Raw genomic sequence first — 49,961 nt, 5'->3', positions numbered from 1 at the left:
CACGCCCCTCGCCCGACTCCCGCTCGTATCCTCGCTGTCAGAGGACGGTCTGGCCGCCGTCCAGGATAAGGTCCTGGCCCACCGCGAAGGCGGAGACATCCGAGGCCAGATACACGACCGCTTCCGCGACCTCCTCGGGCAGACCCATCCGACCCAGCGGGATGCCGGCGCTGATCCCCTCCAGAACCGCCGCCTGCACCGCGGGGTCCTCGATCCCCAGCTTGGCGTACAGCGGGGTGTCCACCGGGCCGGGGCTGACCGCGTTGAACCGGATGCCGTGCGACTTGAGCAGGTCCGCGTTCCACGACCGCATCAGGGAGCCGACGGCCGCCTTCGTCGCGGCGTAGGCGTTCGAATTCCCGTAGCCGCCGTGCGCGCTGTTGGACGCGTTGAGGATGACCGAGGACGGGTTGGCCAGCACGGGCACCAGCGCCTGGGTGAGGAAGAAGACGCTCTTGACGTTGATGTCGAAGAGCCGGTCGTAGCTGTCCTCGGTGTGGTCCTCGAACGGCCGCCAGTCCGAGACGCCGGCGTTCAGGAACGCCACGTCCAGCTTTCCGAAGTGCTCTTCCACCTGCTTGGCCAGGGCGCGCTGCGCGTCGAGATCGCGTGCGTCGGCCTGTACGACGGGCACCTTGTCCCCGAGGATCTGCCGGGCCTTGTCGATGCTGGCCGGGGTGACGCCCGTGACCAGCACGTCGGCCCCCTCCGCGACAAAACGCTGCGCGGTCTCCAGGCCGATCCCGCTCGTGCCGCCGGTGATGAGGGCGCGCTTGCCCGCAAGACGAGTCATGTTCATTGTTCCTTGCCGAGTCCTAAGGTGAGTCGATGGACTCACCATGCGAAGGTAACCCCCGCGCCACCCGCGAGGCAAGTCGATCCACTTACCAATTCGCCCGAGCGGTTCGGCGCGCGCCGGAGACGGGCACGGCGCTGCAGCTCTCCGAAGTGCAGCCGGCCTTCGTGCGGCACCACGAGCTCGCCGTCCAACACGAGCGACTCGCTCGGTTCGGCTGCCGCGGCGGCGATGTCGGGAAAGGCGCCGGTGAGGTTCCAGCCCTGTCGGGACTGGACCATGACCAGTCCCGGACGCGCGAAAAGGATGGCCCTGACGCCGTCCGGTTTGGCCTCCATGATCAGTTGTCCTGGCAGTGCCCTGTCCGGGGGCAGCTCGCGTCGGGCCTCGGCGAGCATCGGCTGGATCGGAGGTGTCAGGGCCACACCGTCACATCTACGCCGTAAGGCCTCGCGCGCACGCTGAGCCCTGCCCTCGCACGGGCCCCAGTTCAGGAGGATGGCGGCGAGGTGCGCCGGGGCCGGGCTTGAAGGGGGATGGCGGTGGCGCCAGTGCGCAGGGCCTCGTTTTCGATGGCGAGTTGACGGACGGCTTCCTCGTAGAGGGTGAGGGTGCGTCGCAGCTCGGTGTTCTCCTTCCGCAGCCGGGCCAGATTCGCCTCCCGCCGCTCGTCGGGCTCGGAGGATTGCGACTGGGCCGTGGTGGGGGTGGTCGTAGGGATGTAGGGCCGGAAGTCGGGTCGGCGTAGTGGCGGTGGAAGGTGGCATGGGGGATGCCGAGGCGCCGCTCGATGGCGGTGACGGTCGGGCGGCGTCCTCTGGTGGCTGCCTCTTCGAGCACCATGTCCATGGCGGCCTTGACGGTGTCGGCGTCGGGCAGGGCACGCTTCACTCGGCAGTCTCCGGGGCGTGGCGAGCGAGGAACGCGGCCGTTTCACGGTGCTGTTCCTCAAGGCGATGCACGTCCCGCAGCGCGGACACCGGCCAGTACACCGCCCGCCCCGACTGCCCCTTGGAGATCGCGTGCGGCAGCGTCGCCCGCGCGTCGACAATCCCGGACCCAGGCGGCGGGGACTCCGGCAACTCGAACACCGTCAGCGCTGAGTGCTCGCACAGCCGCAAACCTGTGCGGATCATCGAGTCGGCGTACGCTGCGTTCCGCGCCGCCCACCTGCCCCGGATCGGCATCTCGTTCGCGTCGCAGCCGCTCAGGCCCACATTGCGCCACAGCCGGTACGACCTCGGCGGCAACCACTTCACCTCGCGCCGCGGCCCCGTATGTGACGCCTCGGCTGGCACCTGCCGCACCGGGCTCCCGTCAGCCGCGGCGCCAAGGCGACCACGCCGCAGCAGCGCGCTGACGAACGCAATTCAGGGCATCCGCAACGCCCTCGCTCTGATAGATGCCGAGCAGCACAACTGAGACGCCATCCGCGTACCGATGGGCGGTGGCTACGGCTGTGTCTGCCGGATGGCGACAGGACGGTCTGCGCCACGTGGTTCTCCGTGAGACTGTGCCCGCTCTCTCGCCTCTGGGCCGGGCCTGGCGATGGTGTCATGCGGGACGCGGGCATGCGGGACCGCACCCTAGGCGCTGTCTTGCGGCCGGCTTCGTCGTGGGCGTGGAAGGCTGGCTGGACGTGGCGCGCCTGTGCGCACGCGCCGGCGTGTGGCGCCTGAGGTACCGCAGGCGGTGAAGGCGGGCCGACGCGGCGGCGAATGTCTCCTTGTCGTGTTGTCAGCCGCCCAGCGGAACCCCCGTCGCCAGCGTGGCCGTCACCGGATGTGTCGGGGAGCTGAACAGCTGTGCGGTGGGGCCCGACTCGACCACGTGCCCCTCGGACATCACGATCAGCGAGTCCGTCCGGTCCGCGACGAGGCGCAGGTCGTGGCTGACGAGGACCAGGGACAGGCCCCGCCGGTCGCGGAGCTCCGTCAGCAGGTCCATGACGGCTGCGGCGGTGTCCCCGTCGAGCGCGGAGGTGACCTCGTCGCAGAACAGCACGTCGGGGTCGGCCGCCAACGCGCGGGCGATGGACACGCGTTGGCGCTGTCCGCCGGACAGCTCGTGGGGGTAGCGGTCGGCTGTCGCGGCAGGCAGGCCGACCTGCTCCAGAAGTTCCAGGAGGCGGGCGGGGGCCTCGGCGCGGACGGTGCGGCGGTGCAGTAGGAGGGGGCGGCGCAGGGCCGCTCCGACCGTGCGGCTGGGGTTGAGGGCGCCGAGCGGGTCCTGCGGCACGAGTTGGAGGCGGCGGCGCTGCTCGCGCGAGCGACGATGCGCGGCGGGGGCGAGAGGCGCGCCGTCCAGTGCTGTCGCACCGGCCGTGGGGCGGTGCAGGCCGACCAAGGTGCGCAGCAGGGTCGTCTTGCCGGAGCCCGAGGCGCCGACGATGCCCAGGCTGCTTCCGGCGGGGAGCGCGAGGTCGATGTCGTGGAGGACGGGGACGCGACGGCCCCGGTGGAGGTGGGCGGCGTGCAGGGCGGATGCCGTGACGACAGGCGGGGCGTCGGCTGGAGTGCGGTCCCTCGCGGCTCGCCGGGCGGGCAGGCTCGCCTTGGGACGCGGGCCGCTCAGGTCCACGACCTCGTCGGCGAGGCGGGCGACCAGGTCGGTGTCGTGGCAGGACAGGGCGATGGCGATCCGGTGGTTCTCCGCGAGGTGCCGCAGGAGGTCGGCTATCTCGTCGCGCAGGGCCGGGTCGAGTCCGGCGGTGGGCTCGTCGAGGAGCAGGACGGCCGGGCGGCGGGCCAGGGCCCGGGCGAGTGCGACCCGGCGCTGCTGGCCGCCGGAGAGTCCGCCGATACGGCGGTCCGGCAGGCCGCCGTCGACGGGCAGCCGTACCTCGGTCAGCTGGGTCCGGATCGCCTCGCGGCTCGGGTCCACCGCGACTTCGGTGAGCAGTCGGCGCACGCTCATGCGTGGGTTGAGGCCGGAGCCGGGGTCCTGGCCGACGTAGGCGAGGCGGTGCCGGCGCAGGGTGCGCAGGGCGGGGGCGGGCAGGGTGAGGGGGTCCTGGCCGAGGACGGTGACGGTGCCGGCGGTGCGTTCGGTGTCCGGGGGCAGGGTGCCCGTCACGGCGCGCAGCAGGGTCGTCTTGCCCCAGCCGGAGGGGCCGACGACGGCGGTGACGCGGCCGGGGGCCAGTTCCAGGTCGGCCCGGTCCAGCAGGAGGCGGCCGCTGGAGGCCGCGACGGTCAGGCCGGAGACCTGGACCGCGTTCTCCCCTTCCGCTGCCTGGTTGTCGGGGTACCAGTCGGGCATGTGGTTCACAGTGCGGATACCGCCTTCCGGCCGGTTGCGGGGACCAGGGCGGCGGCTGCCAGGTTGACGCTCATGGCGAGCAGGCCGATGGCGATGCTGGGGGCGAGGACGGCCCAGGGGTTGAGGAGGATGCCGGCGGAGTTCTCGCGGATCATCAACGCCCAGTCGGCCGCCGGAGGTTGGGGGCCGACCTGGAGGAAGCCTGCGGTGGCCACCAGGTAGACGGCGGCGACGAAGCGCAGGCCGAAGAGGGCGAGCAGGGTGGCTCGCAGGTTGGGCAGGACCTCCCGTACGACGAGGTGCCACAGCCGTTCGCCGCCGACGGCCGCCGCCTCCACGTAGCCGGAGGCCGCCACGGGCGCGGCTGCGCCGGCGACCAGGCGCACCGCGTACGGCACGCCGAGGACGACGGCCGCGGTGACGACGGCGAGCCGTCCGCCGTCCGGCCAGGACAGGGTGACGAGGAGGATGCCGAGGACGGCGGGCAGCAGCATCAGCACATCCGCGGTGCGTTCGACGATCCGTCCGAGGGGCGGGCGCAGGGCGCTGACCGCGCCGAGCACGGCGGCCACGGCCGTGACGAGGACGGCGACGAGCAGGGAGGTGACGACGAGTTCGCGTCCGCCGGCCAGCACCCGGCTGAGCACGTCCCGGCCCAGTTGGTCACCGCCGAGGGGGGCGTCGCCGCCGGGTTCGGCGTAGGGGGCGGTGACGGGGGCGTCGATGACGTGCGGGACAAGCCAGGGTCCGGCCAGGGCGAGGGCGGTGAGCAGCAGGGCCGGGAGCACACGGAGTGCGACCCGGAGGCGGGATCGGCGCACGGCCGGAAGCGGTTTCACGGCAGTGGTGGGTACGGTCATGTCCGGCCTCCGGAGGCCCAGGCGCGTACGAGGTCGGCGAGCAGCAGGACGCCGGTGATGACGGCTCCGGTCACGGCGACGACACCGGCGATCACGGGGCTGTCCCGGTCGGTGACGGCTCCGGCGAGGACGGAGCCGATGCCGGGGTAGTTGAAGATGGTCTCCACCACGACCGCGCCGCCCAGCAGCATGCCCGTGGAGGTGGCGAGTCCGGCCGCGATGGTCGGCAGGGCGCCGGGCAGCAGATGGTGGGTGAAGATCCGGTGCCTGGGCAGCCCGTCGAGCACGGCGGTCTCGATGTGCGGGGCCTTGGCCTCGTCGGCGAGCGCGGCCCGTACGATCCGGACGTTCCAGCCGATCTGCGGGATCGCCAGCGCGAGCACCGGCAGTACGAGCATCTCCCAGGACGCGGGCGAGCCGTCGGCGTCGGTGAGCGTGACGGCGGGCAGCCAGTCGGTCCACAGGGCGAAGACCAGCACCAGGGCCACCGCGACGACGAACTCGGGCAGCGCGAGCACCCCGGTGGCACTCGCCGACACGGCCCGGTCGGTCCTCCCGCCGGGCCGGGCCGCCGCCCAGCAGCCGAGCGCGACCGAGGCGACCAGCGTCACCAGCAGCGCGAGTCCGCCGAGCAGCAGAGTGTTGGGGAAGGGACGGGCGAGCAGATCGGCCACGGGTTCGCCGCGCGCCGAGGTACCGAGGTCGCCGGTGGGCAGACCGGTCATCCACTCCCAGAAGCGCTCCAGGACCGGCCGGTCCAGGCCCAGCAGATGACGCCGCTCGGCGAGGTCGGCCGCGCTCTCCCCGCGCTCCGAGGTGGCGTTGGCCGCATCGCCAGGCAGCAGCTCCACGGAAGCGAAGACGAACGCGAGCAGCGCCGCGAGCAGCAGAGCCCGGCGCGCGAGCACCCCGGCCACGCGCAGCAGGAGACGTACGACGGCCGGGGCCGGCCGGGGGTCGTCGCCCCCGGCCGGCCCGCGTCGCACGGCCTCGGTCAGCGAGCCAGCCATGCCGTCTCTAGCTGGACGCGCCCGTAACCGGGCAGAGTGGGCAGGTCGCGCACGGCCGCGCCGGCGAGGTCGATGCCGTCGGCCATGCCCCACAGCAGGTAGCCGGACTGGTCGTACTCGATCTGCTGGAGTTCGTGCAGCGACGTCGTACGGGCCGCCGCGTCCTTCGTCGCCATGGCCTTCTTGTACGCGGCGTCGAACTCGGCGTTCTTCCAACCGGCCTCGTTCTGGCCGGAGTCGGAGACCATGGTCTTGCTGGCGAAGAACACCACGGAGTCGTTGGTGCCCCAGTAGGTGGTGTAGAGGTCGCCCTTGAGCCAGGTCTTGTCCCAGAAGACAGCCGACTCCTGCTTGACGACCTTCACCTTGACCCCGGCCTCGCGGACCTGGGAGGCGAACAGGGTGGCCGACTCGGCGAGACCCGGGATGTCCTCGGTGGTCAGCAGCTCGTACGTCTTCGACAGGTCGAACTTGGCTTCCGCCAGCAGCGACTTGGCCTTGGCGAGGTCGCGGGTGCGCTGCGGGATGTCCTTGGCGAAGGCGGGGTCGCCGGTGCCGAGGATGTCGTTCGCGACCGTGCCGTAGCCGGACAGCACCTGCTTCACCATGGCCTCGCGGTCCACGGCCAGGCGCAGCGCCTCGCGCACCTTCGCGTCGGCGAACGGTCCGTCGGTGGTGCGCATGACGATCGGCATCGCCATGTCGTTGGGGCGGCGCACGATCTGGATGTCGCCGCGCTTCTCGGCCGTACGGGCCGCCACGGCGCCGACGTTGGAGGCGACGTCTATCTGCCCGGCGAGGAGCGCGTTGGCCATCGCCTGGGGGCTCTCGAAGATCTTGACCTCGATGGCGTCGAGGAGGACGTCACCGCCGTACCAGTCGTCGTTGCGGACCAGGCGGGCGTTGCCGGAGCGGAACCAGTCCAGCTTGAACGGGCCGGTGCCCGGGGCCTTGCCGAGGTCCTTCTCCGCCGTGTCCTTCTTCAGCACGAACGTCGTCAGGCGGGTCAGCAGGGGCAGTTCGGCGTTGGCGTAGTCGGAGACGAGTACGACGGTGTCAGCACCGCCGGCCTTGATGTTCTCCGGCTTGATGCCCGGCAGCCGGGACGCTCCGGCCGGGGTGAGGCGCAGCCGCTTCAGCGACCAGACGACGTCCTCGGCGGTGACGGGGGTGCCGTCGTGGAACTTCGCACCCTTGGCGATCGTGAAGGTCCAGGTCTTGAGGTCGTCCGACGCCCTCCAGGAGGAGGCGAGGCGGGGGAGCGTGTTGGGCTTGGTGCCGGGGACGGTGAGGGTGTCGTACACCAGCGAGATGATGAGGTAGTCGCTCTCGTTGGCCTGGGAGCCGTGCGGGTCACGGGTGATGGCTGAGGCGCGGCCCAGTGCGCCGACCCGGAGGGTGCCGCCGCGCCGGGGCTTCTCGCTCCCCTTCGCCGGCGACTTGGACGAGGTCTCGTCGCCCCCGCCACAGGCGGCCAGGAGCGCGGCCGCGCCTATGCCGCCGCCGGCCCACAGCACTTGGCGTCTGTTCCAGTTCACGTACGACCTCGTTCCACTCACGCTGGGCTTATTGCTTAGGTGTGCCTACCCTAAGAAGATCCTTTGTGCAACCCATGAGGTGGCTTTTGGGGATTTCTGTCGGGGCGTCAAATCGGCGCACGGAAGCACAAGTCGTCACGGCGGGCGTGACAGTGAACCGATGGGAGCACATGATCTAACTAAGGATTGCCTTACCTAAATCCCACTGATACGTTTCGGCCGCCGAGGCACAGAAGGATCACAGGAACGCGTATCCGTCCCACCCGCACCCGCACCCGAAACGGATGACTCCGCCATGCCCACGGGAGCCGCACCCATACGGCAGCTCGCTCCGGACGCAGTCGACGAGCTGACCTCCACCGCCCAGAAGATCCTTGCCGACTTCGGCAGTTCGGCCGCGCGTCCCGAACTGCTCCGCAAGATCGCAAGCTCCGCCGCCCGCCTTGACGAAACGATTCGCCATCAGTGCCGGCCAGTCGACACCGACGACGGCCTGTACGTCCTGCGGGGCCTGCCCGTCGACGACGGCGGCATCGGCCCCACGCCCGCCAGTTGGTCCACGGCGGGCGACTGCGCGGCCGAGTGGGACCTGATCCTGCTGCTGCTCGCCACCGCCATGGGCCACCCGATCGCCTGGGAGGGCCAGCAGGAGGGCCGGTTCGTGCACAACATCGTGCCCTCTCCCGGCCACGAGGACGAACAGACCGGCGCGAGCAGCACCGTGCTGCTCAGCCCGCACACCGAGGACGCCTTCCACCCCGGCCGCGCCCACCTGCTGCTGCTCGCCTGCATGCGCAACCACAACGCCGTCGCCACCACCGCCGCGAGCATCCGCAAGGTCCGCCTCGACGCGGACGATGCGGCGCTGCTGTCCCGGCCGGTGCTGCCGATTCTCCCGGACGACGCCTACGCCGAGGCACAGGGCTTCGCGGGCGGCGAGCCGCCGAAGGTCCCCGCCCTGTGGCAGACCGAGCACGGCCCGACCCTGCGCTACGACCCCGCCTACACCCCGCTCGACCAGGCGCCCGCCGACTACCGCGCCGCCTACGACCGGCTGACCGCCGAGCTGGAACGCGTGTCGGTCGCCGTCGCCCTGGAGCCCGGTGACGTCCTGGTCGTCGACAACGACCTGGTCGTCCACGGCCGGGTGCCGTTCCGGGCTCGCTACGACGGCACCGACCGCTGGCTCAAGCGCGCGTCGGTACGCGTCCCCGGACGCCGCAGCCGCCCGCTGGCCGAGGCGGACGAACACGGCTACGGCCAGGCCGCGCTCGTGGCCCATCTCTGAGGCCCCGCCTCGACGCCCCGCCCGGAAAGGAAGAGCCATGACCGCGGACGACACATCCTTGCGCCTGCTCAGCACGAGTGACATCGCCGGCATCGAGATATCCCTGGCCGACGTCGTCGACGTCGTCGAGCACGCCTACCGCACCCTCGCCGACGGCAAGTCGGCCAACCCGCGCAAACTCACCGTGAAGCCCGAGGACGGCCACTCCGTCTCGTACGCCATGCTCGGCCGGGACGGCGTCCGCGAGGTCGTCGCGATCAAGACGTCGTACAAGCACGGCCTGGACAAGGGCCGCGACGAGCAGCACTACTACACGACCCTCACGATCTACGACGACGTCACCGGACTGCCGGTCGCGATGATGGACTGCGGTCGGGTGGGGTCCCTGCGCACCCCGGCGGTATCCGCCCTGCTCGCCCGCGAGCTGGTGGCGCCCGGCAGCCGCAGCGCGCTGGTCATCGGCACCGGGACCCAGGGCCGGCTCGCCCTGCCGTTCCTGCTCACCACGATGCCTCAGCTCGACCGGCTCATGGTGTACGGCACCCATCCCGACGGTCTCGCGGCGGTCCGCGAGCAGCTCCACCACTACTTCCCCGACCGCGAGTTGGAGGTCGTGGACGACGTACGCGCCGCCGCGGCCGACGCCGACGTGGTCGTCGCCACAGCCGGCCAGCACACACCCGCCGCGGTCGAGGCGTCCGACCTGAAGCCGGGTGCCCTGTCCGTCCTGGTCGGCCACGGCATCGCGCCCTCCACCCTGCACGATGCGGACCGGGTGATCGCCACCAGCGAGGCACAGATGAAGGTCACCGGCACCGACATGGCCGACGCCGACGGCAACTTCCCGCCCGTGGACGCGGAGTTCCCCGAGGTCGTGGCGGGACGGGCAGAGGGCCGGCGCTCGGCCGACGAGCGGATCTTCGCCTACAACAGTGGCCTGGTGGTGACCGACATCGCGCTCGGGCACCGGTTCGCGCAGCTCGCTGTCGAACAGGGCCTGGGAACGCGGGTGTCGCTGTGGCAGTGACCCACTTGGGCGTGGCGGCGCCTCGGCTGCCCGCCCACCCGGATCCCGAGCTCGACGCGATCCTGGGCAGCGCGCTGCCGCACGAGCTGTCGTATGCGCTCGGCGGCCCGTTCCACCTGCTGCTGCCCGGGCGCTTCGACGCCAACGCAGCGGCATTCGAAGGTGTGTTGAGCGATGCCGGTGTCGAGGGGCGGGTGTACTACGCGAAGAAGGCCAACAAGGCCGCCGTGTGGATGGACCGCTGTGCGGTGGCCGGCAGGGGCGTGGACGTGGCCAGCGCCGGAGAGCTGCGGGACGCGCTCGGACACGGGGTACGTGGCGAGGATGTGGTGGTCACCGGGCCTGCCAAGGCCGACGGACTGCTGCGGGTCGCCGTGCTGCAAGGGTGCCTGATCGCCGTGGACGCGCTCGATGAGTTGGAGCGTGTCCTCGCGCAGGCGCGCGCCCTGGCCCGTCCGGCGCGGGTGATGCTGCGGCGGCTGCCCCCGGTCCAGCCGCACAGCCGCTTCGGGTTCGACGACACGGAGTTGGAGACCGCCCTCGCCCGGTGCGCGCCCGCCCGGGACGCCGTCGCCATGGAGGGTTTCTCCTTCCATCTGTCCGGCTACGACCCGTTGCTGCGCGCCGAGTTGGCGGACGAACTCGTCGAACTGTGCCTCAAGGCCCGGGTCATGGGGCTGCGGGCGGACCGGATCAGCATCGGCGGTGGCTTCGCCGTCGACTACACCGACGCCGGGCACTGGGAGGGTTTCCTGCGCGAGCAGCGGCCCGAGCACTACCACGCGGGGAAGTCCTTCGACCGGGGCGACTTCTACCCGTACCACTCCCCGGTGGCGGGCGCCGACGCACTGCGTGCCGTCCTCACCGCGGACGGTCTCGCCGGGCGACTGCGTGCGGCGGGCGTGCGGCTCATGCTGGAGCCGGGCCGGGCACTGCTGGACCGGGCCGGATGCACGGTGTTCCGTGTGCAGGGCGTGAAGGACCGCGACGGCTACGGCATCGTCACCGTGGACGGGAGCAGCCTGAGCCTGTCCGAGCAGTGGTTCAACAGCGAGTACCTGCCGGATCCGGTACTGCTGCCCGCCCACGAGCCGCAGGGTGAGCCGTACGCCGCCTGCGTGGGCGGCGCCACCTGCCTGGAGTCCGACATGGTCACCTGGCGCAAGGTGCGGTTCCCCGCCCGCCCGGCCGTCGGCGACCTGCTGGTCTACCCCAACACCGCCGGATACCAGATGGACTCCAACGAATCCCCGTTCCACGAGCTTCCGCTCCCCCCGAAGGTCGTCCTCGACACCGCCGGCGGCGCGGTCCGCTGGCGGCTCGACCGCCATCCACTCGACTGACTCTCCCCTCACCTCTTTGGAGCCATCCGATGGACAAGGCGCTCTCGCGTCCCGCCGTGGTCAGCCGTGTCTCCGACCTCATCGGCCACACCCCGCTCTTCGAACTGTGCCGAACCGACACCGGCAGCCGACTGCTGCTCAAGCTGGAGCAGTTCAACCCGACCGGCACAGCGAAGATCCGCATGGCCCGGCAGATGGTCCTCGACGCCGAGGATCGCGGGCTGCTGCGCCCCGGCGGGCGGATCGTCGAGTCGACCTCCGGCAACACCGGCCTCGGCCTGGCCGTGATCGCGGCCGAGCGGGGCTACACCTTCACCGCCGTCGTCGACCATCACGCCGCCGCCGACAAGCTCCGCGGCATGAAAGCGCTCGGCGCCGAACTCGTCTACGTCGCCGATGAGGGCGACGAGGAACTGGCCACCGCCGCCCGCGAGGAGTTCGCCGAGAAACTGGCCGCCGAGAGCGACAACGCCTACTTCACCGAGCAGCACAACAACCTGGCCAACGGGGACGGTTACCGCCCGGTGGCGCATGAACTCCACGCCGCGTTGGACGGCCGTATCGACGTACTCATAGGTGCCGTCGGGACGGGTGGCGGGCTCTTCGGGACCGGCGGGGAACTGCGTCGGACCGTGCCCGGGGTGCGGATCGTCGGGGTCGAGCCGAAGGGGTCGATCGCCTTCGGGCCGCCCGCCCACGACTACTACCAGTCCGGCACCGGCACGCCCGAGGGCGCCACCATCGGAGCCATGGTCGACTACGACCTGCTGGACGAGGGCGCCAAGGTCGGCGACGTCGAGGCGTTCGCCACCGCGCGGGTGCTGGCCCGCCGGCTCGGCCTCCTGATCGGCGGCTCCGCGGGTGGGGTCGTGTACGAGGCCCTGACCCGCATGTCCTCCCTCGCGCCGGGCACGACTATGGTCGCGCTGGTCAACGACGGAGGCGAGAAGTACATGGACACCGTCTTCGACGACGACTGGATGCACGCCCGCGACCTGACCGACCCGGCCGTCGAGCGTGAGATCGACGAGCTCCTGACCAAACTCCGCGAGAACTGAACCCCGATGCCGACACCGCTCACCACACTGCTCCGCGACAGCCGCGCCCTGGCGACCCTGGCCGTCCCGCTCGTCCTGACCCAGCTCGCCCAGGTCGCCCTGACCACCACCGACACGGTGATGATGGGTCTGATGGGCGCCGAGGCGCTGGCCGGCGGCGGCCTGGCGCTGGTCATCTTCAACCAGCTGCGGACCATGGGCGTCGGCATGGTCACCGCCGTCGGAAACCAGGTCTCCGCCGCCTCCGCCCGTCCCGAGGAGGGCGAGGAACTCACCGACGCGGCCAGGGAAGAGGTGCGGGACATCGTCCGCGCCGCCCTCGCCCTCGCCACCCTGTCCGGCGTGGTCGGCGCGCTCGTCATCCTGCTGATCGGGCGGGCGGTCACCTTCCTCGGCCAGGACCCGGACGTCGTCGACACGGCCTGGCCGGTGCTGCTCGCGCTCGCGCCCGGCCTGATCCCCTGCCTGTGGTTCCAGGCGATACGGCAGTTCACGGTCGGCATGCGCCGGCCGCAGGCCCTGCTCCAGATCACCATCGCGTCCGTGGCTGTCAACGCGGGCCTCAACTGGGCTCTGGTCCACGGTACTTGGATATTTCCGGAACTGGGGCTGCCCGGCATCGGTGTCGCCACGTCACTCGTGTACGCGCTCACGTGTGTGGCCCTGTACCTGTCCGCACGCCGTGACCCGAAGCTCGCCCCGCTGCTGGACGTCCGGATCTGGAAGGCCCGCCCGGCCACCCTGCGCCGCCTGACCGGCTTGGGCATGCCCATTGCCGCCACCTACGGCTCCGAGGCAGGCTTCTTCTCCGTCGTCGCCCTGATCATCGGCACCTTCGGCAGCGCCGCCCTGGCCGCGCACACCGCCGTCAACCAGCTCATCTACATCGTCTTCCAGATAGCGGTCGGGCTCTCCCACGCGGCGTCCCTCAACGTCAGCCGGGAACTCGCCCTGGACCGGATCGCGGCGGCCCGACGCATCAAGAACACGGCACTGGCCTGCGCGGCGGCAGTGATGGCGGTGGTCGGCGTGGTCTATCTGACCGTCCCCGGCCTGGTGCTGCGCCCCTTCCTGGACCCGTCGGCGGCCGAAGGGAACAGTGCGACGGACATCGCCACCAACCTCCTCCTGCTCGCAGCGGTGCTGCAGTTCTTCGACTGCGCCCAGAACATCGGCGTCGGCCTGCTGCGCGGTCTCGACGACACCAAGAGCGGCTTCCGCATCACCCTGGTCGGCTACTGGCTGATCGGCCTGCCCGCCGCCTGGCTGCTGGGCAACCTCGCCGACCTGGAGACCGTCGGTGTGTGGCTCGGCCTCCTCACCGGCCTCGCCGCCACCGCGCTGCTCCTGCTGCGCCGCTACAACCAGGCGCTGGCCCGTCGTGCCGCAGTGGAGCCGGCCGTCGCTTGAGTCCCTCCTGCGACTTCATCGGCGCGGAGCGGGGCGCCCGACCGGGCCCGAGCCGTGGGTGACGCAGCCAGTCGGGTGCGGTTCATCGCTGTCGGGGGCCGATCGATGCTGCGCTGGATCGATCGGCCCCGTTCCACGTGGCGGCGGCCTCGGCCGGACGGGACGAAGCGCAGCCGGTGCTGGGGCCTGTCCGGCGGATCATGCCGGCGTCGCGGGGCTTGGCACGCCTGTCTGCGGCGTTGGCGTCGGTTGCCGACGCTCCGCGTCGACGCCCTCCTCCGCCTTGCAGCCAGACGCTCCCCCACGCTCGGCTTCGCTCGCGCGGGAGGGGCCCCACCGCCCCCTCACCTGCACTGATCAGCACCGTCCCTTGCAGCCGGCCTGATCCGCCGGACAGGCCCTAGTGCTCGATGGCCCTGGCGGCGAGGTCGGTGAGCATGGCGGTGTCGGCGTAGGCGCCGTTCCAGACGGCGGTGAGGCGCTCGATCCTGCCCCAGGGGTCGAGTTCGAGGGCAGTGATGCCGCGGGGGACCGGGCTGTCGCCGGCGGTCCACTCGTACCCTCCGCCGGTGTCGTTGCCCAGGACGTGGCGCAGGCCGGTGTCGGCGCCGATGTACGGCAGTGCCGAGGCGGCCTTCGTCAGGAAGGTCTGGATGCTGGCGCGGCTGGTGATCTGGAGGTGCGCCGGTACGTCCTCGTAGACGGCGTCGGTGGAGAACAGGCGCATGGCGGCGGGTATGTCGCCGGCCCGCAGGGCGTTCGCGAGGCTGGTGGCGACGTGCCGCATCAGGGGCGAGGCGGTCTCGCCGACGGTGGACTGGCGGAAGTCCGTGGGCCACTGGGCCGGGGGTTCCTGCTCCTTCCGCCAGCCGGCCACGCCGAACTGACGGGCGTCCCAGTAGTCGACCCAGCGTTCGATCTTTCCGTCGCGGCCGAAGTTGACCGCGCCGAAGTTGCGGACCTGGCCGGGGCCGAACATGCCGGGCGTGTCGGTGAAGACGAGGATGGCGCTGGTGGTGTCGCCGAGGAGCCGGGTGGGGTAGGACCTGCTGTTCGTCGGCCAGGTGGGGTACCACCCGGCCAGCGCGGTGCGCATGTCCTGCCACGCGTACCAGTGCCAGCCGAGGATCGCGTCGATGTAGGTGAACCGGGTGCGGGAGAAGTACGACATCTGCCAGTCGAGGTTCTTGTCGCTCTTGGCCTGGTAGTAACCGCGGATGTGGGCGGCGAGGGCCGGTGTGGCGTGGGAGGTGTCAGGGAGTACGTCGACTCCGTTCACGTACTGGAGGCCGCCGTGTTCGTCGTACGCGGAGCCGCCGTGTTCGCGCGGGGCCGCCCACGCGTCGACGGCCGGCAGCAGGGAGGTCGCGGCGAGCGCGGTGGTGCCGACGGCGGCGCCGCGCAGGAGCCCGCGCCGCGTGGTGCCGCGGGTGGCCCCGGAGTTGTCCTTCATCGGGATCTCGATTCTTTTCGTGTGTGCCTGTGGGGGAAAGCCGGCGCGGGGCGGATCGTGAGGTGCGCCGGAAGACGAGTGGTCAGTGGGCGGCCGTGACCTCGCCATGGCTCTGCCAGGGGCGGACCAGGACGACGAGAGCGAGCGCGCTGAGGATCAGCGCGCCGAGCATGATCGAGGCCATCGGGAGCGAGCCGGATCCCCCGAAGAGTCCGACCAGCGAGGAGGCGAGGGCGCCGAGGGTGAACTGGAGTCCGCCCAGCAGCGCGGATGCCGCTCCCGGCGCGGTGCGGCCCAGGTTCTGGCCGAGGGTGATGGCGGCCGGGACGACCGCACCGAACGCGGACATGGTGACGAACTGGGTGACCCAGGAGGCGGTGAGGCTCTCGCCCGCGACGGCCGTGATCACGACCTGGGCGAGCGCTCCCGCTGTCGCCACCGCCACGGAGGCCGTCAGCAGGGTGTTCATCCGTAGGTGACGGGCCAGCCGGGAGAAGGCGGCACCGGCGGCGAGCTGACCGGCCGAGTTGACGGCGAAGACCAGCGCGTACATGCCGGCCGACAGGTGGTGGACACGTTCGAAGACGAAGCTGGAGCCGCTGATGTAGGCGAAGAGCGCCGCCGAGGAGAAGCCGAGCACCAGGGTGTTGCCCAGAAAGGCCCGGTGGCGCGCGAGGCGGCCCATCGCGCGGAACGTACCGCGCAGCCCGCCGGGGTGCCTGCGCTCCGGCGGCAGCGTTTCCGGCACCTTGGCGATCACCCCGGTGGCGAGCAGCACACCGATCACGCCCAGGGTCAGGAAGACGGCCCGCCACGACCAGGCCGACGTGATCGCGCTGCCGATGATCGGTGCGACGACGGGGGCGACGGACATGATCTGGCCGAGCAGCGCTATGTACCGGGCCACGTCGTGCCCGCGGAAGCGGTCCAGGATCACCGCCCGGGCGAGCACCATCCCCGCCGCCCCGGCCACGCCCTGCACGAAACGGGCGACCAGGAGCGCCGCGATGCCGGGAGCGAGCGCGCAGGCCAGGGCGGTGAGGGCGAATCCCACGCAGCCGGCGATGAGCGGTCGGCGCCGGCCGACACCGTCGCTGAGCGGACCGATGACGAGCTGGCCCACGACCACGCCGGCCAGGAAGGCCGTCAGGGTGAGCTGGACGGCCGAGCCGCCGGTGTGCAGTGAGGCGCTCATCGCGGGGAAGCCCGGCACGTACATGTCGATGGCCAGCGGGCCGACGGCGGTCAGCAGGGCCAGCACGAGCAGCAGCCCCGCTCTCGGTTGGCCGCGCTCTCGCCCGGCGGCTCGCTCCGCCACGACGAGCGGGCCGGATGTGTCGCTGTGAGTCATGTCTACAGCTCTACAGGTTGATTGCTGGCGCACGCAAGTTTTATGGTTACATGCGCAAGTAACTTTTCGCCCCGAGAAGGCTCATCATGACCACCACACGCACACACGCCGCCCGGCATCACACCCGGGACCGCGCCGACGAGCTGCCCCCGTTCGGCGTGCTGATCCTGCTGGCGGGCGCGTTCCTGCCGATCATGGACTTCTTCATCACCAACGTCGCCCTGCCCAGCATCGACACCTCCCTGCACGCGTCGACGTCCTCGTTGCAGCTGGTCATCGCGGGATACGGCGTCGCCTACGCGGCCCTGCTGGTCCTCGGCGGCAGGCTCGGCGACCGGTACGGCCGCCACCGGCTCTTCCTCGGAGCCCTCGTCGGCTTCGTCCTGGCGTCGCTGGCCTGCGGCCTCGCACCGGACGTCGACCTGCTGATCGCGGCCCGGATCGTCCAGGGAGCCACCGCCGCGCTGCTGGTGCCGCAGGTGCTGGCGACCTTCCACCACACCCTGGACGGCGAGCGCAAGGCGCGCGCCCTGGCCCTGTACGGGGCGACCTCGGGCATCGCCGCGGTGGTCGGCCAGCTGGTGGGCGGGCTGCTGGTCAGCGCGGACATCGCCGGCACCGGCTGGCGGCCGATCTTCCTGGTCAACGTGCCCATCGGACTGGTCGTCCTGCTGGTCGCGGCCCGGATCGTGCCCGCGACCAAGTCCCCGCACCCGGTCGGCGTCGACCTGCCCGGCACCGTCCTTTTCGCCGCCACCCTCGTCGCCCTGCTCGTGCCGCTGACCGAGGGGCATGCGCTGGGCTGGCCCTGGTGGTCGTGGGCGCTGCTCGCCCTGGCGGTGGTCCTCGGCGCCGTGACCTACCTGGTGGAGCGGCGGGCCGAGCGGCGCGGAGAGGTGCCGCTGCTGCCGCCGTCGCTGCTGCGGCTGCCGTCGATGTCCCGGGGCCTGCTGATGGTGCTGGCCTTCAGCATCGGATTCGGCGCGTTCATGTTCGTCTTCGCCCTGACCGTCCAGAACGGGCTGCACGAAGACGCCCTCCACGGCGGTCTCGCGATCCTCCCCATGGCACTGCTGTTCTTCGCGGGCTCCGTGCTGGCCCCGCGTCTGATCAGCCGCTTCGGCCGGGCCGCGCTGGCCGCGGGAGCCGTCGTACAACTGGCCGGTCTGGCCTGGCTGGTGGCGGTGCTCGTGACCGGCTGGCCGCATGTCAGCCTGTGGGCCATGGCCGCGCCGCTGGCCCTGGCCGGAGCCGGCCAGTCGATGCTGTTCGCGGGGTTGTTCCGCAGCGTCCTCGCCGACGTGCCCACCCACCTCGGCGGCATCGGCAGCGGGGCGCTCATCACCCTCCAGCAGAGCGGCCTCGCCCTCGGGGTCGCCACCCTCGGCACCCTCTACATCAGCCTCGCCCCGCACGGGGTCCCGCACGCCTTCGCCACCGTGGAGTACGTCCACATCGGCATCGTCGCCCTTCTCGCCCTCGGCGCCGCCGCGCTGCCCCGCTTCACCCCGGGCGCCGTCAGCACTCCCGTGACCGACGCCTGACACCAGGCCGTATCCAGTGAAGAGCAACCATGACCACCATCGACCCACGGGCCTGCCCGTACCGCATCCTCACCACGAGCTTGACTGAGTTCGAGGACCGGCAGCCGGGACGTGCCGCATTCCACCTGCCCGCTCCCGCACACCAGGAGGCGGCGTGAGTCTGCTCGCCCTCTCCCGCTGGCAGTTCGCCATCACCGTCATGTTCCACATGACGTTCCCGGCCATCACCGTCGGACTGTCGGTCCTGCTGTGCGTCCTGTACGGGATGCACTGGAGGACGGGCAACCCCGTCTATCTCCAGATGTTCCGTTTCTGGCGGCGCATCTTCGCCGTCGGGTTCGCCATCGGCGTGGTCGCGGGTGTCGTGATCACCTTCGAGATGGGGCTCGACTGGGGCGGCTACGCAGCGGAGACCGGACCGGTCATCGGCCCGATCATCGGCATGGAGGTCGTCACCGCGTTCTTCGTCGAGGCGGGGTTCATCGGGGTCCTGCTGTACGGCGACGGCCGCGTCCGGCGCGGCACCATGTTCGCCGCGACGGTGATGGTGTCGCTGGGCACGGTCCTGTCCTCGACGTGGATCATCGCCGCCAACTCATGGCTCCAGACACCGTCCGGCTTCGCCTTCCGGCACGGCCGGTTCGAGCCGGTCGACTGGACGCACGTCATCTTCAACCCGTCGTTCGTGTGGCGCTGGCCGCACATGCTGGCCGCGGTGATGATCTCCGCCGCCTTCTTCGTCGCGGGCATCGGCGCCCACTACCTGGTCAAGGGCAGAGCCAAGGCGTTCGCCCGCCGGTCGGTGTCCATCGCGCTGGGCGTCGCGGCGATCCTGCTGCCGCTCCAGCTGTTCCTCGGCGACCATGTGGCCGGTGCCGAACTGCCCCGGCAACTGTCCAAGCTGGAAGCGCTGGAGGGCAACTGGTCCAGCACGAACACCGGTTACGTCATCTTCGCCATCCCCGACCAGCAGGCCCGGCGCAACATCGCCGAACTCTCCGTCCCCTGCCTGGGCAGCGCCATAGCCAAGGACCTCACCTGCAGGACACCGGCTCCCGGTCTCGATCTCACACCGAAGGCCGACCGGCCCGACATGGCGGCGGTCTTCTGGGGCTTCCGTGCCATGTTCTTCGCGGCCCTGCTCATGTTCGGCACCGTGTTCTACGCGACCGTCCTGCGCCTGCGCCGCAAGCTGTGGACCGCCCGGCGGTTCCACCGGTTCCTGACGTGGTCGACCCCCGTCGGCATCATCGCGATCCTCGGCGGCTGGGTCACCGCCGAGTCGGGCCGGCAGCCGTGGCTGGTCTTCGGGCACCTGCGCACCTCCGCCGCGGTCTCCCGGCTCGCCCCCGGCGAACTCCTCTTCTCAGTCCTCGGGTTCTCGCTGCTGTACCTGGTCATGCTGGGCGCATACGTCGCCTACATCGTGCGCACGATGCGGACCGGGCCCGAGCGGGACCTCCCCCTCATGACCATCGAGGCGCGATGATGTCCGGCACCTGGTTCGTCCTGATCCTGCTCTGCCTCCTGATGTACGTCGTCCTGGACGGCTACGACCTGGGCATCGGCATCGCCACGCTCTTCGAGCGCGACGCCGGGCACCGGTTCGAGACGATCGAGTACGTCGCCCGCGCGTGGGACGGCAACGAGACCTGGCTCGTCCTGCTGGGCGTCAGTCTGTGGGCCGGCTTCCCCCTCGCGTTCGGCACCGTGCTGCCCCACGCCTACCTCCCCCTGATCGTCATGCTGTTCTCGCTGATCGTGCGCGGCGTCGCCGTGGAGATGGTCTCCCAGGCACCGCCGGGCACCCGGTGGCAGCGGGCGTTCGGCATCGCCTCGCTGGCCGCCGCACTGGCCCAGGGCTTCACGCTCGGCACCCTGACGGACAGCGACCGGGTGTACGACGGAACGGACTTCGGCTGGTTCCCCGTACTGACCGCACTGGCCGTCGCGAGCGGCTACCTGGCCCTGGGCTGCGCGTACACCAAGTGGAAGGCGACCGGCGAACTGCGGGCCACGGCCGCCCGCCGGGGCATCGCGGCCACGTCACTCGCGACGGTCCTGGGAGCCGCGTCCCTGGCCGCCGTCGGCGGCACGGCAGCGCCGCTGAACCTGCACAGCCCCGGGCGCGCGATCGCCTTCACCGGCCTGCTGCTCTTCGCGGCGGTCGGGGTGGGGACCGCGCTCGTGACACAGCGGCCCGCCGCCGGGAGCGACGCGCTGCCCCTCGCCGGCGTCGTGACCGCCACCGTCGCCCTGGGTGTCGCCGTGGTCGTGGCCCGCTACCCGGTGATCCTCCCGCCCGCGCTCACGGTGACCGGCTCCGTGGCGCCCGACAACACGATGGTGTTCCTCGCCGTCGGGATCGGACTGAACATGCCGCTGATCCTCTTCTACAACTGGTTCGCCCACCGCGCCTTCGGCGCCGGGTCCAAGGCATAGGAGCGGTCGATGACCATGCACACACCTGTGCCGAGCCGCCCCCTGCGGACGGCCGCGCGGTTCGTCCTGCGCGCCCTGTCCGTCGTCATGGGCACGGCCGGCGGCCTCTTCTGCTACTTCGTCTGCCAGGGCATGTTCTCCGGCTACCCGAAGTACCACACCGACGTCCTGAGCACCGTCGGCATGCTGATCATCATGGCCGTCGGGGCCGCTGCCTGGGTCATCGACCACCGACGGATCGACGATGACGACTGAGCGGCCCGGGACCGTGATCCCGCCGGAACAGGCACGCGACTGGTTGGCCGCCGCCGCGCTGCCCGGACGCCCAAAGCTGCGGACGGCCGCCGTGTGCCAGGTTCTGGAGACGGTGTTCACCGTCGTCCAGTGGACGGCCCTGGCCTGGATCGCCTCCCGTGCCCTGGACCACCGTACGGAGACGGCCTGGCTCCGGCCGGATCTCCTGCTGCTCGGAGTCGGGGGAGTGCTCGCCGCGGCGGCCGCATGGGGCGCGGCCCGGGCCCAGGCCGCGGGCCGCCGAAGGATCAGTGCCACGATCCGCCGGAACCTGGTGGCCGGGCTGCTGCCCACCGGATGGCGGCGCGTACAGCCCGACGCCGCGACGGCGGCGCTGGCGAGCGTCGAACTGACCGACGACATCGCCGACTTCCACGCCCAGGTCCTTCCCCAACGTCTGTCGGCCGGTGCGTCGATGGCCGTCGTCCTCGCCGTCACCGCGGCGGTGCAGTGGCCGGCGGCCGTCGTGCTCCTGCTGGCGAGCCTGCTCATCCCGCTGAACATGCGCCTCGCCGGACTGCTCGCCGAGGAGGGCGCCAAGGAACGGCTGGCGGCGGCCACCTATCTCGGCGCCGTCGTCCTGGACAGCTTCCGCGGCATGCGCACCCTCCGCGGCATCGGCGCGCTGACCCGCAGAAGGGCCGAACTGGCCGACGCGGACTCCGACTTGAACGACACGACGATGGCGATCGTGCGACGCGCCTTCGTCTCCGGAGCGGTGACCGACGTCGTGATCACCTTCTCCGTCGCGGTCAACGCCACCTACATCGGACTGTCCCTGCTGGGCTACGTCCACATCGCGGCGGCACCCCATGTGACTCTGTTCGGTGGGCTGCTGGCACTGCTGCTCTGCCCGATGTACTTCCAGCCGATGCGCACACTCGCGGCAGCCCACCACAGCCGGGAACGCGCAGCCGCGGCGGCACCCGCCCTGATGCCCCTGCTCGCGGAACCACACCCGCTCCGGCAGCCGGACCCGTCTGCCACGACGGAGCCCTGCGACATCCGCCTGGACGACGTCGCCCTCCGCTTTCCGCACGCGGACCAGCCGGTCCTGGCGCGGGTGGACCTGACGTTCCCCAGGGGGCGGTGGACGGCCGTCACCGGACCGTCCGGCGCCGGCAAGACGACCCTCCTGTCGCTGATCGCCGGTGCCCGGGAACCGAGTTCGGGAACCGTGCGATGGCAGTCGCCCACCGGGGTGTCCCAGCCGCATCTCGGCTCCTGCGTGTGGATCGGCCAGCAGACCGTCCTCCTGCCGGGATCCATCGCGGACAACATCCGCATCGCCCGACCGTCCGCCACCCCGGCCGACATCGAGCACGCCGTCGCCGCGGCCGGCCTCACCGATGTCGTCGCACGACTCCCGCACGGCCTGGACACCAGGCTGGGGGAGGGCGGCGCGGGCCTGTCCACCGGCGAAGCCCGCCGGATCGCCGTAGCCCGCGCGTTCCTGCGCGACACCGGCCTGTGGATCCTCGACGAACCGACCGCCCACCTGGACCCCGCCGCCGAGGCCCGCATCATCGACGTGCTGCGCACCGCCACACAGGGCCGGACCGTCGTCGTCGCCACACACTCACCCGCCCTGACCCGCCGCGCCGACACGGTGTTCGGCCTGGCCGACGGCATCCTCCACGCCGTACGGGAGGCGACCGCCGTATGAAAGACACCCGCCGCCTCCGCCTTGTCCCCCTCTGGGGGCTGCTGATCGCCGTGATCGCGGAGAGCTGCTCGATCGGGCTGGTCGGACTGTCGGGATGGTTCATCGCCGGCTCGGCCGTGGCCGGCGCCACCGCCTACAGCACCTTCTCCTACCTCGCTCCCAGCGGCGGGGTACGCGGCCTGGCCCTGAGCAGGATCGCGACCCACTACACGAGCCGCGTCGTCCTGCACTCCGCCGCACTGCACCGGATCAGCGCCGCCAGGCTCGCCTTCTACGACCGCGCGGCCGAGGACTCCAGCACCCACGGCCAGTGGTCCGGGCAGGCCCTCGACCGGGTCATGGCCGACGCCGACACCGAGGGCATGGCCCTCATCCAGGCGACCACACCCATGACCGTGACGGCCTGCCTCACCGTGGGCGGCTGCCTGGCCGTCGCGGTCGCCGGCTACCCGGCCGTCGCCGTGGTCGTCGCCGTCGCCGCGGCCCTCTCCGCCACCCTCGCCACGGTCACCGCCCGCGGCCGCACCGATCCCGGCACCACGCGCGCCACCCTGCGCACCGAACTCGCCGCCGCCGTCGACGCCTGGCCCGAGATGGCCTCGCTCGGCGCCACCGAGCAGCTACGGCAACGCACCTGGCAGCTCCTCGCCGCCTACGACGACCAGCAGGTCCGGCGTACGGCCGCCACCGCCCGCGCCCTCGGCGCCACCCGCGCGGTCAGCGCGATCACCCTGCTCCTCACCGTCCTGCTCGCCGAGGCACACGGCGCCGATGTCACCACCCTTGTCTTCCTCGCCCTGCTCGTCACGGGCGTGGCGGCCAATGCCGAGCGCCTCGTCGCGGCGGCGGAGGCACGCGCGCTGGCCCGCACCGCCGCGGAGCGGCTCTCGTCGACCGACTCTCACTCCAACGCCCCGTTCGTCCACAGCACCTATGACCACCGCGGTCTGACGGTGACCGGGGACCGGGTCCCGGCCGCTCGGACGCGGCAAGGCCGCCGCATCGAGGTGACGGTCCCACGCGGTCGGACCCTGTTGGTCACGGGTGCCTCCGGAAGCGGCAAGACCACCCTCCTGGAGGCCGTCGCGGCGGCCCTGCACCAGACCTCCGGTACCTGCGGGCCGCCCACGCTGACCAGTGTGTCGGCGGACGACCATGTGTTCACCGGCACCGTGGCCACCAACATCCGGCTCGCCGAACCCCGGGCCTCGGACGGCGAGATCGAGGAACTCCTCGCCGCCATGGGGCTCGACCGCAGCGGACTCACACCGGCAACGAAGGTCGGCGTCGGCGGACGTGACCTGTCCGGCGGCGAACAGCGCCGCCTGCACCTCGCCCGCGCCCTCGCCACCCGCCCCGACGTGCTGCTCGTCGACGAACCCACCACTGGTCTCGACGCCGGCACCGCCGCCCGGGTACTCGCCGCCCTGCGCCGCGGACTGCCCGACGCCGTACTGGTCCTGGCCCTGCACGAGCCACCGGCGCCGTCAGAGCCTCCGGCACCACCGTGGATCACGGTCAGCCTCGACGCATGACGGCCGACGAAACATTGCGTGTGCACGTAAATACATCAGGCTAAGGTAGAAGCATGACCGACAGCGACGAGGCCGTCCCGCTCACCGCCGAGGAGAAGGCAGTGATGAGGGCGCTCCGGCCGGCCATGGCCGCACTGATGCGCGCCTTCGACGAGGACCTGAAGCGGGCTCAGGGGCTGAGCCATACGGAGTACATCACCCTGATGTTCCTGTCCGAGGCCCCCGACCGGACCATGCGCCTGAGTGACCTGGCCGAGCTGGTCCAGCAGTCGGCCTCGGCGCTCGGGCGCACCGTGCGCCGTCTGGAGGCCGACGGGCTGGTCTCGCGCGAACAGTCCACCGAGGACGCCCGCTCCTTCAACGCCGTCCTCACCGATGCGGGAAGTGCCCGCCTGGAACAGGCGGTGCCGGTGCACGTCGCCAGCGTCCGCCGTCATCTCTTCGACCGCCTCGAAGGCGTCGACCTCGCCAGACTGGCCACCGCGTTCCAGCACATCACCCGCATCCGCTGAGCCTGTTGCCGCGCGGCGAGTCCGCTCGTCCGTCGGTCAGCGTGAGCGCGCGCTGTCATGACATCTTTGTCGACGCATCAGGGGTGCTACGCCGCCGGGCCTCCCCGTCCGCCTCGCTCGACGGCGTAGAAATACACCGGCCGTTCGAGCGCCGTCCGGGCAGGATGTCTTCCTGTGAACCATGTACTGCGCGGGCTCGCCGCCAATACGGCGCTGCCCTTCGAGCTGGTCGACCGGCTGGTCTCGGTCGCGGACGCGGACATCGCAGACAGCCTCGCGGATCGCGCCGACCTCAGCCGCGAGCAGGCGGTCGCCCTGGCTACAGGGTTCGCGGAAAGCGCTGTGCTGCTCGCGTACGAGGGCCTGCTGAGCGCCGCCGACGTCGATCCTGTCGTATGGCCGCAGGCCGCGCTCGCCCTGCTTGACGAGGGGACCGATGCCCCCGAGTGGGCGCGGCTTCTCGCGGCGGATCCGCAGGTGGAGCGCCGGGAGAAGCTGGCCGCCTGCCCCGGACTCCCGCCCGATGTGCGGGAGATGCTGTCCGCCGACCCGGACGTATGTGTCGTCGCGGAGCTCGCGTTGTGGACGACGGCGGACATGGCCGCCCGCCTCGCGCGGCATCCGCATGCCGAAGTCCGTCGCGCGGTGGCGGCCAACGAGGCGACGCCACCAGATGTGCTGGCGATGCTGGTCACCGGCGAGGGGCTGCTTCCCGCGGAGCGGTGCCTGGTCTGCGACCGTGAGCAGACGCCGTTCGTGCACGATCCGGAGTGCGCCCGGCTCGACTGCGATCTGTGGCCCGGTGCCTCGTGCGCGGGGTCCCACGAGTCCACCCTTCTTGAGACGGCGGCACTCGCGTTGCAAAACCCTGCCACGCCTACCGAAGCCGTCGTCCGGTTCGCCGAGCACCCCTCGACGCTGCTGCGCGGCCGACTCGCCGCCCGTCGCGACCTGCCGCCGGAGGTGCGTGCGCGGCTCGCCGACGACCCTGAGCCCGATGTACGAGCCGTACTCGCCGAGAACCCCGGGACAGAGGACGCCCTGATCCGTATGTTGGCGACCGATAGTGGCTATGACGTGCAGCGCAGGCTCGCGCACAACCCTCGCGTGCCCCTCGACGTACTTTCCCGCCTGGCCGGCACCGTCAAGATCGGCCCGGACCTGCTGCCGAGGATTGCGGCCGCCTCTCCCGCCGAGGTCAAGGAGCTGTCCAGGTCGTCGAATCCGGCTGTACGGATGCTCCTGGCTGAACGGCGCGATCTGCCGGCCGAGATCCGCGACGCGCTGGCCGCCGACCCTGACGCGAAGGTGGTCAAGTCCATCGCGCCCCACCCGGGACTGTCGGAGGCACAGCTGCGCAGCATGGTCGAACGGCACGGGGTTCGGGTCATCTCCAAGGTGGCGACCAATCCGGACGCATCACCGGCACTGCTGGAGGACCTGACCAGACACGTACCGCCGGTGCCGAAGGCATTCCGCGAGATCGCCCAGCACAGCAACGCGACGGGCCCGGCACTGCTCGCCTGTCTGGCGGACCGGCGGGCACGGCCCCTGGCAGCCGGGCACCCGGCCCTTCCCCCGCCGGTCATAGTCGAACTACTCGCCGACGACGACTGCCGAGTCGCGGAAGCGGCTGCCGCCAACCCGTCGCTGCCACCAGCCGTGATGTGGGAGCTGGTGCCGGAGCCGGACAGCGCATAGGAGGAGGGGGTGGGCCCGCCCTCCGAATCGCTCACCCGCCGACTCAGGCGCTCGCCGGCTACCGCCGAGGAGAGGGCCGGCAACTGCGCGCCGTCGGGCAGGGCTACGACCATGGCTTGGCCGAGCTTGCTCGACGAGCTCCTGGCAGGCCAGGGCCGGCGCGGCGAGTGCAGCTGTGCCTGGCGGGACGCCTTCCCCCGTAGGAGCCCCGCCGCTGCCCATGGCTGAGCACCCGTCACCAGGGCACGGGTGTTCCGTCCCAGGAGAAGAAGCCGCCGGTGGGGCCGTCGTCCGGGAGGAGGGCCAGATGGAGGGCGCCCCGGGCGGCCTCGGCCGGGTCGTCGCCGGTGGCGGCGGCGCCGGGGGTGAGATCGGTGGCCCGTAGGCCCGGGGCGAGGGCGTTGACCTTGAAGCCGTCCTCGGCCAGTGTCTGGGCGTAGTAGAGGGTGAGGGCGTTGAGGGCGGCCTTGGAGGACCGGTAGGCGGCGGCGCCACCGCTGCCCGGGGTGAACTGCGGATTGGGGCTCGTGCTCCAGGTCAGCGACGCGGTGCCACTGGAGACGTTGACGACGCGTGGACGCGGGGAGCGGCACAGGGCCGGCAGGAAGGCGTTGGTCACCGCCACCACGCCGAACACGTTGGTCTCGTACGTGCGCCGGAACTCCGCCACGCCGGATTCGGCCGGTGGCGCGAGGGACGGTGCGATGCCGGCGTTGTTGACCAGCACGTCCAGGCGGTCCACCCGAGCCGCGGCGCGTGCGATGCCGTCGGGATCCGTCACGTCGAGGACCAGGAGCCGGGCGCCGGCACCGATCTCCTCGACGGCCCGCCCGCCGCGCTCCGGGTCGCGGGAGCCCACGTACACGGTGAAGCCCTCGGAGGTGAGCAGCCGGGCGATGTGCTTTCCGATGCCCTTGTTGGCACCGGTGACCAGAGCTGTGCGATCGTTCATGGACACCACGGTCCCCTGGCGGTGGGTGCCCTGCCAGGGACAACCTGTACCAGGCGGGCGCCGGGAGGTGGCATGGCGCGGGAGGAACTGGCCCGCTTCCTGCGGGACCGCCGGGCGGGACTGCGCCCGCACGAGATCGGCGTCCCGGCGACGGGCACCGCGCGCCGTACGCCGGGCCTGCGCCGCGAGGAGGTGGCCGACCTCGCCCACATGTCGGTCGACTACTACACCCGCCTCGAACAGGCCCGCGGACCGCGCCCTTCGGTCCGGATCCTGGACGCGCTGGCCCAGGCGCTACGGCTCACACCGGCCGAGCGCAGCCACCTGTTCCGCCTGGCGGGATCGCATCCGCCGCCCGGCCACGACGTCGTACGGCGGGTGCGCCCGCACGTGGCCCGGATGCTGGAGCGGCTGCCGCAGACCGCCGCCGTCGTCACCGACGCGGGGTACGGCGTCGTCGCCTGGAACCCCCTGGCCCGGGCACTGCTCGGCGGTGACCTCGCCGAGGGGACGTCGAACCTGGCCCGGCGCCGGTTCCTGGGCCCGGGGCGGCTCCATGAGAGCGCCGGCAGCGAGGAGTTCGGGCACATCGTGGTGGCACGGCTGCTCCGGGCCGCCGAACGCTACCCGCACGACCCGAACCTGGCGGCACTACTGGCCGAACTGCACGGCGGCAGCGAGGAGTTCCGGCAGATCTGGCGGACACGTCCGGTCCATGCTCCCGGGCACCGCACCAAGACCCTCGACCACCCGGAAGCCGGCCCGCTGCGGCTGAACTGTGACGTCCTGCTCGTACCCGAGGACGATCAGGAAGTCGTCCTGATCACGGCCGACCCCGGATCACCGGCCGCGCGGGCCCTGCACAGGCTGGCCGGGAACCCCCGGCGGTGACAGGGAGCCAATGTCCCGCCGCCGTTCACTCCGCGTCCGCCACCACCGACCCCACCCGCTCCGCCAGCCCGGGATCCCGGCGGACCAGGAGGGTCGCGTAGCCGACGGCCGCGAGGAGCGTGACCAGGGCCGCGTACGGGAACCAGCTGTACGGGGCGGGCTGGCCGGGCTTGGCGAGGTAGTAGAGGGGGACCAGGATGGCGAGGGCACCGATCGCGGGCAGGACGAGATGGCGGACGGGCCGGAACTCCTGGGGGCGGTAGCGGCGGTAGTAGAAGGGGAGGGCGATGTTGGACGCCAGGTAGACGAGCAGGATCAGGATGGCGCCCAGGCTGGATGACTCCGTGAAGAAGACCACCGGGTTCATCGGACCGCCGTCGGAGCCGAGCAGATGGCCAAGACCCCAGCCGCCGATGATCAGCAGCGCGATGACGGCGAAGGTGACGATCGCGTTGTTCGGCGTACGGCGCGTGGGGTGGACGTAGCCGAAGAAGGACGGCAGCAGTCCCTCGCGCCCCGCGCTGAAGACCAGGCGGGCCTGGGAGTTGATGCCCGCGATCAGTACGCCGAGGGTCGAGGTCAGGCCGCCGACGTAGGCGAGGAACGCCAGCGCGCCGAGCGTGTGCTGGGCGACGTCGATGAAGGGGATGCTGGAGGCGCCGAGCCGGCCCAGGTCGTAGCCGAAGCCGGTCACCGTGGCGTAGGAGAAGAGGATGTAGCTCACCGTCATGATCGCGACCGAGGAGAACACGGCCCGGCCGACGTTGCGCCGTGGGTTCTCCGTCTCCTCGGCGAGCGCCGCAGAGTTCTCCCAGCCGATGAACAGGTAGACCGCCAGCGGGAATCCGGCCGCGAGCCCCTTGAGGCCGTGGGTGAGGTGGTCGGGCAGGAACGGGGCGGCGGAGAGGTCGCCGCGGTGCTCGACGATCGCCGCGACCGAGACCACGACGAGCACCAGCATCTCCACGCCGAAGAAGTAGCCGGCCCACTTGGTGGAGACCACGATCCCGCGCAGCATCAGCACCACGGCGAGGCCGGTCAGCAGCAGTGTCCAGATGATCCACGGCAGGTCGACGCCCGTGTAGTGCTGCAGGGTGATCTGCACGAACCCGCCCGAGATCGCGATCACCGAGGCCATCGCGATGATGTAGCCGAGCCCGGCCAGCAGGGCCGTCGTCACCGCGCTGACCGGCCCGAAGGTCTTGCCGACGAAGGTGGTGAAGCTGCCGGCCGAGGGGTGCGCCCGGGAGAACTCGGCCAGCGTGTTGCCGAGCAGCGCGACCGCCACGCCCGCCGCCACGATGGTCAGCGGGGACGCGATTCCCGCGGTGGTGGCGAGGAAGGCGAAACCGAAGAAGAAGCTCATCGCCGGGCCGACGTTGGCCATCGTGGCGGCGGCGATGTCCGCCATGCCGAGGACACCGCCGCGCAGCCGCTGCGGGGCGGTGCCGACGGGGCCCGACGTCGGCGAGGGGCCGACAGCTGCGGGGTCGGGCATGGCGGAAGCTCCTTCTGCGGGGGACGACACAGGGAAGGGGGTTCAGTTCAGGCCGGCGAGCCGGTGCGCCTTCACCGCGTGGACGGCCGGGTCCATCGCTCCGCGGGTGAGTTCGTCGAGCAGGTCGGCGTGGCAGCGGTTGCGGGCCCGTACGACCGAGGGGGTGGGCGCGGGTCCCAGCAGGCACTGGCGGCCGAGCAGGTCGGCGGCGAACTCACGGATCCCGACGCCGCCGAGCGCCTCGGCGAGGTCGAGGTGGAAGCGGGTCTCCAGTTCGAGCAGCCGGGCCGCGTCCTCGGCCTGGTCGAGCTCCTCGACCAGGCTCCGCAACCCGTCCAGCCGGCCGTCCTGGACCTCGCCCGTGCCGTGCGCCACGAGACCGCATTCGAGCAGCAGATGGAAGGAGTCCAGCGAGGCCGTCTCGTCGGCGTCGTGCAGCACGGCGACGACCGTGTCCCAGTCGGCCGCGACGAAGGTCCCGCCGGCCCGGCCCCGACGGCGGTCGAGCAGACCGTCCTGGCACATGGCCTCCAGCGCGCGGCGCACGGTGATCTCGCTGATCCCCAGCTCCTCGGCGAGGACACCCGCGTCCGGCAGCCGGTCGCCCGGCGCCACCGACCTCAGGCGGATGCGCAGGGCGATCCTGGACCGGACGAGTTCGGCTCCCGTGGGGCCCCGGCCGGCCAGGACACGGGTGTCCCACACCCCGCCGGCCTGCGCGGCCGCCGCCTGGTTGTAGGGCCCGAACTTGCCCGCTGCGTTCACCACGTCGCCACCCTAACGGCCTGCTGAGCGAGGACTACGGGGGACGGTGGCACGGCGTGCTCTGCATGTACGGAAAATAGAGCAACATGAACAGTTAAACAAGACTGTTCTTTCTGATCGTGCTGAACTAATTTCCCGGTCCATGACCGCTACCCTCCCCGAAACCCCTCCCGCCGAGTCCGGTGGCCTGCAGGCCGGACTCAAGAACCGCCACCTCTCGATGATCGCGATCGGCGGTGTCATCGGCGCCGGCCTGTTCGTCGGCTCCGGCTCCGGCATCGCCGCCGCCGGCCCCGGCATCCTCGTCTCGTACGCCCTCGTCGGCGTCCTGGTCGTCCTCGTGATGCGCATGCTCGGCGAGATGGCCGCGGCCAACCCCACCTCGGGCTCGTTCTCCGCCTACGCCGACCGTGCACTCGGCCGCTGGGCGGGCTTCACCATCGGCTGGCTGTACTGGTTCTTCTGGGTCGTGGTGCTCGCCGTCGAGGCGACGGCCGGGGCCAAGATCCTGGCCGGCTGGATACCGGCGGTCCCGCAGTGGGGCTGGGCCCTGATCGTGATGATCGTCCTCACCGCCACCAACCTGGTCTCGGTCAGCTCCTACGGCGAGTTCGAGTTCTGGTTCGCCGGCATCAAGGTCGTCGCGATCGCCGCGTTCATCGTGGTCGGCGGTCTCGCGATCTTCGGGCTGCTGCCCGGCTCGGACCACCCGGCGTCCGGCTTCTCCAACCTCACCGCGCACGGCGGCTTCCTCCCCAACGGCCCCGGAGCGATCCTCACCGGCGTCCTGATGGTGGTCTTCTCCTTCATGGGCAGCGAGATCGTCACCCTCGCCGCCGGCGAGACCGCCGACCCGCGGGCCGCCGTCACCAAGGCCACCAACAGCGTGATCTGGCGGATCGCGGTCTTCTACCTGGGCTCGATCCTGATCGTGGTCTCGCTGCTGCGCTGGGACGACCCGGCCATCCTCAAGGACGGCTCGTACGTCGCCGCCCTCAGCTCCATCGGCATCCCGCACGCCGGCCAGATCATGAACGCCATCGTGCTGACCTCGGTGCTCTCCTGTCTCAACTCCGGTCTGTACACGGCCTCCCGGATGGCCTTCTCGCTCGGCCGCCGCAGCGACGCCCCGGCCGCGTTCGGACGGACCACGGGCCGCGGGGTGCCGCAGTCGGCCATCCTGGCCTCGGTGGTCTTCGGCTTCGTCGCGGTCGCCTTCAACTACCTGTGGCCGGACACCGTCTTCCAGTTCCTGCTCAACTCCTCCGGTGCGATCGCCCTGTTCGTCTGGCTGGTGATCTGCTTCTCCCAGCTGCGGATGCGCAAGATCATCCAGCGGGAGTCGCCGGAGAAGCTGGTCGTGAGGATGTGGCTCTACCCCTACCTGACCTGGGCCACCATCGCCCTGATCACCTTCGTCCTGGGCTACATGCTCACCGACACCGCGGACGGCGGCGGCCGCGACCAGGTCGTCCTGTCCACCCTGGTGGCCCTGGCCGTGGTGGTCTTCGCGGTCGTACGCCAACGCCGGACCACTCGGAAGGAGCCGCAGCCCTCCGATTTGGCATGATTCCCGCATGAGGATCTCGCAGCGCGCCCAGTCCGTCGCGCCGTTCTACGCGATGGAGTTCGGCAAGCACGCGGCGGCGCTGGAGGCCGAGGGGCACCACGTCGTCAAGCTCAGCCTCGGGGAACCCGACTTCGGGGCGCCGCCGGCCGTGCTCGACGCGCTCCGGGAGACCGTGGGCAGCAGGCCCATGAGCTACACCGGAGCGCTCGGGCTGCCGGAACTACGGCAGGCGATAGCGCGGTTCTACGGCGATCAGCACGGCGTCGACGTCGATCCGGGCCGGGTCGTGGTGACCGCGGGAGCCTCGGCGGCGCTGGTGCTGGGCGCCGCCGCGCTGGTCGACCCGGGTGACGAGGTACTGATCGCCGACCCGTCGTACCCCTGCAACCGGCAGATCGCCGAGAGCTTCGGTGCGCGGGTCACCCTCGTCCCCACCTCGGCCGGGTCCCGGTACCAGCTGGACACCGGGTCTGTGCGGTCGTACTGGACGGACCGCACCCGCGGGATCATGGTCGCGAGCCCCTCCAACCCGACCGGGACCTCGGTCCCGGCCGACGAGCTCGCCGCGATCTGCGAGCTGGCCCGGGAGCGGGGCGCCTGGCGGATCGTCGACGAGATCTACCTCGACCTCGGCGACCACGACGAGCACGGGCGGCCGCCGCGCAGTGTGCTGTCGTACGACCAGGAAGCCGTGGTCATCAACAGCTTCTCGAAGTACTTCGGGATGACCGGCTGGCGGCTGGGCTGGTGTGTGGTGCCCGAGGCGCTGGTGCCGGCGCTGGAGCGGCTGGCGCAGAACTACATGATCTGCGCCTCCACCCCCGCCCAGTACGCGGCGCTCGCGTGCTTCACGCCCGAGTCGCTCGCCGTGTGCGAGGAGCGGCGGGCCGAGTTCGGCCGGCGGCGCGAGCTCGTCCTCGACGGGCTCGCGCGGATCGGGCTGCCGGTGCCCGTGCCGCCCGACGGGGCGTTCTACGTCTACTTCGACGTCAGCGGCACCGGGCTGACCTCGTGGGAGTTCTGCGGACGGGCGCTGAAGGAGGCGCAGGTCGCGCTCACGCCGGGGCGGGACTTCGGGGTGGGCACCGCCGAAACCCATGTACGGCTGTCCTACGCGGCCTCGGCCGAGGAACTGAGCGAGGGGATCGCGCGGCTCGGGAAGTTCGTGGCCACGCTGTCGCAGGCATGAAGCAGGGGCCGGTCCCGAAGGACCGGCCCCCACCTCATTCAGATGCTCAGACCAGGTCGAAGCGGTCCAGGTTCGAGACCTTGACCCACGCCTCGACGAAGTCCTTCACGAACTTCTCCTTGGCGTCGTCGCTCGCGTAGACCTCCGCGAGGGCGCGCAGCTCGGAGTTGGAGCCGAAGACCAGGTCGGCACGGGTGCCGGTCCACTTCAGCTTGCCCGTCTCCGCGTCCCGGCCCTCGAAGGCCGTCTGGTCCTCGGAGGTGGACTTCCACGTCGTGCCCAGGTCGAGCAGGTTGACGAAGAAGTCGTTGCTCAGGACGCCCGGACGGTCGGTGAAGACACCGTGCGCCGAGCCGCCCTGGTTGGCGCCGAGGACACGCAGACCGCCGACGAGGACGGTCATCTCGGGGGCGCTCAGGGTGAGCAGGTTCGCCTTGTCGAGCAGCAGGTACTCGGCCGGCAGGCGGTTGCCCTTGCCCAGGTAGTTGCGGAAGCCGTCCGCGACCGGCTCAAGGGCGGCGAAGGACTCGACGTCGGTGTGCTCCTCGGTCGCGTCCACACGGCCCGGCGTGAAGGGGACCTCCACGTCGAAGCCGGCGTCCTTGGCGGCCTGCTCGACCCCCGCGGCACCCGCGAGGACGATCAGGTCGGCCAGCGAGACCTTCTTGGCACCGGCGTTGAAGTCGGCCTGGACACCCTCCAGGACCCGCAGGACCTGGGCGAGCTGCTCGGGGTCGTTGACCTCCCAGCCGCGCTGCGGCTCAAGGCGGATACGGGCGCCGTTGGCACCGCCGCGCTTGTCGCTGCCGCGGAACGTGGACGCCGAGGCCCACGCGGTGGAGACCAGCTGCGAGACCGTGAGGCCGGTCTCCAGGATCTTGGCCTTCAGGGCCGCGATGTCGGCGGCGTCGATGGCCGCACCCTCGGCCTGCGGCAGCGGGTCCTGCCACAGCAGCGTCTCCGCCGGGACCTCCGGGCCGAGGTACAGGGACTTCGGACCCAGGTCACGGTGGGTCAGCTTGTACCAGGCGCGGGCGAAGGCGTCCGCGAACTGGTCCGGGTTCTCGTGGAAGCGCTTCGAGATCTCGCCGTAGATCGGGTCGAAACGCAGCGAGAGGTCGGTGGTGAGCATCGTCGGCAGCTTCTTGGAGTCGCTGTGGGCGTCGGGGATGATCGCCTCGGCGTCCTTGGCCACCCACTGGTTGGCGCCGGCGGGGCTCTGGGTGAGCTCCCACTCGTAGCCGAAGAGGATGTCGAAGAAGTCGTTGCTCCACTGGGTGGGCTTGGTGGTCCAGGTCACCTCGAGACCGGAGGTGATGGCGTCGCCGGCCTTGCCGGAGCCGTAGGTGGACTTCCAGCCCAGACCCTGCTCCTCCATGGAGGCGGCCTCGGGGTCGTTGCCGACCGCGTCGGCCGGGCCGGCGCCGTGGGTCTTGCCGAAGGTGTGGCCACCGGCGATGAGGGCGACGGTCTCCTCGTCGTTCATCGCCATCCGGCGGAACGTCTCACGGATGTCGCGGGCCGCGGCCAGCGGGTCCGGGTTGCCGTTGGGGCCCTCGGGGTTGACGTAGATGAGGCCCATCTGGACGGCGCCGAGCGGGTTCTCCAGCTCGCGGTCGCCGGTGTAGCGCTGGTCGTCCAGCCAGGTGGTCTCGGGGCCCCAGTAGACGTCCTCGTCGGCCTCCCAGACGTCGGCGCGGCCGCCGCCGAAGCCGAAGGTCTCGAAGCCCATGGTCTCCAGGGCGACGTTACCGGTGAGGATCATGAGGTCGGCCCAGGAGATGGACTGGCCGTACTTCTTCTTCACCGGCCACAGCAGACGGCGGGCCTTGTCCAGGTTGCCGTTGTCCGGCCAGCTGTTCAGCGGCGCGAAGCGCTGCTGGCCGCGGCCGCCACCGCCGCGGCCGTCGCTGATGCGGTAGGTGCCGGCGCTGTGCCAGGCCATGCGGATCATCAGCGGGCCGTAGTTGCCGAAGTCGGCGGGCCACCAGTCCTGCGAGGTGGTGAGCACCTCGGCGATGTCCCGTTTCACGGCGTCCAGGTCGAGGGCCTGGAAGGCCTCGGCGTAGTCGAAGTCCGCACCGAGCGGGTTCGCCACGACGGGGTCCTTGGCGAGGATCTTCAGGTTCAGTCGCTCCGGCCACCACTGGCGGTTGCCGCCGCCCTGGGTGGGGTGCGCGGCGCGCGTGTGCGCGACCGGGCAGCCACCGGTGCCCTCAGCCTTGGGGTCGGTGACGATTGCGTCGGGGTTCTCAGACATTTCAGTCCTTCCGAACTGGGTGGATCACGGTGCTGAAGTAAGCCTTTGGGGGGAACAGTCGGGGCACAAACCCCAGTAGATGACCTCGGCCTCGTCGATCGAGAAGCCGCGGTCGTCGGCAGCTGTCAGGCAGGGCGCGTGACCGACGGCACAGTCGACGTCGACGACGGCCCCGCACGACCGGCAGACCAGGTGGTGGTGGTTGTCCCCGACCCGTCCCTCGAACCGCGCCGGGCTGCCGGGCGGCTCGATGCGACGCACGAGACCCGCCGCGTTGAGCGAGTGCAGGGCCTCGTACACGGCCTGGAGGGATATGTGGCCGAGGCGGTCGCGCACTCCCGTGGCGATCGCGTCGGCCGCGAGGTGGTCACCGGCCCGAACGGTCTCGAGCAGTGCGACGCGCGCGGCCGTCACCCGCAGGCCGGCACCGCGCAGCTCAGCGGCGGTGTTCGGAGGCTGGGGGGCGGTCATGGGGACCAACCTACCCCCATAAACCTGAATGGTTCAAGAAATGGAACTGATCCAAGTCTGTGTCGCGTCGGATCGCGGCCCCGGCAGCCGCTCACAAGGGTTCCTTGTCAGGTGTGCGGGCGGTGTAACCCCTGATGAACGGCACGGGAGACATCTGTGTAATGGGCATTTCGTACGCTCGGGGGAGATCGAACCGGCTGAGGTCAGGAGGCGTGCCCGTGGTGCGGACGGTCTGCTCGTACTGCGGAGTGGGCTGCGGCCTGGTCCTCGACATCGGCATGGGCCCGGACGGACGGCGTACGGTCCTGAAGGCGTCCGGCGACAAGGAGCACCCCGCGAACTTCGGCAAGCTCTGCACCAAGGGCGCCACCACCGCCGACATGCTCGCGGCGCCGGGGCGGCTGTCGACGGCGCTGGTCCGGGCCGACCGGGGCGAGGAGCCGGAGCCCGCCCCCGTCGCCGAGGCGATCAGCCGTACGGCCCGGCGGCTGCGGGAGATCATCGACGAGCACGGTCCCGACGCGGTGTCCCTCTACGTGTCCGGGCAGATGAGCCTGGAGGCCCAGTACCTGGCGAACAAGCTCGCCAAGGGGTTCCTGCGCACCAACCAGATCGAGTCCAACTCCCGGCTCTGCATGGCCAGTGCGGGCACCGGCTACAAGCTGTCGCTCGGCGCGGACGGCCCGCCCGGCTCGTACCAGGACTTCGAGAAGGCCGACCTCTTCTTCGTCATCGGCTCGAACATGGCCGACTGCCACCCGATCCTCTATCTGCGGATGATGGAGCGGGTGAAGGCGTCGGGCGCCAAGGTGATCGTCGTGGACCCGCGGCGCACCGCCACGACCGCCAAGGCGGACCTGTTCCTGCAGATCAAGCCGGGCGCCGACCTCGCCCTGCTGAACGGCCTGCTGTACCTGCTGCACGAGAACGGCCACACCGACCCCGACTTCATCGCCGCCCACACCGAGGGCTGGGAGGCGATGCCGGAGTTCCTCGCGGACTACCCGCCCGCCGCGGTGGCCGAGATGACGGGCCTCGCCGAGGACGACATCCGGGAGGCGGCGCGGCTCATCTGGTCAGCCAATGAGTGGATGAGCCTGTGGACCATGGGCCTCAACCAGTCCACGCACGGCACCTGGAACACCAACGCCCTGGTCAACCTGCACCTCGCCACCGGCGCCATCTGCCGTCCCGGCAGCGGCCCCTTCTCCCTCACCGGCCAGCCCAACGCGATGGGCGGCCGCGAGATGGGCTACATGGGCCCCGGTCTCCCCGGCCAGCGCTCGGTCCTCGTCGACGAGGAGCGGGCCTTCATGGAAGACCTCTGGGAGCTGCCCCCGGACACCCTGCGCGCCGACGGTGTCGGCAAGGGCACCGTCGAGATGTTCCAGAAGATGGCCGACGGAGAGATCAAGGCCTGCTGGATCATCTGCACCAACCCGGTCGCCTCCGTCGCCAACCGCCGTACCGTCATCGAGGGCCTGGAGGCCGCCGAGTTCGTCGTCACCCAGGACGTCTTCACCGACACCGAGACCAACGCCTACGCCGATGTCGTGCTGCCGGGCGCGCTGTGGACCGAGGGTGAGGGCGTCTTCGTCAACAGCGAGCGCAACCTCACCCTCACCCAGGCGGTGGCCGACCCGCCCGGCGAGGCCATGGCGGACTGGCGGATCATCGCGGCCGTCGCGTGCGAGATGGGGTACGAGAAGGGGTTCTCGTACGACAGCGCCGAGGACGTCTTCGAGGAGATCAAGCAGGCCTGGAACCCGAAGACGGGGTGGGATCTGCGCGGGGTCTCCTACGAGCGGCTGCGTGAGACGCCGGTGCAGTGGCCGGCGGCGAGCGAGGACGGGCCCGACCGCAACCCGATCCGGTACGTGGGGGAGGACGGTTCGCTGAAGTTCCCCACCGCGAGCGGGCGGGGCGTCTTCTACGCCCGGCCGCACATCCCCCCGGCCGAGATGCCGGACGACGACTACCCCTTCGTCCTGAACACCGGGCGGCTCCAGCACCAGTGGCACACGCTGACCAAGACGGCGAAGGTGGCGAAGCTCAACAAGCTGAACCCCGGGCCGTTCGTGGAGCTGCATCCTGAGGACGCGTCGGCGTTGGGCGTGGTCGACGGCGACTCCGTGGAGGTGGCCTCCCGGCGCGGGCGGGCCGTGCTGCCCGCCGTCGTGACGGACCGGGTGCGGCCGGGGTGCTGCTTCGCGCCCTTCCACTGGAACGACCTGTTCGGGGAGTACCTCAGCGTCAACGCGGTGACGAGCGACGCGGTGGATCCGCTGTCGTTCCAGCCGGAGTTCAAGGTGTGCGCGGTGTCGCTGACGAAGGTTGCGGTGCCGGTGACCGTGCGGTCCCCGGGGGATGCGGTGGCACCGGTTCCGGTTCCGGCAGCCGCGCCGCAGGTGGGCGAAGTGGCTTCCGTCGGGGCCACGGCCGCGTCCGTCTTCGGCCTCGACCCGGCCCCGCCGCCCGTCCTCACCGCGCAGGAGCGCCAGTACCTGGTCGGTTTCCTCGCCGGGGTCCCGGCCGGTGCACCCGGGGTGCCGGTGCTGCCTCCTGACGCGCCTTTCAGTCCCGAGCACGCCCTGTGGGTGAACGGCACACTGGCCGGGATGTACTCACGGGCGACGGCCACACAGCCCCTGACCACACAGCCGGCCACCACACAGTCCCCGGCCACACAGACCTCGGTCACGGTCCTGCGCCGTGAGGTCGTGATCCTCTGGGCCTCGCAGACCGGCAACGCCGAGGAGTTCGCCGCCGCCACCGCCGAGCGGCTCAGCACCCTCGGCCACCGCACCTCCCTGGTCGGCATGGACCAGGCCGACCTCGGCCAACTGCCGCCCGGCGCCGACCTGTTGCTGATCACCAGCACCTTCGGTGACGGCGACGCCCCCGACAACGGCAGTGGCTTCTGGGACACCCTGGCCGACCCCGGGACGGGCCGGCTGGAGGGACGGCGGTACGCCGTACTGGCCTTCGGCGACTCGTCGTACGACGACTTCTGCGGGCACGGCCGCCGACTCGACCAGCGACTCGACGAACTGGGCGCACTGCGCCTGGCCCCGCGCACGGACTGCGAACCGGACTTCGAGGACGCGGCCCACGGATGGCTGGACCAGGTCCTGACGGCGCTGTCCGACACCCCGGCCGCCGACATCGCGGCCTCCGCGCCCACGGTGATCCAGGCGGCCCCGGTCCAGACCGTGCCCCAGCCGGCCCCCACCGCGCCGCCGCGCTCGAAGAAACCCGCCCCCGTCCTCGCCCGCCTCTCCGGCAACCGCCTCCTCAGCCTGCCCGGCGCCGGCAAGGAGGTCCGCAGGTTCACCTTCGACACCCGGGACAGCGAGAGCCCGCTCCTGTACGAGGCGGGCGACGCCCTCGGCATCCGGCCGCTCAACTCGGCCGACCTGGTCGAGGAGTGGCTCGCGGTCACCGGCCTGGACGCCGAGGCGGCCGTGGACGTGAACGGCGTAGGAGAGGTCCCGCTCGGCGAGGCCTTCCTGCGCCACCTCGACATCACGAGGATCACCCCCGGCTTCCTCCGGTTCGTCGCCGAACGCACCCGCGACCCGCGGGAGTTGAAGAAGCTCCTGCGCCCGGACAACAAGGACGAGCTGGCCAAGTGGGGCTGGGGCCGCCAGGCCGTGGACGTGATCACGGAGTACGGCGTCAAGGCCGCCCCGCAGGACTGGGCCCGGACCCTCGGACGCCTCCAGCCGCGCCTGTACTCCATCTCGTCCAGCCCGCTGACCGACCCGCACCTCGTCTCCCTGACCGTCTCCGTCGTGCGCTACGAGAACCTGCGCGGCAGGCCCCGCCAGGGCGTCTGCTCGCCCTTCCTGGCCGACGCAGCCACCGACACCCCGGTACCGGTCCACGTCCAGCGCACCCCGCACTTCCGCCCGCCGGCCGACTCCGCCACTCCCATGATCATGGTCGGCCCCGGTACCGGCGTCGCCCCCTTCGTCGGCTTCCTGGAGCAGCGCCGCGCCCTCGGCCAACGGGGACCGAACTGGCTGTTCTTCGGCGAACAGCACAGGGCCACCGACTTCTACTACGAGGACGAGCTGACCGGCTTCCTGGCGGACGGCACCCTCACCCGCCTGGACACCGCCTTCTCCCGCGACCAGCGCGCCAAGGTCTACGTCCAGGACCGGATGCGCGAACACGGCCCGCTGCTGTGGTCCTGGCTCCAGGACGGCGCCCACTTCTACGTGTGCGGAGACGCCTCCCGCATGGCGAAGGACGTCGACCAGGCGCTCAGGGACATCGCGGTCCTGCACGGTGGCCTGGACGAGGCGGGCGCGGCGGCCTATGTGAAGCAACTCGCCACGGACAAGCGCTATGTGCGTGACATCTACTGACCGAACCCGGGGGCGGGGCCCCGGACACACGTGGGAGTATCGGTCGCCATGAGGGCCTCCCCAGCGGTACGGAGCCTGCGCGCGGCGGTGTTCGCCGCGCTGTGCGTGCTGCTGGCCGCCGGTGGCCACACCCTGGCCACCGGCATGGCGCCACCGGTGTGGGCGCAGACGGCCGGGTTCGTGCCGGTCTTCGCGGCCGGCTGGCTGCTCGGCGGCCGCGAACGGTCGCTCGGTGCCATCGGCGGGGCCACCCTCGCCGCCCAGGGCGGACTGCACCTGGCCTTCGGGGCGGCGCGTCCGCACACCGTGATGGTCATGCACGGCATGCGCATGACCCACTCGCAAACCCACGCCCTCACCCCGCACGCCACCGCGGCCCACCTCTCGGCCGCCCTCCTGCTGACCTGGTGGCTACGGCGCGGCGAGGCCGCCCTGTGGTCGCTCCTGCGCCGCTCCGTCACGCTGGTACCGGGTCTCGCGGCCTGGTGGCAGGGGTACGGCGAACCGGCCGCCCCGGCTCCCGCGCGCCCGGCCCCCGACTACGGTCCCCGGCCGCCCCGGCCCCTCCTGCTCCGCCACACGGTCCACCGGCGCGGACCGCCCACGACGATCCCGTACACGATCTGACCCTCTTCACCCCATTCCTCCCGTACGGAGATCCCTCAGTCATGTCCTCGACACGCACCGCCCTGCGCCGCGTCGGCCTCAGTACCGCCCTCGCCGCGGCCACCGTCCTCACCGCGGCCGGCATCGCCTCCGCGCACGTCACCATCCACCCCGACGGCTACGCCAAGGGCGCCACCGACGGCGCGCTGACCTTCCGCGTGCCCGACGAGAGCGACACCGCGAGCACCACCAAGGTCCAGGTGTTCCTGCCCACCGACCACCCCCTGCTCGGCGTGCTCGTCTCCCCGCACGACGGCTGGACCGCCAAGGTCACGGACACCAAGCTCAAGACGCCGGTCAAGACGGACGACGGCACGATCACCGACGCCGTCTCCGAGATCACCTGGACCGGCGGGAAGATCGGTCCCGGCCAGTACGAGGACTTCGACGTCGCCTTCGGCCAACTGCCCGAGGACACCGCCCAGCTCGTCTTCAAGGCACTCCAGACCTACTCCGACGGCAAGATCGTCCGCTGGATCGAGGAGGCCGGGTCGGGCGACGAGGAGCCGGAGAACCCGGCGCCGGTCCTCAAGCTCACCGCGGCCACGACCACGTCGGCCACCGCGTCGAAGACCTCCGCGGTCGCGGCCGGGGCGTCCAAGGCCTCCGCGAGCGACTCCACCGCGCGCGGCCTCGGCGTCGCCGGTCTTGTCGTGGGTGTGCTCGGCCTCGCCGCCGGGGCCTTCGCCGTCGTACGGGGCCGCCGTACGCAGTGAGCGTGGACCTGTGGATTTCCGTACCCACAGGTGACTTTCGGTGCCCGGATGGGAGGATGAGGCGCCATGACAGCAGGGTGGTGTGCCCGCGCAGTACGGGCCGCGGTGTTCGCGGCCGTCTGTGTGCTGCTCGCCGCCCTGGGCCACGTCCTCATGTCGGGCACCGACGTGCCGGGCTGGACACTGGCCGCGGGCCTGGTCGTGACCGGGTGCGCGGGCTGGTGTCTGGCCGGCCGTGAACGCGGGCTGCCACTGATCGTGACCGTCGTCGTCACCGCCCAGACGGCCCTCCACTCGGCCTTCTCCCTCGCACAGCCCACAACGGCGGCGCAGGACATGGGCGGAATGCACATGGAGTCCATGCACACGAGTGGCATGGACTCCACGGACCCGGCCCAGCTGGGGAGTTCGTCGGGCGTCGGTGCCCTCTCCTTCCTGCTGCCCTTCGGCATGTACGCCGCCCACCTGCTCGCCGCGCTGCTCACCGGGCTGTGGCTGGCGTACGGCGAGCGGGCCGCGTTCCGCATCCTGCGGGCCGTGGCCGGCTGGCTCATCGCCCCGCTGCGGCTGCTGCTCGCCCTGCCCGCGACCCCGCACCGCCCGCGCGTGCGGGTGCGTCGCGCCCGCTCGGAGCGGGCGCCGCGGCTCATCCTTCTCGTCCACGCGATCACCCATCGCGGTCCGCCCCTGGGAACGGCTGTCGCCTGACGACAGCCCCCGTCCCGAGGCCGCCCCTGTGCGCCTCGGGCCCGGTCGTACGCCCGCAGTGGTGCCGTACGGCCGACTTCCCTCACCGGACCCGCCGTGCACCCCCTGTGCCGGCGCGGGCCGGATCCTGGCTGACCCGAGAAGGACATCTCGTGATCGCTTCCGCCCTGCCCGCCTCGGCCGACCTCCGTGCCCGACGGGAGTCCGCCGACGCCTCCGCCACCGCCTGGGCGCTGGCCGCCCGCGCCGGTGACGTCGATGCCGTCGACCACTTCGTGCGCGCCCTGCACCGTGACGTCCTGCGCTATGTCTCCTATCTGTGCGCCGACCCCCAGGCCGTGGACGACCTCGCCCAGGACACGTTCCTGCGGGCGCTCGGCAGTCTGCACCGGTTCGAGGGGCGGTCCTCGGCGCGGGTCTGGTTGCTGGCCATCGCCCGCCGGGCGGTGACCGACGGCTTCCGGCACGCCGCGGCTCGGCCCCGCCGGTATGACGGTTCGGACTGGCAGGACGCGGTGGAGCGGGCTCAGCCTCGGGGTGTGCCTGGGTTCGACGACGGGATAGCGCTGGTTGATCTGTTGGGGGCGTTGTCGGATGAGCGGCGGGAGGCGTTCGTGCTCACGCAGATGCTGGGGCTGTCGTATGAGGAGGCGGCTTCGGTGAGTGGGTGTCCTGTGGGGACTGTGCGGTCTCGGGTGGCGCGGGCCAGGGGCGAGCTGATGGAGCTGGTGGTCTGAGGTCTGAGGTCTGAGGTCTGAGGTCTGTGGGCGGCTGCGGGCGCGTCGTGGCTGGTCGCGCAGTTCCCCGCGCGCCTACGAAACTCACCGTTTGTTTCGGAGGAACCGGGCTGCCGTCGCCGCCGCTGTCAGGCCTGCCAAGCCCACTCCGGTCAAGGCAAGTGCCCTGGCCCTTCGACTCGGCGGCGTCGGCCTCGCCCCCGGTGCCACCCCGTACGCGCTGCCCGGTGCTCCCGGCAGCGCGCTCGCCAGCAGCTCCGCCAGGTGGACCGCCTCGTGACCGGCGCTGTCGAGCTCGTGGATCTGGGTGCGGCAGCTGAAGCCGTCGGCCAGCACCACCGTCTCCGGGGGTTCCTCCCGCAGGCGGGGGAGGAGTACCCGCTCCGCGCACGCCTCGCTGACCTCCAGGTGGCCAGGCTCGAAGCCGAAGTTGCCGGCCAGGCCGCAGCAGCCGGAGTCCAGGCGTTCGGCGTCGACGCCGGCGCGGTGCAGGAGCTTCTGGTCGGCCTGCCAGTCCAGTACCGCGTGCTGGTGGCAGTGGACCTGGGCGAGGGCCTTCGCGGAGCGCTCCGGGACATGCGGGGGTTCGTAGCCGGGGGAGTGCTCGGTGAGGAGTTCGGCGAGCGTGACCGTCTGGTCGCGCAGCCGCCGTACGTCCTGGTCGGTGGGGAACAGTTCGGTTGCGTCCGAGCGGAACACGGCCGTGCAGCTGGGCTCCAGGCCGACCACCAGACCGCCCGCCCTCACGTGCTCGGCGAGCCGGCGCACGGTACGGCCCAACACCCGCTCGGCTTTCGCGAGTTGACCCGTGGAGATCCAGGTCAGGCCACAGCACAGCGGCTCGTCGGGCAGCTCGACCCGCCAGCCCGCGTGCTCCATGAGGGTCACGGCCGCCTGTCCGAGGTGCGGGTGGAAGTGGTTGGTGAAGGTGTCCGGCCACAGCAGGACGCTGCCGCGCGCCCCGTCGCCGTCCGGCTCGTGCCGGGCGAACCACTGCTGGAGCGTCTCCCCGGCGAACAGCGGGACCTCGCGGTTCTCGACGCCCGCGAGCGCCACGGCCGCCCGGGACAGCGGTGGGGTGTGGGTCAACGCGTTGACGACGGGCCCGAGTCGGGTGCGCCCGACCAGCTGGGCCACGGCGGGCAGCCATCCCATGGACAGGTGCGCGCGGGGCCTGCGCCACCAGCGGCCCTCGTAGTGGTGGGAGAGGAACTCCGCCTTGTACGTGGCCATGTCGACGTCCGCCGGGCAGTCCTTCTTGCAGCCCTTGCACGCCAGGCAGAGGTCGAGGGCGTCCCGTACGGCGTCGGACCGCCAGCCGTCCTGGATCGCGCTGTCCCCGTGGCCGTCGAGCATCTCGAACAGCAGCCGGGCCCGGCCGCGGGTGGAGTGCTCCTCCTCCCGGGTGACCTGGTAGGACGGGCACATCACGGCGGCGCCGTCGGTGGTGTGCTGCCGGCATTTCCCCACGCCCACACAGCGGTTGGCGGCCTCGGCGAAGGATCCGCCGTCGTGCGGGAAGCGGAAGTGCAGGTCGCCGGGGTCGTACGGGGCCCAGTCGGCGCCGAGGCGCAGGTTCTCGTCGAGCTTGTACGGCGCCACGATCTTCCCGGGGTTCATCCTGTTGAGCGGATCGAAGACGGCCTTCAACTGACCGAAGGCGGTGACGAGTCGTTCCCCGAACATCCTCGGCAGCAACTCGCCCCGGCTCTGCCCGTCACCGTGCTCACCGGAGAAGGAGCCGCCGAACTCGACGACCAGATCGGCCGCTCGCTCCATGAACCGCCGGTACGCGGCCACTCCGTCGGCGGAGTACAGGTCGAAGGGGATCCGGGTGTGGACGCAGCCCTGCCCGAAGTGGCCGTAGAGACTGGGCCCGGTGTCGCTGAGACAGCCGAACTCGTCGTACAGGCACCGCAGTCGGCGCAGGTAGTCGCCGAGCCGTTCGGGCGGTACCGCGGAGTCCTCCCAGCCCTCGAAGGTGTCGGGGCGGCCCGGGATGTGGGCGGTGGCGCCGAGTCCGGCCTCGCGGACCTGCCACAACTCCTGCTCGTGGGCCGGGTCGTCGAGGAAGGCCACGTCGGGGTCGTGCTCGGAGTGGTGCAGGCCGTCGAGCATGCGGTGGGCGTGTTCGTCGGCCTCCTGGAGGGTGTCCCCGCCGAACTGCGCCATCAAGAAGGCGTTGCCGTCGGGGAGTTCGGCGCGGGCCTTGGGGTTGAGGCGCTTGATCCGCTCGTCCTCGATCAGCCGCGCGTCGAGGCCCTCCAGCGCGATCGGCTCGTACGGCAGGATCGTCGGCACGGCGTCGGCGGCCGACTCGATGTCGGGGAACCCGAGGACGACCAGGGTGCGTTCCTTCACCACCGGCACCAGTTCCAGCTCGGCACGCAACACCGTGACCAGGGTCGACTCACTGCCGACCAGCAGCCCGGCGACGTCGAAGCCGTGCTCCGGGAGCAGCGAGTCGAGGTTGTAGCCGGAGACCCGGCGCGGGATGTCCGGGAAGCGGGCGCGGATCTCGTCGGCGTAGGTGTCGCGCAGGGCGCGCAACTGCCGGTACACGGAGGCCCGTAGGTCTCCCTGCCGCTCGATCTCGGCGTACTCCTCGTCGCTGGTCTCCCCGCACCAGAACCGGGTGCCGTCGTACAACTGCACTTCCAGGCGGGCGATGTTGTCGACGACCTTGCCGTACGCCTGCGCGGTGGCCCCGCAGGAATTGTTGCCGATCATGCCGCCGATGGTGCAGTTGGCGTGGGTGGCGGGCTCGGGGCCGAACCGCAGCCCCGTCGGGGCCAGTTGGCGATTGAGCCCGTCGAGGACGATGCCGGGCTGGACGACACAGGTGCGGGCGTCCTCGTCCACGGACTCCAGGCGGCCGCAGTACTTCGACCAGTCGATCACCACGGCGGTGTTGGTGCACTGCCCCGCGAGGCTGGTCCCGCCGCCCCGGGACAGCACCGGAGCGTCGTGCTCGCGGGCCACGGCCAGCGCCTCCGCGGCCGCCTCGGGGGTACGGGGCACGACCACGCCGATCGGGGTCTGGCGGAAGTTCGAGGCGTCCGTCGAGTAGGCGGCCCGGCTCCCCGCGTCGAAGCGGACCTCGCCGTCGACCCGCTCGCGCAGCGCGCGTTCCAGGGCCGCCGTGTCCGGCGCGGGTGCGTCAGGCCGTCGTACGACAGGAACGGGCAGGTCGGAGGTCGCCATGAACCCCTCCTTCGGTGTCGGCGCGGGCACCGGCCGGGTACCCGCGCCGACCCCGGTGACTACTCCGGCTTCGCCTCCACGACGAGATCGGGCAGCAACGCCCGCAGCGCCTCGCGCTGGTCGGCGCCCATGAACCGGGTCAGCGACTCCTTGACCGTCGCGGCGAGGGTCCCGGAGGACTCCGCCAGCAGGCGCCGGCCCTTCTCGGTGAGGGCCACCTCGATGCCCCGCTTGTCGCCGCACACCGACTTGCGGGTCACCAGACCGGCGTGCTGGAGACAGGCGATCTGGTAGGTGAGCCGGGTCTTCGGGCGGCCGAGGAGCTCCGCGATCTTCGTCATGCGCACCCCTTCGACGGGGCGCCCGCCCAGCAGGCACAGCACCAGGAACTCGTCGTGCGAGACGTCCAGGCCCTCCTTGACGGCGGAGCGCAGCTCCTGTTCCACGGCTCCCGTCGCCGCCAGCAGCAGCATCCAGGCGTAGAGCTCGGGCGGCAGGAGTCCATCGGACACGGAGGGACATTCGGACGGGTCGGCCATGGATTCAAGTGTAGCTGTTGTCCAAATTTGAAGTATCAGCTAGCGTGATGTCATCCAAATTTGGACCACCTGAGTGAGGAATCATGACCGTCGCCGTCGAAACCGGAACCTGGCAGCTCGACCGGACCGCCACCACCGTCGCGCTCAAGCACAAGACGCTGTGGGGCCTGGTCACGGTCAAGGGCGCCTTCGCCACCGTGGACGGTCAGGGCGAGGTGCGGACCGACGGGTCGGCCGTCGGCACCGTGACCCTCGACGCCGCCTCCCTCGACACCAAGCACGCCACGCGCGACGAACACCTGCGGGGCTCCGGCTTCTTCGACGTCGAGAACCACCCCGAGATCACCTTCGTGGTGCGCAGCGCCGAACTGCGCGACGGCGACCAGGTCCATGTGATCGGCCAGCTGACCGCGCGCGGCATCAGCCGCCCCCAGTCCTTCACGGCGCAGCTCTCCGACGCGAGCGCCGACGCGGTCACCCTGAACGCCGAGTTCTCGCTGGACCGCGAGCACTTCGGCCTGAACGGGAACCAGCTGGGCATGATCCGCGGCCTGACCACGGTCACCGCCTCGCTCCGCTTCAAGCGGTCGGCAGCGTGACGTACACGCTCGACAGCGTCTGCGGCGAGGCCGTGAACGCCCGGAGCCGGATCCGCTGATGCGGAGTCGGCAGGGCGTACGTCCCTGCCGGCGGCCGCAGTTCATAGGTCGCCGTCGCATGGGCGGGCAGCGTCCTCGGCCCCCGCAGAACCGAGAAGTACGGGTACGTGCCCTGGCCCCGGGTCAGCGTGAAGTGGGGTGTGAGGGCGTCGTCGTCCGTGTTCGTGACGCGCAGGGTCAGCCGGGAGAGCGAGCGGGCGTCGTGACGCACCGCGGCGACCTCCATGTGCAGCGGCGGTGAGCCGGTGGCCGCCAGCGCCGCGCTCGCCAGTGCCGGGCTCAGCAGCAGGACGGCCGCGGCGATCCGTGCGGGGCGCCGGTACAGGCCGCCGAGCCGCGCCGCGAACGGCTGCCAGGCCCCGGCGAACTCCGCCGCGGGCGCGGTGACCGCCGCCGCCAGCCACAGCGGGGTCATCATCAGGTAGTAGCCGTCCTGCGAACGCGTCGCCAGCCAGAAGGCCAGCCACGGCAGCACAGTCGCCGCGGGGCCCAGGCGCCGCACGAACAGCACGAACAGCGCCAGCAGACCGGCGAGCAGCAGCAGACTCGCGTACCCGTACCAGTCGAGCCGGTCACTGCCGTCGGTGAGATACAGGGACACGTCCACCAGGCCCTGGCCGTGCAGCACCGCGCCCTGGATCAGCGGCAGCGTGATCCCCTTCAGCCACGCCGTCGGCTGGCTCACGATGAAGTACGTGTTGATCAGCAGCCATACGGTGGCGGCGGCTCCGGCGAACCGCAGCATCACCAGGCCCGCCTCGCGCGCGCCGAGTTCCCCGCGCCGCACGGCGTAGATCCCGGCGAGCAGGAACGGCGCCAGGAACCAGGGCAGTTGCTGCGCCGCGCACGCCGCGCCCAGACAGGCCGCCTGGGCCACTCCGGCCGGGCCCAGCCGCCCGCCCCGCCCGATCCGGGGCCAGCGCACCACCACCGGCACCAGCAGGGCCAGCGCCAGGATCGCCGGGTAGCCGAGACGGCCGTACATCGTGATCATCGAGAATCCGAGGCAGGCCATGGTCGCCGCCGACCGCCACGGCACCGGCAGGAGCCACCACAGCACGACCGTGCCGGCCAGCAGCGCGCCCGTGCTCATCGCTATGGCCGGCAGGCCGCCGTGTCCGAGCCACAGCAGGGGTGCGGTCAGCAGCGGGGCGAGCGGGGGATAGCCGTACGTGTAGTCGTAGCCGCCCGTGACGGTCGGGGTGACCGCGATGCCGTTGCCGCCGAAGAGCCAGGGCCAGGGACGGCCGTAGACCCCGTGTCCCGCGACTAGTTCGCGGGCCGCCTGGGAGGTGAGGGCGGCTTCGTCGGTGCCGCGGTGCAACAGGACGAACGCGCACAGGGCGAGTGTCAGGCCGGTCACCAGCACGCACAGGTCCACGCGCGCGAGGGTGCCGCGGCGGCGGACCACCAGGGCGAGCACACCGCAGACCAGGATCGAGGCGTAGCAGACGGAGATGACCATGGCCACGGCGGGCCGGTGGACGGCCGCCTGCGTCCACACATCGCGGGTGCCGATGAAAAGGCTGACGTCCGCGAGCAGCGTCAGGACGCGATGCCACTGCGTGGGCGGTTCGGGGGCGGTGGACACCGCCGGCTGGGTCGGCCGACCGGATGCCGACAGCTGAGTATCTGCCAGGAGCACGACATCGGACGCTAATCGGACCCGGTGAGGGGTGTGGTGACGGAGGCCAAGAGTCCGGTGTGAGGGGGGTAAGACCCTTTCGTCACGTTGGGGGATGACGGGAAGTGACCGCAGGGCCGTCGCGGACCGTGTCGCTGTTGGGCCGAACGGGTGACTTGGCGTAAGAATTGGCTGGTGCAGGCATTGAAGGCGAGTCGGAGCGGGGGGAGCCGGTGAACAGGTACGACGTCACCGATGAACAGTGGGAAGGGCTCGCCCAGGTCGTTCCGTTGCGCGGGCGCGACGCGTGGCCGTCGGCGATCGACCACCGGTCCATCCCGGAGGCCGAGACCGAGGCCCGGCGCCGTTTCGTCGTCCTGCGGATCAACGTCTTCGCGGACGCCCGCGAGGTCGCCGAGACCCTCATGGCGGGCATCCCGGTCCTCCTCGACCTCACCGGCGCCGAGACGGACGTCGCCAAACGCGTCCTCGACTTCAGCACGGGCGTGGTGTTCGGCCTGGCAAGCGGAATGCACCGCGTGGACCGCAACGTGTTCCTGCTGACACCGGCGGGGACCGAGGTGACGGGGTTGATGGAGGGGGCGGGGATGCCGGGGGTCTAGCCCGGCCGGAGTGGGGCTGGTCTGTGTGGGGGTGGGGGCGGCCGGTGGAACTGCTGGCGTCTGTCGGACGGGGCGGCGGGGCGTGGGTCGCCGGTGCGGGTGGAGGTTGGTCGTGGGTGCGGTCGGGTGGGGCGGGGCCGGCTGGTCGCGGGTCTGGTCGGCCGGTGTGGGGTGGGTTGGCTGAGCGGCTGGCGGGCGGGGTGCGGGGCGCCGGTGCGGGTGGAGGTCGGTCGTGGGTGCGGTCGGGCCGTGTGGGGGCAGGCTGGTCGCCGGTCCGGTCGGCACGTCTGTGAGCGGTCCGTCGGGGTGGACGTCAGGTTCGGTGCGGATGCGGTTCGCTCGTTCGTAGGAAGGCCTGCGGGCAGGAACGGTTCGGCCGGTGGCGGAGTCCTACGGTCCGGATATGCGTGTACCCCCCACATCTTCT

General features: G+C 71.4%; 42 protein-coding genes (1 of these 42 running past the window's edge). 25 read left to right on the top strand and 17 right to left on the bottom strand.

Annotated features, from left to right (window positions below):
- Positions 1-37: 37 nt before the first annotated feature.
- The 7 genes from AB0D34_RS07310 to AB0D34_RS07280 form a co-directional block, all read right to left on the bottom strand.
- Positions 38-793, bottom strand: a complete 756-nt coding sequence (locus tag AB0D34_RS07310; protein WP_362657805.1) for an SDR family oxidoreductase — start codon at positions 791-793, stop codon at positions 38-40.
- Positions 794-834: 41 nt separating this feature from the next.
- Positions 835-1,194 (bottom strand): hypothetical protein, encoded by a 360-nt coding sequence (locus tag AB0D34_RS07305; protein WP_362657802.1) that lies wholly within the window; start codon positions 1,192-1,194, stop codon positions 835-837.
- Between the two features lie 489 nt (positions 1,195-1,683).
- A complete protein-coding gene (locus tag AB0D34_RS07300) occupies positions 1,684-1,932 on the bottom strand; it encodes a hypothetical protein (protein ID WP_362657799.1) in 249 nt (82 codons plus the stop codon).
- Positions 1,933-2,533: 601 nt separating this feature from the next.
- Complete coding sequence (locus tag AB0D34_RS07295) at positions 2,534-4,057, bottom strand: ATP-binding cassette domain-containing protein (RefSeq protein ID WP_362657796.1); 1,524 nt, start codon at positions 4,055-4,057, stop codon at positions 2,534-2,536.
- Between the two features lie 5 nt (positions 4,058-4,062).
- A complete protein-coding gene (locus AB0D34_RS07290; RefSeq protein ID WP_362657793.1) occupies positions 4,063-4,917 on the bottom strand; it encodes an ABC transporter permease subunit in 855 nt (284 codons plus the stop codon).
- Entirely contained in the window at positions 4,914-5,927 is a 1,014-nt protein-coding gene (locus tag AB0D34_RS07285) for an ABC transporter permease (RefSeq protein ID WP_362657790.1), read from the bottom strand. Before AB0D34_RS07285 ends, AB0D34_RS07290 begins: the two co-directional genes overlap by 4 nt.
- Complete coding sequence (locus AB0D34_RS07280) at positions 5,912-7,465, bottom strand: ABC transporter substrate-binding protein (RefSeq protein WP_362657787.1); 1,554 nt, start codon at positions 7,463-7,465, stop codon at positions 5,912-5,914. The genes AB0D34_RS07285 and AB0D34_RS07280 overlap by 16 nt, the downstream gene beginning before the upstream one ends.
- Before the next feature lie 295 nt (positions 7,466-7,760).
- Here AB0D34_RS07280 and AB0D34_RS07275 point away from each other — a divergent pair, with 295 nt between their 5' ends.
- Genes AB0D34_RS07275 through AB0D34_RS07255 form a run of 5 tightly spaced genes read left to right on the top strand, consistent with a single transcriptional unit; the run spans position 7,761 to position 13,591 of the window.
- Positions 7,761-8,753 carry a TauD/TfdA family dioxygenase gene (locus tag AB0D34_RS07275; RefSeq protein WP_362657784.1) on the top strand — a complete coding sequence of 331 codons (993 nt, stop codon included), beginning with the start codon at positions 7,761-7,763 and terminating at the stop codon, positions 8,751-8,753.
- Between the two features lie 37 nt (positions 8,754-8,790).
- Positions 8,791-9,780 carry an ornithine cyclodeaminase family protein gene (locus AB0D34_RS07270; protein ID WP_362657781.1) on the top strand — a complete coding sequence of 330 codons (990 nt, stop codon included), beginning with the start codon at positions 8,791-8,793 and terminating at the stop codon, positions 9,778-9,780.
- On the top strand, positions 9,771-11,123 hold the full coding sequence (locus tag AB0D34_RS07265) for a Y4yA family PLP-dependent enzyme (protein ID WP_362657778.1): 1,353 nt from the start codon (positions 9,771-9,773) through the stop codon (positions 11,121-11,123). The genes AB0D34_RS07270 and AB0D34_RS07265 overlap by 10 nt, the downstream gene beginning before the upstream one ends.
- 29 nt (positions 11,124-11,152) lie before the next feature.
- Entirely contained in the window at positions 11,153-12,181 is a 1,029-nt protein-coding gene (locus AB0D34_RS07260; RefSeq protein ID WP_362657776.1) for a cysteine synthase family protein, read from the top strand.
- A 6-nt stretch (positions 12,182-12,187) separates the two neighbouring features.
- Positions 12,188-13,591: an MATE family efflux transporter gene (locus AB0D34_RS07255; RefSeq protein ID WP_362657773.1), complete on the top strand. Its 1,404-nt coding sequence runs from the start codon at positions 12,188-12,190 to the stop codon at positions 13,589-13,591.
- A gap of 400 nt (positions 13,592-13,991) precedes the next feature.
- Here AB0D34_RS07255 and AB0D34_RS07250 read toward each other — a convergent pair whose 3' ends face one another.
- Together AB0D34_RS07250 and AB0D34_RS07245 are read right to left on the bottom strand one after the other, a co-directional pair.
- A complete protein-coding gene (locus tag AB0D34_RS07250; protein WP_362657770.1) occupies positions 13,992-15,044 on the bottom strand; it encodes a nuclear transport factor 2 family protein in 1,053 nt (350 codons plus the stop codon).
- Positions 15,045-15,126: 82 nt separating this feature from the next.
- Positions 15,127-16,395 carry a multidrug effflux MFS transporter gene (locus AB0D34_RS07245; RefSeq protein WP_362657767.1) on the bottom strand — a complete coding sequence of 423 codons (1,269 nt, stop codon included), beginning with the start codon at positions 16,393-16,395 and terminating at the stop codon, positions 15,127-15,129.
- An 86-nt stretch (positions 16,396-16,481) separates the two neighbouring features.
- Between AB0D34_RS07245 and AB0D34_RS07240 the strand changes: the two genes are divergently transcribed.
- The 9 genes from AB0D34_RS07240 (at position 16,482) to AB0D34_RS07200 (ending at position 26,089) form a co-directional block, all read left to right on the top strand.
- Entirely contained in the window at positions 16,482-17,939 is a 1,458-nt protein-coding gene (locus AB0D34_RS07240) for an MFS transporter (RefSeq protein WP_362657764.1), read from the top strand.
- A 29-nt stretch (positions 17,940-17,968) separates the two neighbouring features.
- Positions 17,969-18,097 carry a hypothetical protein gene (locus AB0D34_RS07235; RefSeq protein ID WP_362657761.1) on the top strand — a complete coding sequence of 43 codons (129 nt, stop codon included), beginning with the start codon at positions 17,969-17,971 and terminating at the stop codon, positions 18,095-18,097.
- On the top strand, positions 18,094-19,428 hold the full coding sequence (locus tag AB0D34_RS07230; protein WP_362657759.1) for a cytochrome ubiquinol oxidase subunit I: 1,335 nt from the start codon (positions 18,094-18,096) through the stop codon (positions 19,426-19,428). Before AB0D34_RS07235 ends, AB0D34_RS07230 begins: the two co-directional genes overlap by 4 nt.
- Positions 19,428-20,381 carry a cytochrome d ubiquinol oxidase subunit II gene (locus tag AB0D34_RS07225; protein ID WP_362657756.1) on the top strand — a complete coding sequence of 318 codons (954 nt, stop codon included), beginning with the start codon at positions 19,428-19,430 and terminating at the stop codon, positions 20,379-20,381. The genes AB0D34_RS07230 and AB0D34_RS07225 overlap by 1 nt, the downstream gene beginning before the upstream one ends.
- A gap of 9 nt (positions 20,382-20,390) precedes the next feature.
- Complete coding sequence (locus tag AB0D34_RS07220; protein ID WP_362657753.1) at positions 20,391-20,636, top strand: hypothetical protein; 246 nt, start codon at positions 20,391-20,393, stop codon at positions 20,634-20,636.
- Complete coding sequence (locus tag AB0D34_RS07215; RefSeq protein ID WP_362657750.1) at positions 20,626-22,341, top strand: ATP-binding cassette domain-containing protein; 1,716 nt, start codon at positions 20,626-20,628, stop codon at positions 22,339-22,341. The genes AB0D34_RS07220 and AB0D34_RS07215 overlap by 11 nt, the downstream gene beginning before the upstream one ends.
- Entirely contained in the window at positions 22,338-23,876 is a 1,539-nt protein-coding gene (locus AB0D34_RS07210) for an ATP-binding cassette domain-containing protein (protein ID WP_362657747.1), read from the top strand. Before AB0D34_RS07215 ends, AB0D34_RS07210 begins: the two co-directional genes overlap by 4 nt.
- A 53-nt stretch (positions 23,877-23,929) precedes the next feature.
- Positions 23,930-24,388, top strand: a complete 459-nt coding sequence (locus AB0D34_RS07205) for a MarR family transcriptional regulator (protein WP_362657744.1) — start codon at positions 23,930-23,932, stop codon at positions 24,386-24,388.
- A 174-nt stretch (positions 24,389-24,562) separates the two neighbouring features.
- The gene (locus AB0D34_RS07200; RefSeq protein WP_362657741.1) at positions 24,563-26,089 is read left to right on the top strand and encodes a hypothetical protein; all 1,527 of its coding nucleotides are present in this window, start codon (positions 24,563-24,565) and stop codon (positions 26,087-26,089) included.
- Between the two features lie 235 nt (positions 26,090-26,324).
- On the opposite strand, the gene AB0D34_RS07195 is transcribed toward AB0D34_RS07200, so the two are convergent.
- Entirely contained in the window at positions 26,325-27,041 is a 717-nt protein-coding gene (locus tag AB0D34_RS07195) for an SDR family oxidoreductase (RefSeq protein ID WP_362657738.1), read from the bottom strand.
- 72 nt (positions 27,042-27,113) lie between these two features.
- Between AB0D34_RS07195 and AB0D34_RS07190 the strand changes: the two genes are divergently transcribed.
- Positions 27,114-27,932 (top strand): helix-turn-helix transcriptional regulator, encoded by an 819-nt coding sequence (locus AB0D34_RS07190; protein WP_362657736.1) that lies wholly within the window; start codon positions 27,114-27,116, stop codon positions 27,930-27,932.
- Positions 27,933-27,957: 25 nt separating this feature from the next.
- On the opposite strand, the gene AB0D34_RS07185 is transcribed toward AB0D34_RS07190, so the two are convergent.
- Positions 27,958-29,430, bottom strand: a complete 1,473-nt coding sequence (locus tag AB0D34_RS07185) for an APC family permease (protein WP_362657733.1) — start codon at positions 29,428-29,430, stop codon at positions 27,958-27,960.
- A 42-nt stretch (positions 29,431-29,472) separates the two neighbouring features.
- Positions 29,473-30,198, bottom strand: a complete 726-nt coding sequence (locus tag AB0D34_RS07180) for a GntR family transcriptional regulator (RefSeq protein ID WP_362657731.1) — start codon at positions 30,196-30,198, stop codon at positions 29,473-29,475.
- Between the two features lie 139 nt (positions 30,199-30,337).
- Here AB0D34_RS07180 and AB0D34_RS07175 point away from each other — a divergent pair, with 139 nt between their 5' ends.
- Together AB0D34_RS07175 and AB0D34_RS07170 are read left to right on the top strand one after the other, a co-directional pair.
- Positions 30,338-31,765, top strand: coding sequence for an amino acid permease (locus AB0D34_RS07175; protein ID WP_362657728.1), 1,428 nt, complete (start codon positions 30,338-30,340; stop codon positions 31,763-31,765).
- A gap of 7 nt (positions 31,766-31,772) precedes the next feature.
- Positions 31,773-32,954, top strand: a complete 1,182-nt coding sequence (locus AB0D34_RS07170) for a pyridoxal phosphate-dependent aminotransferase (protein ID WP_362657726.1) — start codon at positions 31,773-31,775, stop codon at positions 32,952-32,954.
- Between the two features lie 46 nt (positions 32,955-33,000).
- Here the strand turns inward: AB0D34_RS07170 and katG are convergent, their stop codons facing one another.
- Both katG and AB0D34_RS07160 read right to left on the bottom strand, forming a co-directional pair.
- Positions 33,001-35,214, bottom strand: a complete 2,214-nt coding sequence (gene katG / locus AB0D34_RS07165) for a catalase/peroxidase HPI (protein WP_362657723.1) — start codon at positions 35,212-35,214, stop codon at positions 33,001-33,003.
- A 24-nt stretch (positions 35,215-35,238) separates the two neighbouring features.
- On the bottom strand, positions 35,239-35,685 hold the full coding sequence (locus AB0D34_RS07160; RefSeq protein ID WP_362657720.1) for a Fur family transcriptional regulator: 447 nt from the start codon (positions 35,683-35,685) through the stop codon (positions 35,239-35,241).
- Between the two features lie 218 nt (positions 35,686-35,903).
- Between AB0D34_RS07160 and AB0D34_RS07155 the strand changes: the two genes are divergently transcribed.
- From AB0D34_RS07155 to AB0D34_RS07135, 5 genes are all read left to right on the top strand, one after another.
- Positions 35,904-40,058, top strand: coding sequence for a bifunctional nitrate reductase/sulfite reductase flavoprotein subunit alpha (locus tag AB0D34_RS07155; RefSeq protein ID WP_362657858.1), 4,155 nt, complete (start codon positions 35,904-35,906; stop codon positions 40,056-40,058).
- Between the two features lie 48 nt (positions 40,059-40,106).
- A complete protein-coding gene (locus AB0D34_RS07150) occupies positions 40,107-40,685 on the top strand; it encodes a hypothetical protein (RefSeq protein WP_362657717.1) in 579 nt (192 codons plus the stop codon).
- A 41-nt stretch (positions 40,686-40,726) separates the two neighbouring features.
- The gene (locus AB0D34_RS07145; protein WP_362657714.1) at positions 40,727-41,440 is read left to right on the top strand and encodes a YcnI family protein; all 714 of its coding nucleotides are present in this window, start codon (positions 40,727-40,729) and stop codon (positions 41,438-41,440) included.
- A 66-nt stretch (positions 41,441-41,506) separates the two neighbouring features.
- The gene (locus AB0D34_RS07140; protein ID WP_362657711.1) at positions 41,507-42,148 is read left to right on the top strand and encodes a hypothetical protein; all 642 of its coding nucleotides are present in this window, start codon (positions 41,507-41,509) and stop codon (positions 42,146-42,148) included.
- Between the two features lie 152 nt (positions 42,149-42,300).
- The gene (locus AB0D34_RS07135) at positions 42,301-42,885 is read left to right on the top strand and encodes a sigma-70 family RNA polymerase sigma factor (RefSeq protein ID WP_362657708.1); all 585 of its coding nucleotides are present in this window, start codon (positions 42,301-42,303) and stop codon (positions 42,883-42,885) included.
- 84 nt (positions 42,886-42,969) lie between these two features.
- Here the strand turns inward: AB0D34_RS07135 and AB0D34_RS07130 are convergent, their stop codons facing one another.
- Both AB0D34_RS07130 and AB0D34_RS07125 read right to left on the bottom strand, forming a co-directional pair.
- Positions 42,970-46,089 carry an FAD-binding and (Fe-S)-binding domain-containing protein gene (locus tag AB0D34_RS07130; RefSeq protein WP_362657706.1) on the bottom strand — a complete coding sequence of 1,040 codons (3,120 nt, stop codon included), beginning with the start codon at positions 46,087-46,089 and terminating at the stop codon, positions 42,970-42,972.
- A gap of 59 nt (positions 46,090-46,148) precedes the next feature.
- Positions 46,149-46,628 (bottom strand): MarR family winged helix-turn-helix transcriptional regulator, encoded by a 480-nt coding sequence (locus AB0D34_RS07125; RefSeq protein ID WP_362657704.1) that lies wholly within the window; start codon positions 46,626-46,628, stop codon positions 46,149-46,151.
- Between the two features lie 83 nt (positions 46,629-46,711).
- Between AB0D34_RS07125 and AB0D34_RS07120 the strand changes: the two genes are divergently transcribed.
- On the top strand, positions 46,712-47,227 hold the full coding sequence (locus AB0D34_RS07120; protein WP_362657701.1) for a YceI family protein: 516 nt from the start codon (positions 46,712-46,714) through the stop codon (positions 47,225-47,227).
- Here the strand turns inward: AB0D34_RS07120 and AB0D34_RS07115 are convergent.
- The gene (locus tag AB0D34_RS07115) at positions 47,208-48,878 is read right to left on the bottom strand and encodes a hypothetical protein (protein ID WP_362657698.1); all 1,671 of its coding nucleotides are present in this window, start codon (positions 48,876-48,878) and stop codon (positions 47,208-47,210) included. The two genes, AB0D34_RS07120 and AB0D34_RS07115, sit on opposite strands and share 20 nt — an antisense overlap.
- Before the next feature lie 266 nt (positions 48,879-49,144).
- Between AB0D34_RS07115 and AB0D34_RS07110 the strand changes: the two genes are divergently transcribed.
- Positions 49,145-49,534, top strand: a complete 390-nt coding sequence (locus AB0D34_RS07110) for a cell division protein SepF (RefSeq protein WP_362657695.1) — start codon at positions 49,145-49,147, stop codon at positions 49,532-49,534.
- 403 nt (positions 49,535-49,937) lie between these two features.
- Positions 49,938-49,961, top strand: partial view of an ATP-binding protein gene (locus tag AB0D34_RS07105; RefSeq protein WP_362657693.1) — the 5' end (the start) only. It continues 1,173 nt past the right edge of the window; only the first 24 of its 1,197 coding nucleotides appear in the window; its start codon is at positions 49,938-49,940; its stop codon lies off the right edge, out of view.

The organism is Streptomyces sp. NPDC048420, assembly GCF_040651535.1.
GTDB lineage: Bacteria > Actinomycetota > Actinomycetes > Streptomycetales > Streptomycetaceae > Streptomyces.
This window is presented reverse-complemented; position numbering and strand designations above follow the sequence as displayed.

Coding starts and splice junctions, on each gene's coding strand:
- AB0D34_RS07310 (WP_362657805.1), bottom strand. CDS start 793: ATGACTCGTCTTGCGGGCAAGCGCGCCCTCATCACCGGCGGCACGAGC.
- AB0D34_RS07305 (WP_362657802.1), bottom strand. CDS start 1,194: ATGCTCGCCGAGGCCCGACGCGAGCTGCCCCCGGACAGGGCACTGCCA.
- AB0D34_RS07300 (WP_362657799.1), bottom strand. CDS start 1,932: ATGATCCGCACAGGTTTGCGGCTGTGCGAGCACTCAGCGCTGACGGTG.
- AB0D34_RS07295 (WP_362657796.1), bottom strand. CDS start 4,057: ATGCCCGACTGGTACCCCGACAACCAGGCAGCGGAAGGGGAGAACGCG.
- AB0D34_RS07290 (WP_362657793.1), bottom strand. CDS start 4,917: ATGACCGTACCCACCACTGCCGTGAAACCGCTTCCGGCCGTGCGCCGA.
- AB0D34_RS07285 (WP_362657790.1), bottom strand. CDS start 5,927: ATGGCTGGCTCGCTGACCGAGGCCGTGCGACGCGGGCCGGCCGGGGGC.
- AB0D34_RS07275 (WP_362657784.1), top strand. CDS start 7,761: ATGCCCACGGGAGCCGCACCCATACGGCAGCTCGCTCCGGACGCAGTC.
- AB0D34_RS07270 (WP_362657781.1), top strand. CDS start 8,791: ATGACCGCGGACGACACATCCTTGCGCCTGCTCAGCACGAGTGACATC.
- AB0D34_RS07260 (WP_362657776.1), top strand. CDS start 11,153: ATGGACAAGGCGCTCTCGCGTCCCGCCGTGGTCAGCCGTGTCTCCGAC.
- AB0D34_RS07255 (WP_362657773.1), top strand. CDS start 12,188: ATGCCGACACCGCTCACCACACTGCTCCGCGACAGCCGCGCCCTGGCG.
- AB0D34_RS07250 (WP_362657770.1), bottom strand. CDS start 15,044: ATGAAGGACAACTCCGGGGCCACCCGCGGCACCACGCGGCGCGGGCTC.
- AB0D34_RS07245 (WP_362657767.1), bottom strand. CDS start 16,395: ATGACTCACAGCGACACATCCGGCCCGCTCGTCGTGGCGGAGCGAGCC.
- AB0D34_RS07240 (WP_362657764.1), top strand. CDS start 16,482: ATGACCACCACACGCACACACGCCGCCCGGCATCACACCCGGGACCGC.
- AB0D34_RS07235 (WP_362657761.1), top strand. CDS start 17,969: ATGACCACCATCGACCCACGGGCCTGCCCGTACCGCATCCTCACCACG.
- AB0D34_RS07225 (WP_362657756.1), top strand. CDS start 19,428: ATGTCCGGCACCTGGTTCGTCCTGATCCTGCTCTGCCTCCTGATGTAC.
- AB0D34_RS07220 (WP_362657753.1), top strand. CDS start 20,391: ATGACCATGCACACACCTGTGCCGAGCCGCCCCCTGCGGACGGCCGCG.
- AB0D34_RS07215 (WP_362657750.1), top strand. CDS start 20,626: ATGACGACTGAGCGGCCCGGGACCGTGATCCCGCCGGAACAGGCACGC.
- AB0D34_RS07210 (WP_362657747.1), top strand. CDS start 22,338: ATGAAAGACACCCGCCGCCTCCGCCTTGTCCCCCTCTGGGGGCTGCTG.
- AB0D34_RS07205 (WP_362657744.1), top strand. CDS start 23,930: ATGACCGACAGCGACGAGGCCGTCCCGCTCACCGCCGAGGAGAAGGCA.
- AB0D34_RS07195 (WP_362657738.1), bottom strand. CDS start 27,041: ATGAACGATCGCACAGCTCTGGTCACCGGTGCCAACAAGGGCATCGGA.
- AB0D34_RS07190 (WP_362657736.1), top strand. CDS start 27,114: ATGGCGCGGGAGGAACTGGCCCGCTTCCTGCGGGACCGCCGGGCGGGA.
- AB0D34_RS07185 (WP_362657733.1), bottom strand. CDS start 29,430: ATGCCCGACCCCGCAGCTGTCGGCCCCTCGCCGACGTCGGGCCCCGTC.
- AB0D34_RS07175 (WP_362657728.1), top strand. CDS start 30,338: ATGACCGCTACCCTCCCCGAAACCCCTCCCGCCGAGTCCGGTGGCCTG.
- AB0D34_RS07170 (WP_362657726.1), top strand. CDS start 31,773: ATGAGGATCTCGCAGCGCGCCCAGTCCGTCGCGCCGTTCTACGCGATG.
- katG (WP_362657723.1), bottom strand. CDS start 35,214: ATGTCTGAGAACCCCGACGCAATCGTCACCGACCCCAAGGCTGAGGGC.
- AB0D34_RS07160 (WP_362657720.1), bottom strand. CDS start 35,685: ATGACCGCCCCCCAGCCTCCGAACACCGCCGCTGAGCTGCGCGGTGCC.
- AB0D34_RS07150 (WP_362657717.1), top strand. CDS start 40,107: ATGAGGGCCTCCCCAGCGGTACGGAGCCTGCGCGCGGCGGTGTTCGCC.
- AB0D34_RS07145 (WP_362657714.1), top strand. CDS start 40,727: ATGTCCTCGACACGCACCGCCCTGCGCCGCGTCGGCCTCAGTACCGCC.
- AB0D34_RS07140 (WP_362657711.1), top strand. CDS start 41,507: ATGACAGCAGGGTGGTGTGCCCGCGCAGTACGGGCCGCGGTGTTCGCG.
- AB0D34_RS07130 (WP_362657706.1), bottom strand. CDS start 46,089: ATGGCGACCTCCGACCTGCCCGTTCCTGTCGTACGACGGCCTGACGCA.
- AB0D34_RS07125 (WP_362657704.1), bottom strand. CDS start 46,628: ATGGCCGACCCGTCCGAATGTCCCTCCGTGTCCGATGGACTCCTGCCG.
- AB0D34_RS07120 (WP_362657701.1), top strand. CDS start 46,712: ATGACCGTCGCCGTCGAAACCGGAACCTGGCAGCTCGACCGGACCGCC.